Source organism: Streptomyces sp. NPDC051576 (assembly GCF_040681835.1).
Taxonomy (GTDB): domain Bacteria; phylum Actinomycetota; class Actinomycetes; order Streptomycetales; family Streptomycetaceae; genus Streptomyces.
Map to the genome: position 1 here is coordinate 455149 of NZ_JBFAZO010000007.1, position 57415 is coordinate 512563.

The window sequence follows — 57415 nt, forward strand, 5'->3', positions numbered from 1 at the left end:
GGGCGACAGAGCGCGCCGGCCACACGCAGCAGATCTATGTGCTGCCGCGTGGTGAGACACACGTGAAGCATGGCCGCACCACACATGTGCTCCACCTCCACGGAATCCGGCTTCTTAGGGGGCAACGGCACGGCTACGCCGTTTCTTCCGGATCGGCGACGGCAGCGGTCGGCCCGGTCAACCGGACGAGCGAGAAGACCGTACGGGCGCGCAGGCTGAAGCCGATCGACTCGTACAGCCGGATCGCGTTCGCGTTGGTGGCCGCCGCGTGCAGGAAGGGGTGCTCGCCTCGTTCTCTGATGCCGGCGGCGACCGCGCGGACCAGTCGGGTGGCCAGGCCCCGGCCACGGTGGCCGGGGTCGGTGCACACGGCGCTGATCTCGGTCCAGCCCGGCGGGTGAAGACGTTCGCCGGCCAGGGCGACGAGCCGGCCGTCGTGGCGGATGCCGAGGTAGGTGCCCAGTTCCACGGTGCGGGGCAGGTAGGGGCCGGGCTCGGTGCGGGCGACCAGGTCGAGGATCTCGGGTACGTCGTCGGGGCCGAGGTGTACGGCCTCGGGGTCGGACTCGGCCCGCAGCCCGGTGTCCACGAGTTGGACGCCCTCGCCGGAGCGGACGATCTCCCAGCCGTCCGGGACCTCGCTCACTCCGCGCAGCGCGGCGGTGCCGCCGGGGCCGACGAGCGTGGCGAGGTCAGCCCAGGCGCGCGGGTCGTCGGTGTCGGTGACGGCGTGGAAGCCGGCCACGTCGACGGGATAGCGGGCGGCGCGGCCGACGCGCTCGGCGAAGTGGGCGTGCGGGCCGGTGAGCGCGGCCCAGGCCGGGTTGTCCAGGACGTGGGACGTGGTGGTGTCGATGGTGTCGACATCGGTGGTGGAAGACATCGGGTGACGGCTCCGGTACTGGTCGCACGGGGCGGGGACGTGGGTCAGGAGTCGCTGAGGGGCAGTCCGGGCGGGTTGACCTCGGACGTGGCGACGGCCTCGTTGGAGAGGTTCCAGGCGGCCAGCCACTTGGCGTACTGCCCGTTCTTGATCAGGTAGTTGATGGCGTCCGCGAGGGGTTTGGCAAGGCCGCTGTTCTTCTTCGCGGTGGCCGCGATCAGGCCCTGGAGGGAGGATCCGGCGCCGGAGTACGTACCCGCGTTGCGGACCGCCTTGGCCGTGCCCTTGGTCTGGGAGACCTGGTAGGCGACGGAGGGGTTCGGGGCGAGGTAGGCGTCGATCTTTCCGGCGGCCAGCGCGAGATAGATGCTGTTGTTGTCCTGGAAGTACTTGACGGTGAGCGGCTTCTTGCCCTCGGCGGCCAGTTTCTTCTTCCACTCCAGGAGGATCCGCTCCTGGTTGGTGCCCGCGCCCACGGCGACGGTCTTGCCGGCGAGGTTCTCGTAATCGCCGTCGAAGTTCCAGGTGTTGGTCGACTTCACCGCGAAGCCGAGGTTGTCCTCCCGGTAGGAGGCGAACTCGTACTTGGCCTTGCGCTCCTCGGTGTCGGTGACGTTGGAGAAGGCCACATCGACCTTGCCGCTGTCCAGGCCGATGAAGAGATTCTCCCAAGTGGAGTTTTTCAGCTCCGGCTTGAGGCCGAGGACGGTGGCGACCAGGCGGCCGATGTCGGCCTCGGAGCCGGTGAGGGTCTTCTGGTCCGAGCCGACGTAGCCGAGCGGCGGGGATCCGGAGGGCAGAAAGCCGACGCCGATCTCCAACTTGCCGCTCTTGGCGATCGTCTTGGGCAACTCGGCGCTGATCGACTGCACTTCGGCGACCTTGAGCGTCGTCTCCTTGGCGGCGCCGTTGGAGAGCGCACCCACCGTGACCGTGCCGGAGGCCGCGTTGCTCGTCGTGGTGGCCGCGTCGCTGTCACCGCCGCAGGCCGCGAGCCCGCCGGCGAGGGAGGCGAGGACGGTGGTGGCGGTGAGTCCGCGGGTGAGTCTGCTGCGCAGGCTGGGAGAAGGCATGGCTGTTCCTAGGTTCGGTGTTCGGGGCTGTCGAGAAGGGAGTTGAGGGGAGGGGCTCAGAGGACCTTGCTGAGGAAGTCCCTGGTCCGCTCGTGCCGCGGCTTGTCGAGGACCTCGTGCGGCGGGCCCTGTTCGACGATCTTTCCGCCGTCGATGAAGACGACCCGGTCGGCGACCTCGCGGGCGAAGCCGATCTCGTGGGTGACGATGACGAGGGTGGTGCCGCTGGTCGCCAAGTCCTTGATGACGGAGAGGACTTCACCGACCAGTTCGGGGTCGAGGGCGGAGGTCGGCTCGTCGAAGAGGATGACGCCGGGGCGCAGGGCGAGGGCGCGTGCGATGGCCACGCGCTGCTGCTGGCCGCCGGAGAGCTGTCTCGGGTAGGCGCCGGTCTTCTCGGCCAGTCCGACGCGGCCGAGCAACTCCCTTGCCAGTTCCAGGGCTTCGGGTTTGCCGAGCCGACCGGTGGCGACGGGTGCGGCGGCGACGTTGTCGAGGACGGTCAGATGCGGGAAGAGGTTGAAGTTCTGGAAGACGAACCCGATCCGGCCGCGCTGCGCGAGGATGGCCCGCTCGCTCAACTCCTTGAGCCTGCCGCCCTGTTGCTTCACGCCGATCAGCTCGCCGTTGACGCTGACGTAGCCGATCTCGGGCTTTTCTAGGTGGTTGATGACCCGCAGCAGGGTGGACTTGCCGGAGCCGGACGGTCCGAGGATCACGGTGACCTCGCCGGGCCGTACCGTCAGGTCGACGCCGTCCAACACCCGGTGGGCGCCGTACCACTTGTGGACGTCGTGCACCTCCACGGCGGCGGGCGTGATGTCCGTCAGCGGTTCGATCGTGTGCGTGGTCATACGGCGGCCTCCCTGCGGATGCGGGCCCGCAGGTCGGTGACACCGGTGCGGAGTTTCTGGAGCGGGGTGGGCGGCAGGGCGCGGGTGGCGCCCCGGGCGTAGTGCCGCTCGACGTAGAACTGGATGACGGACACGACGCTGGTCAGGATCAGGTACCAGACGGTGACGACCAGGAGCAGCGGCACGATGTCGCCGGGGTAGGTCGAGCCCATCGTCTGCGCGGAGCCGAACAGGTCGAGCAGTGAGACGTAGAAGACCAGGGAGGTGCTCTTGATCAGGCCGATCAACTGGTTGACGTAGTTGGGTGTGATGGAGCGCAGTGCCTGCGGGAAGACGATCCTGCGGAACTGGTAGCCCTTCGGCAGGCCGAGGGCGGAGGCCGCCTCGTGCTGGCCCTGGTCGACGGAGAGGATGCCGCCGCGGACCACTTCGGCCGCGTACGCCGCCTCGTTGAGGCTGAGACCGACGACGGCGACGGCCATGTCGGTGGCGAGCTTCGACTCGTCGAAGGAGAAGAAGGCGGGGCCGAAGGGGACGCCGATGCTGAGGGTCTGGTAGAGGGCGCTGAAGTTGTAGAGGAAGATCAGCACCACGATGAGCGGGATCGAGCGCAGGGCCCATACATAGGTCCAGCTCGTGGCGCGCAGCACCGGGCTCTTCGAGAGCCGGGCCAGGGCGAGCAGGATGCCGCCGAGAAGGCCCAACACCGCGCTGAGGGCGGCCACTTCGAGGGTGATGACGAGTCCGTCGAGGATGGTCGGGCGCAGGAACCAGTAGCCGAAGCGGCTCCACTGGTAGAAGGGGTTGGTCGCCAGGCCGTGCACGAACTGGGCGACCAGGACCAGCACGACCAGGGTGACGATCCACCGGCCGGGACGGCGCAGCGGCTGAACTCGCTGTGCGGTGAGGGGTTTTGACGGTTCGTCGGCAGTCGGTGCCGCGGCGAGGGACACGACGGCGCCAGGGGGTTCACTCATGGTGGGCTCCGGCAGGTTCGCGGACCCCGGTCCGTGGCGGTGAAGCGCGCGGCGGCGAACGGCGCGCGCTGGTGCACGGGACCGGGGGCGGGGAGGGGTCGAGCACACCGGCAGCGGCGGGTGTGCGTCAGAGGTGCGTGGGCCGACCGGTCGTCAGGCCCGACAGCGGGCGCGGCCCGGTGCGGTACACAGTGCGCTGCTGACCCGGAGCAGATCGACGGCGCGGTCGGCGACCAGCGGGGTCGCGTACGGCGGTACGCAGCCCGCGGAGCGGCGTGCTGCCGTCCGGAGTACTGCGTACATGTCCGTCACCCATCACTGTTGGGCCCCTGCGGGCCTCGTGTTTGGCAAGTTAAGGCAACCGCCCGAACGAATGTCAATGCCCGTCCGACAGACGGACGGCGTGGACCTCGCTCACCTGCGGAAAGCCCCGGTTTCGTCGGCCGCGTGGGCCGCCCAGTCCAGGATCTGGACAGCCGCGCCGGCGGCCTCCAGGCCCTGGCAGCGGGCGTGGTGGCGGCGGGCGATGCCGTCGAGGTCGAGGTGGGTGCCAAAGGCCGGGTGGGCGGCCAGTCGGCGGGCGTAGGCCCACAGGTGGGGGTGGTCGGCGACGCGCTGCACGGCGGCGGCATCCAGGTGGTTGCGGTGCACGGTGTCGAGTTGGACCAGGGACACCCACAACTCGACGTCGGCTGCGGTGAGTTCGTCGCGGAGCATGTGCTCGCGACCCTCCAGCCAACGGTCGAGCGAGCCCAGCGTCTCCAGCAGTCGGCCGAGCGCCTCCTCGCGTTCCTGCTGGTCGACCCCGGCCGCGCCGGCGCGCTGCGCCGCGTCCTCGATGCCCTGCGCGCAGAGCCGTTCGACGGCCTCGATCTCCGACTCGGCGCCGCACGGGTAGAGCTGGAGTCCGCCCTCGCCGAAGTGCCGGGCGAGGTCGCGCGTGATGTCGGGGGCGTGGGTGCTGACGATCCGGCCGGACCAGTCGTCGCTGAGCACGGGCGCGGCGGCCGGTCCCGAGTATCGGTGGGCGCTCGCCTCGTAGAGCGGGCGCAGCGCCAGGTGGCCGCCGCCGGGACAGTCGGGCACGGCGGACAGGAACTCGGCCGGACAGCTCTCGTCGAGGCCGAGCAGCCTGTGGGTGACGGCGATGCGCAGGCCGTCGGCGCAGGCGGTGGAGAGATGGAGGCGGTAGCGGCGTGGCACGGCGTAGTGCCCGCTGCGCGCGTCGCGCCCGATCCGGCCCCGGAACGCGGGGGTGGGCCGGGGCGAGGGGACGGCGGCGAGAGGTGTGACGGACATGGGACTCCCCGGGTACGGGCGCGTGGACGTACGCGCGGCGGAAGCGTCGTCGAGCGGTGGAAAGGGCTCAGCGCGGAAGACTGATCGCGCTGCACACCCGCAGCAGGTCGATGTGACGGCGGGAGGTCAGAAGAGGCGAGCGGTCCACGCGGCTGGTGGTGACCGGCTCAAGGCGCCTCATACTTCCCTACCTGTTCACTAGGATTCCCTACTGGAGTGTCGATCCACCGTCGTCCGGGGTCAAGAGGGCGTCCACGGGTCGGGCACCGGTGCCCGACCCGTGGACATGCCGGGCCCGCTACTTCGCGTACATCAGGGTGCCGAAGCCGAGCTGGTCGAAGCCGCCGCTGTCGGTGCCGTAGTCACCTCCCCCGCCCTCGGGCGTGACGAGGTCGTAGTACATGGCCGAGATGTACTTGTCGTCGAGGTTGATGCGCCGGTTGTAGTGGAAGTGGAGCATCGCCCACACGGGGCGGACCTGGCCGCGGGAGGCGGTGGAGATCACCGTCTGGGACGACTGGGCGCAGCTCTGCCCGGTGCCCCAGGTGTAGGTGGTGAAGGGCACGTCACTGCCGGTGTTGTACTTGGCGACGTACTGGGCGGCCTTCATGAAGCGACGGCTGTCGTACGAGTACAGGTCGTCGCCCTGGTTCCAGGCCATCTCGCAGATCGCGCCCATCTGGCCCATGCCCATCATGGTGTGGCCCTGGTCGCGGCCGGACTCCTGCCACTGGCCGAGCGCGTAGCCGTCGGAGTCGGTGTACAGGTACGGCACCGCGTGCGCGATGGAGCCGTTGCCCGCGCCCGACTTGAAGTAGGTGACGGCCTGGTCGTACTTGGCCTTGTCCTCGTTGAGGATCCCGATGGCCAGGATCGAGGCCATGTTGCACAGGTCCCAGTTGGCCCAGTAGTTGGTGATGCAGGCCGTGTTGTGGTTGAGCAGGAAGTCGTTGTTGAGCGGATAGAAGACGCTCGCGAGCATCTCCTGGGCGGCGGCCAGGTCGAAGCCGCTGTAGTCGCGCATCAGCTCGCACGCGTTGGCGAACTCCCAGCCGTAGATGCCGGAGGCGAGGAAGCGGTCCGCGTTGCCGGTGACCGTGGTCAGCGTCCTCGACCAGGCGTTGAGGATGTTGGCGGCGCACACGGCGTTCGCCTCGGTGCCGCCGACCTTCCAGCGCAGGGCGTTCTGGTAGGCGGCGGCGATGTCGTTGTAGAGCGTGGCGTAGTTCTCTCCGGTACCGCCGCGGATGATCGTCGCGGTCGCCCGGTTCGTCCAGGTGGACTGGGAGTGGGAGTTGGCGGTCAGCCTGTTCCAGCCGGACAGCCAGGGGTCGTCTCCCGCCGCGACCCTGACCTTGGCGCGGTTGATGTCACCGGCGTTGTGCAGCATGCCGGGGTGGGTGAAGGTGGCCGGGGCCGCGTCAGCGGTGGTGGCCACCGTGGCGCCGCCGAGGGCGACGGCGGCGGTGAGCCCGCCCGCGGTCTTCAGAAGACCGCGGCGGCTCAACTCGGTTCTGCGGAGGTGCTCGTGGGGGGAAGTGCGGCTCATCGCTGTGCATCTCCAATCCGTGGAGGATCAGGTGGGCGTGATGCTCACCTCGTCGAACTCCGTGGTGCAGCGGACCTGTTGGCTGCGTGAGCAGACCACCAGGCCGACGTAGTAGGGGGCGTCACCGAAGCCGGGGATCTCTCCGTCGGCGAGGGGGGTCCAGGTGACACCGTCATCGGTGGACAGGGCCGCGCTGAACGCGGTCCCGGCGCGCTTCAGCCGCAGCAGGGCGGGGAGGGTGACGGCGGCGCCGCCGGTGAAGGCGGAGGCACCCGCCACGGTCTTGCGGAGCATCAGTTGAGCGCTGCTCCCGCCGGTGACGATGGCGCCCGCCGCCTGGTCGAACGGCGACAGCGACTTGGCCATCAGCAGCCCGACCCGGTCGGTCGTCACTCCGCTGCGGGAGACGATCCGGGCGACGACCTCGCAGTCGCCGGTGACCGGCCGCCTGACGAACTGCCCTGTCATTCCCTGGCCGTTGGCGTTCAGGTCGACGCCCGCGCCGCGCACGGTGAAGGTGTCTCCGTCGTACGAGGTGCTGCCCGGCGTGGTGATCGCCACCACGCCCAGCGTCCCGAAGGCACGGTCGTCGAGCACGGTGTCGCCGAGGTCGCCGTACGTCCACGGAGTGGGCGGGGCGGTGCCGACGGTGAGGGCGAGGGTGCCGGTCGTGGTGCCGGAGGCGTTGGCCGCGGTCGTCGCGACCGTGAACTCACCTGTCTCCGTGGGGGTTCCGGACACCAGCCCGGTGCTCCGGTCGAGGCGAAGCCCGGCGGGCAGGCCGTCCGCGGTGAACCGTACGGGTTCGTGCGAGGCCCGCAGCAGATGGCGGAACTCGGCACCTTGGTTGGTGAACGCGGTGGTGGCGGAGGCGAATTGGGGCTGTGCCGGAGTCGGCATCACCGCCTGGGCGGGCGCCGAACGCGGGCCGCGGCCACCGGCGTTGGTCTTCGCGACGCGGTAGTGGTACGTCGTTCCCGGCGTCCCCGTCGCGTCCGAGTAGCGGATGCGGGTGCCGAAGCCGACCGGGCCGACGTCGGTGGCGAGGGTCTTGAACGGTCCGTCGGCGCGGGGTGCGCGCAGCACGGTGTAGCGGGCGGACAGGTCCGGGTCGGTCCAGGCCAGCTCGACGGCGTCCGCGCCGGTGTCAGCCCGTAGGTCGGTGGGGGTACAGGTCGGGCGGGGCACCTGCCAGACCACTCCGGACGGGGAGGTCACGGTGACGTTGTCGAAGGCGCCGGTGCCGGTCTCGGCGTAGTCCTCGTCGACGCCGAGGCAGGAGGTGAGGGTGAGGCCCGCGTACGCGGTGCGTCCCAACTCGACGTCCGTGGAGCCGACTTCGGTCCAGTGGACGCCGTCCGGCGAGATGGCGCCGGTGCAGCGCTGTCCCTTCCGCGTCACGCGCACCCAGTAGGGCTCGCGAAGGCGGTAGCCGTCGCCCGCGCCCTCGACGTAGGGCGCCTGAAGCGGTGTCGCCGACTCGGGCAGGGCGCCGAGGTCGGAGATCGGGAAGGCCGCGTTCACCGTGATCGCCTGCTGCTGCGAGGGCGGCACGGGTGTGCTGCCGGTCGCGGAGACATCGGCGCCGGTGGACGGGCGTACCGTCCACACCCCGCTCCAGGTGTGCAGCGGCAGCCCCTGGATCAGCATCGAGGCGTGGGCCGCGTCCGCGTCGAGGGAGGCGCGGACGGTGACGCCGATCTTGGAGTACTGCGAGCTGAGCGGCCACACGATCCGGGCGGTGACCGTGCCGTCGCCGCGCAGCGGGAGGTGGACGAGGCGGTGGGTGTCGGCCGTGCCGCTCGCCTCCAGGACGAAGCGCTCGCCGTCGAACGCGGCGGAACCGGGGATCTTCACATCCCCCACGTCCTGGCTCGACCAGTCCCCAGGGAGCCCGGCGGAGGCCGCCGCCCACGCCGAACTGCCGCTCTCCCCCAGGGTGTTGGAGGCCTCGACCGTGTAGTAGTACGTCCGCCCGGCGTGCGCGTGCCGGTCGGTGTACGTCGGCTGCCCGACCCCGGACGCGATCGTCTCGTAGCGGCCGTCCACGTCCGTCGCCCGCAGGACCGTGTAGGAGTCGGCCCAGGCCGACGGCAGCCAGGTCACCGTGACCGAACGGTCGTCGCCGACCGCCGTGACACCGGCCGGCGGTGTCGGGACGGTCGGTGCGGTGGCTGTCGCGCCGGCGTAGGCGAAGGTGCCCCAGCTCGGCAGGTCGTCGTTGCTGCCCTCGACGACCCGGGTGCCGCCGGTGCCGTGGAAGACCGCGCTCTTCGTGTACGGGGTGTCGAGTCCGCGCACGCCGGCGTAGTGCGCGTACGCCATCTCGTAGATCGGCGGCAGGGGGCCGCGCGAGATGGCCGACACGGCGAGCTTGATGTACTTGCCGGTGCGGTCGAGGTCGGGGACGAAGGGGACGTCGCCGCCGAGGTTGTAGCGGGCGGCGTACTCGACGTTGGCGAGGATGCGGTTGTCGTCGAAGCCCCAGAGGTCGACGCCCTGGTTCCAGGCGACCTGCGCCGCGTCCGCGAGCAGACCGACCGCGAGCTGTTCGTGGCCCTGGTCCCGGCCGCTCTCCTGGCCCTGGCCGGCGGCCGTGACGATGCGGTGGAGGACGCTGCCGTTGCCCGCGCCGGCCGCGGCGAAGCGCAGCGCGTCGTGGAAGAGGGTGGGTTCCTCGCAGAACACCCCGATGGCCAGCAGTGATTGAAGGGACGTCAGGTCCCAGTTGCCGTTGGCGTAGAGCGCGTAGCAGGACAGCGCCGGGTACCAGACGCGGAGGAAGGACTCCTCGCAGCGCGCGATGTCGGCGGCGTTCCAGCCGTCGTAGCCGGTGTGGCGGAGCAGTTCGGCGGCGTTGACGAACTTGAAGGCCTGGAGGCCCGCGCCGAGCGGTCCGTCGGCTCCGGTGATGCCGGTGAGCGAGGCGGACCAGGCGTTGAGGATGTCGCGGGCCTTGTCGGCGTGCGCGGTGTCTCCGGTGACCGCCCAGAGGAGGGCGTTCTGGTAGGCGGCGGCCGAGTCGGCGACGGCCTGGTTCTGGTAGTTGGCGGGGCCGCGGCCCCAGGTGGTGATCTGGCCGGTGTTCTGCACGGCGTACGACGACGAGGAGCGGGCGTGGGCCGCGAGCGCCAAGTAGCCGTCGTAGACCGGGGATTGCTTCGCGGTGACGGCCGCCTTCATACGGGCGAGGTCAGCGGCGGTGTGCAGGAGGCCGGGGTGGGTGAAGGTCACTCCGGTGTCGTCCTGGGCCGCCGCCGCCCGGCCGGGCACGAGCAGTCCGCTCGCGCCCGACGCCAGCAGCAGGGCCGCGGTGCCGCCGAGGAAACCCCGGCGGCTCGGTGCGGGGATCGTCATGACGCGGCGGCCGCCTCGGCCTCGGCGGTGGTGAGGAACTTCAGGTTGGTGACGTGCTCGTTGTAGAACCACTGGATCTCGTCGGTGGTGTAGAACCAGCTCGGCTTCTTCATCGAGTCGGCGACGACGACCCCGTTGATCACCAGGTTCTCGAACGTGACGTTGTCGATGGCATGTTCGGCGTCGTAGCCGAGGAAGAGCGACGGGTTGGCGTGGGTGCCGGCGTAGCTGAGGTTCTTGACGTACACGTCCTGGATGCCGCGGCCGACCGAGGTGTTGTACTTCGTGTTGAACATGACCTTCATGTAGATGACCTGGCCCCAGCGGAAGTCCTCGATCCGGACGTCCTCGATGCGGACGTTCTTGATCAGGTTGGAGTCACCGGGGTTGAGGGCGATGCAGCCCTGGTAGTTCATCTGGGGTTCGCGGTGGTCGAGGACGTCGATGTTCTTGATGACGAGGTTCTCGATGGTCTCGGGCGCGTCGGTGTTGCCGTGCGTGCCGACGTTGATCGGGTGGGCGACATCGGCCCACAGGGTGCAGTTCTGGACGGTGATGTCGCGGGTGTCGCCGTAGTAGTCCCAGCGGTGGCAGTAGATGGCGATGCAGTCGTCGGAGTTGCGCATGAAGCAGCCGTCGAAGGTGATGCCGGTCGAGGAGAAGACGTCGAAACCGTCGCCGTTGCCCTTCGAACTGAACGCGCGCGCCTTGGTGATGCGGACGTTCTCGCTCTCGCCGAACGTGCCCGCGTAGCCCGCCGGGTTGAGGATGATGACGTTCTCGACCCGGATGTTCTTGCTGCCCTCGCAGAGGATCGCGCCGTTGGGGTTGTTGTAGAGCACTCCGTGGCCGGTGAGGCGGGACCGCTCGACGTTCTTGAAGAAGACCTGCGCGGTCAGGACGGCCCCGCCCGCGAGGTACACGGTCTTGCCGCTGGGCACGGTGAGGACGCCGCCGGTGACGGTGTGGACTCCGGGGCCGAAGTAGATGACGTCCGGGTCGTCGGCGGACGGGGCGTGGTGCTCGACATGGTTGGTGATCAGGTGCAGCGCGTCGAAGATCTCGTCGTTGATCTGGACGACGACGTCCTTCGGCTCGTCCAGGGTGAACCGCAGGGTGTCGCCGAGGAGTTCGGGCGTGATGCCCAGCGCGTCCGGTCTCACCCGGGCCTTGGTGGTGCCGCCCTTGAGGTAGGTGACCTCGATCTCGGCCGAGCCGTCGAAGTCGAAGTACGCCATCGAGGAGTTGTAGACCTTGCCCCCGCCGGTGGTCGCGTTGATCTCCTCGAACTGCGGCCGGTAGATGTCGAGGGTCTGCCAGTCGCCGTGCGGGGCGGTGCGGACCCGCACCTGGAAGCTGGTGTTGGTCGGCATCGTCGCGGGACGCGGGTAAGTGACCAGTCTGGGGCGGGACTCGGTGCCGTCCGCGTGGGCCGCCGTGGCGGTCAGCCCGGAGAGACCGGCGGCGAGCGCGGTGGCACCGGCCGCCTGGAGCGCTGAGCGCCGGGACAGGGGCGTGTTCATGTACGACTCCTTGCAGAAAGGCGGAAGGGCGGAAGGGCGGAAGGGCGGAAGGGCGGAAGGGCAGAGGAAACCTGGACAGGTCGGCCGGTGCGGCTACTTGAGGCCGGTCGTCGACATGCCGGCGACGAAACCGCGCTGTGCGACGAGGAAGACCAGCAGGATCGGGACGACGTACATCACGGAGCCGGCCGCCAGGAGGTTGTTCACCGGCATCCCGCCTTCCGTCACATAGGAGGTCATGATGGCGACGGAGAGCGTGGTGCGGTCGCTGGACAGGAGCAGCATGGGAGCGATGAAGTCGCCCCAGGACCAGGTGAAGGCGATCACGAAGCTCGCGGCCAGGACCGGCCAGGACTGCGGCAGGAAGATCCGCCAGAAGATTCCGGCGTAGCCGCAGCCGTCGACGATGGCGGCCTCCTCCAGCTCCCGGGGCAGCCCGGCGAAGAACTGCCGGAAGAGGAAGACCAGATACGGGGCGGCGGCCAGGCCCCACAGGACCCAGGGCCAGTAGGTGTCGACCATGCCGAGCTTCGCGAAGATGAGGTACGTGGGGAAGAGCGTGATCATCTGGGGCAGCATCATCGAGCCGAGCAGCACCCCGAACAGGGTCTTCTTGCCCGGCGCGGACAGACGGGCGAACCCGAAGCCGACCCAGGCGGAACTCAGGGTGACGAGGGTGGCGTAGATCAGGGCGATGATGAGGGAGTTGCGGGCGTAGCCGAGAAAGTCGATCTGGTGGAAGGCATCGGCGAAGTTGTGCCACTGGATCTTGTCCGGCAGCCAGTGCACCGGAGAGGCCGCGAGCTCGGGTGTGGTCTTCAGACCGGTGATGACCAGCCAGCCGAAGGGGCCCAGCATCAGGCCGGTTACCACGACGAGCACGGTGTAGAGGATGAGACGGGTGGTGCGCACCCGCACCCTGGCCCCGGAATCGCGGGCCTTGCGTCCCGTGGGGGTCTTGGGTGCCTTGGAGGTCACGGTGGTGGCGGTCACTTCTTCGCCTCCGGGTCGACGTTGTAGAACACCACACCGGACGTGAACCTGAAGATCAGGCCGGTCACGATGAGGATGAGGACGAAGAGCACCCACAGGAGCGCGGAGCCGTAGCCGTAGCGGCCGAGAGCGAAGTACTCCGCGAACACGTGCATCATGTACATGTAGTTGGACTGCGGTATCGAGGTGACGCCCTTGGGGCTGGCGTCCGCGGCGAGCAGCATGGGCATGATCGTCTGGACCGAGGCGATCATCCCGGTCACGGCCTGGAAGAGCAGGACCGGCGAGAGCAGCGGCACGGTGATGCTGCGGAAGGTCCGCCAGGCGCTCGCGCCGTCGATCCGTGCCGCCTCGTGGAGTTCGCGGGGCACGTCCTGAAGCCCGGCCAGCGAGATGATCATGATGTTTCCGGCCGCCCACAGCACCGCCATCAGGATCACGTAGCGGGCGTACGGGTCGTCGAGCCAGGCGACGGCGTCGATGCCGACCAGATGGAGGACGCCGTTGGTGGCGCCGGAGTCCCGGTTGAAGAGCTGCTTGAAGACGAGCCCCGCGCCCACCGGCGGTACCACCGCCGGCAGATAGAGCAGGGTGCGCCACAGGCCGCGCGCCTTGAGCGGGCGGTTGACCAGGACCGCGAGCGCCATCCCCGCGACGATCGACAGCGGAACCGAGGTCACGGCGAACAGGCCGGCACGTCCCAGCGAGTGCCAGGTCGTCGGGTCGGAGAGCAGCTCCTGGTAGTTGCCCAGCCCGACGTAGCGCCAGTTGGGCGAGATCCCGTCGAACGTGGTGAAGCTCAGCCACAGCGCGTACGCCATCGGACCGATGGTCAGCAGCAGGAAGCCGATGATCCAGGGTGAGGCGAACATGTAGAACGCCCGGTGCCGGCGCGCGGTCATGGAGGTCCGGGGCAGACCGCCTGCGCGTACGGCGCCGGTGTCCGGGACGGACCGGGGCCGCCCGGCGATTTCGGGGATCTGGCCGACTGTCATCCCACCTGCTCCTTACCGCGCTTCATCTGCTCGTTGATGGACGAGTTGAGGCGTCCCGCGAGGGTGTCGACGGAGATCTGGCCGTGCTCCGCGGCCGGAATGATCTGGTTGATGAGGGCGACCATGGCGTCGGTCTTGATGTACGGGGTGAAGGGGGTCACCGAGAAGTGCTCCAGCTCGGCCTTCTGCACCGACAGGGCACGCTTCTGGTAGTCCTCCTTGTGCGGCATCAGCGGCTGGAGCGACTTCAGGCTCGGTATCCCCCAGCCGCTCTCCGCGTGGACCTTGGCCGGCCCCTCGCCGAAGAACCACTCGAAGACCCGCCAGGCGGCGTCCTTGTTGCGCGCCTTCTTCGGCATCCACAGGCCCGTGGCGGCCTGGCAGGAGCTGAGCCGCGGGCAGCCCTCGAAGACCGGGGCGGGGGCGAGGCGGGACACCTCCGCCACCTTCGGCACCGTATCGATCATGCCGCCCAGCCAGTAGCCGTTGCCGGACATGGCCATCCGGTTCGCGACATAGGTGGGCCCGTCCCACGCGTCGGGGTTGGGCTGGATGAGGCTGGGCCCGACCTTGGTCTTCGCGTAGTCCACGTACCAGGTCAGGGCCCTGCGGGCCTCGGGGCTGGTGAAGTCCACCCGGCTGAAGTCCTCGTTGAAGAGGCTGCCTCCGGCGGCGGCCGTCAGGTTCGTGAACAGCATGCCGAGGTCCAGGGCGCCGTTGTAACTGCCGCCGTAGACGGTGGTCTGGCCGTTCTTCCGCTGGACCAGACGCTTGGCGTTGTCCAGCCACTCCTCGTAGGTGATCGGCTCGGTCTCGGCGGGATGGTCGACGCCCGCCTTGTCGAAGAGCGAGGTGTTGTACCAGAACATCGCGTCCTGGGAGAAGTCCTTCGCCATGCCGTAACGGGGGCCCTTGCCCTGGGTGGTGCCGTCGTACCGCCACAGGTCGTTGGCGGGGTCCAGGTCTTCGACCTTGAGGACGGAGGACCTGGCGAAGTACGGGTCCAGGTCCTCCGCCACGCCCCGGGCGGCGAGGTACGGCGCGTCGACGGCGCCGACACCGCGCACCAGGTCCGGCGGGTTGCCGTTGGTGAGCATCGCGATCAGCCGGGTGATGTCGTCCCTCACCACGATGATCTCGATACCGAGCTCCTTCTGGGCCTGCTTGACCAGGTCCGTGGAGAAGTCGTCGAGATTGACCATCATCGTGATGCTCTCGCCGCCACCGCCGCTCGCGGCGCCGGCCACCTGCAGGGCGCAGCCGCTCAGCGCAGCCGCGCCGGTCGCGACACCGGTCGCCGAGAGAGCCAGGAATCGCCGTCGGCTCAGGGGGGCACCAGCACGTGGGTGCATGACGGCACCACCTCCAATAGAAACCGGTTGTCACGCGTTGGGGCAGAGCTTCTTCCGGCTCGGAAACGGCGTCAAGACCCTGGGCGAACTTTCGAAAAGACTGGGTAACCTCGACGAGACGAGCATGGAACACCGTTTACTAGAAACCGGTTGTTGCCCGTACGTGGCTCAAGTCTCGTGATCAGGACCGGTGTTCGGACCGTCAGCGCAGGTCGGCGGCCTGCTCCGGGCTGTCGTCGAGGAAGCCGCCCGACTGGTGCTGCCACAGCTTCGCGTAGGCGCCCTCGGTCGCCAACAGCTCCTGGTGCGTGCCCTGTTCGACGATCCGGCCGCGGTCGAGGACGACCAGCTTGTCCATGCCGGCGACGGTGCTCAGCCGGTGTGCGACGACGAGTGCCGTGCGCCCCTCCATGAGCCGCCACAGCGCCTCCTGGACGAGGATCTCGCTCTCGGAGTCGAGGGCGCTGGTGGCCTCGTCGAGCAGCAGGATCGGCGCATCGCGCAGGATGGCCCGGGCCAGCGCGACCCGTTGGCGCTGTCCCCCGGACAGCTTGATCCCGCGCTCCCCCACCATCGTCTCGAAGCCGTCCGGGAGGGCGTCGGCGAACTCGGTGACATGCGCCGCCTCGGCCGCCCGCCGGACCTCGGCGTCGGTGGCGTCGGGCCGCGCGAACGTGAGGTTCTCCCGCAGGGTGCGGTGGAACATCGCGGGGTCCTGCGGGACATAGGCGATCAGGCTGCGCAGATCGGCCTGGCGCAGTCTGCTGATGTCCTGGCCCCCGATCAGGATGCGGCCGGCGTCGATGTCCGTCATCCGCAGCAGCAGCCGGCTGAGCGTGGTCTTGCCGCCGCCGGACCGGCCGACGAGGCCGATCTTCGTGCCGCCGGGCACGGTCAGGTCGAGCCCGTCGAAGAGGGTGTCCGCGCCCGCGTGGGCGAAGGTCACCTTCTCGAAGCGGACGTCCGCGCCCCGGGACCGCAGCGGTTCCGGGGAGGCCGGGTCGACCACGGTGGGCGGGGCCAGCAGCAGTTCGGTGAACTGCGCGGCCTCGGTCATCGAGCTTTCGAGGCGACGGTAGATCTGGTTGAACTCGAACATGATCCGGGTGGCGTTGCTGTAGTACGTGAAGGCCACGACCACCGCCTCCACGCCGTGTGTTCCGCCGCCGAGGGCGACGGCGAGCAGCAGTCCGAGCGCGTTGGTGAACACGGACAGCGGCGCGACCAGGGTGTCGATGCGCAGGTTTCCGTAGTCCCAGGAGCGGAGGGTGAGCCGCCGCGACTGGGCGACACGGGAACGGTGTTCGGCGGCCTCGCGTTCCTCGGCGGCGAACGCGCGGACCGTGTCCATGTTCATCAGGCTGTCGGCGACATGGCCGGACACCCGGGCGATGGCCTCCTCGCGCTCGTCGACGAGGGCCTGGCGGCGCCGGATGAGCGGCGCGACGACCAGGGCGGTCAGCGCGATCATCGCCAACAGGCCCACGACGAGCAGCGGTTCGTAGCGCCACAGCACGACGGAACCGAACAGCAGCGGCACCAGGCTGCCGACGACCTGGAAGGTCATCGTGTCGACGAACTCCTCGAAGCGGGAGGCGAAGCTCAGCACCCGCTTGGTCAGGGATCCGGCGAAGTTCTCGTGGAAGAACGCGGCGTCCTTGGCGAAGAGTTCGTCCATGCCGATCACGTACAGGTGCTCGATGCCGAGCGCGTCCAGCCGGTTCAGACAGTGCAGTCCGAGGCGCCACAGGAGTTCGGCCAGCAGCAGCACACCGGCGAACCCGAGAACGTACGGCAGCGTCGCGCGGACGCCGATGCCGGTGTCGCCGGCGATCCGGGCGACGAGCTTGGCCACGATCAGCGGCGCGATGTAGTTGATGCCGATGTTGCCGAGCGCCGGCAGCAGTGTGGCGGGCGCGGTCCACCGGCGCAGCCGGGTCAACTCCCGTCCGTAGTAGCGCAGAGCGAGCAGCACCGAGCCCCGGCGCGGCCCGGTGTCGCGCGATTCAGGCGATCCCATCCCCACCCCGTGAAGTCGTCCGGCAGCCCGCAGAAGGGCAGGCCAGGAGTGGGCAGTGTCCCGCGCCGGCACCCGCGCGGTCCAAGCGTTTTTCCCTCAACAGCCTTGATGCGGAAGGGGTTTATGGGGCCCTACGGTGACACCATGGCGACCGATCCAGCGCTGAGCGAGCCGATGCGGCTTCCCGACATGCCCTTGCACGACCCGTTCGTCGTGGCCGACGAGGGGACCCGCACCTATCACCTCTACACCTCCAACGACCCTTCGGTGTCGGGCGTGGAGGGCGTCGGCACGATGGTCTACCGCAGCCACGACCTGCGCGGGTGGACGCGCCCGCTGGTGGTTTTCCTGGCGGCTCGACAGCCCAGCCTCTGGGCGAGCGACGGCGGTTGGGCGCCGGAGGTGCACGCTTGGGACGGCAGGTACTACCTCTTCACCACACTGCACGACGAGAACAGCCCGCTATCGGTGTCGCCGGCCGGCCGCTGGGGAACGCCGTTCCAGCTCGCGAACCATCTGCGCGGCACGATCACGGCCGTGTCCGAATCCTTGCTTGGCCCGTTCACGGCGGTCGACCCCACGCGCCCCACCACACCCCGCCACCTCATGTGCCTGGACGGCACGTTGTACGTGGACCCGGCCGGGCAGCCGTGGATGGTGTACGCGCACGAGTGGCTGCAGACCGTCGACGGGACGATGGAAGCGGTCCGGCTCGCTCCCGACCTGACCGGGACGGTCGGCGATCCTGTTCTCCTCTTCAAGGCATCGGACGCGTCATGGATCACCGAGGAGATCCCGGCCGGCGTACCGCACCAACTCCCGCCCTACGTCACGGACGGCCCGCAGGTGTACCGCACCCCCGGCGGCTCCCTGCTGATGCTGTGGTCGACGTACGAGAAGAACAGGACCGGCCAGGACGGCACCCTGGGCGGCGGTTATGTGCAGACGTACGCCGTCTCGGAGTCCGGGGAGATCACCGGGCCGTGGCGCCAACTCCCGCCGCTGGTACGGGAGGACAGCGGCCACGGCATGCTGTTCCGCACGTTCGACGGCCGGTTGATGATGATCCTGCACCGCCCGTTCGAGAACGCGCGCGGCAAGCTGTACGAAGTGGAGCTGCTGGAGCAGGAGTTGCGGGTGGTGCGGCAGCGCACGGATCTCGACGGCGGAGGCTGACCCTGGGTTCAGGCGCCGAAGACCTGGAACTCCGAGACCTGCCCGGCCGGCCAGCCGGTGTTGGCGGTGAAGACGAGGCGGACGAACCGGGCGTTGACGGTGGCGGGGAGCGTGAGAGTCGCGCTGTTGCCGGTCGCCGGGTCGAAGGTGTGGCCCGCCGGGGCGAGTTGCTGGGTGAGGGTGGTGCCGTCCGTGCCGCTCTGGACGGAGATGGTCTGGGTGCGGGTGGCCCAGGCGGTCGCCGGGGGAAGGTGAAGGACGATCCGTCTGACGGCGGTCGTGGCGCCCAGATCGACCTGGATCCATTGCGGGAAGGCGTTGTTGGCGGACTCCCAGTAGGTGTTGGTGTCGCCGTCGGTCGCGTTGCCCGAGGCGTAGGCCTGGGTGTGGCTGCTCTCCGAAGTGGGCCGGTGGAGAGCGAGGTTGGTGGTGCTGGACGGCGGGTCGGTGGTGACGGTGGCCTGGTTGGAGGGCGAGGACACATTGCCCGCCGCGTCGAGGGCGACGACGTCGAAGGTGTACGCGGTGGACGCGCCGAGTCCGGTGACGGTGAAGGAGGTTGAGCCGGTGGTGCCCACCTGGGTGCCGGTCGAGCCGGACACCCGCAGGACGCGGTAGCCGGTCACACCGGCGTTGTCGGTCGACGGGTTCCAGGTCAGCGAGACGGAGTCGCTGGTGTGCCCGGTGACGGTCAGGGCACTCGGGGCGGTGGGTGGTGTGGTGTCGCCGCCGGTCGGAACCACCGGTTGGGTGGGGCGAGTCGGGGTCAGCGCGAGCTGCCCCTTGAGCATGCGGCCGCCGTCGCCGGTCAGCCGGAGGTAGTAGTCGGCGGAGCAGGCGGTGCCGTCCTCGTCGAGGGCGAGGAACCCGGAGTCGGTGGGCACCCAGTCCTGGGTCTCGGCGGTCTTGGCGATCTGGTTGCCCTCGTTGTACTCGTCGAACATCGAGATGTAGATGCCCTGCACCCCGGCCCGCACCATGTTGTAGAACTGCCGCCACATGAAGTCGCCGTGCGCGCGCTGCCGGCCGGAGACGTCGCCGGGCAGGACGCAGGGCTGGTAGTCGATGCCGTTGGCGGCGCAGTCGGCCTGGTCGGGGACGGTGTAGGTGGCGTAGGCGTTGTCGGCCTCGGTGACGTTCCCGATGGCACCCACCATCCACGGCGAGATCATATTGAAGGCGTGGTAGACGCCGAGGAAGCCGGGTTGTGAGCCCCCGGTGCCCGTCCGCCATTCGCGCGGGACGCCGCCGATGACGTAACACCCCTGTCCCTTGAACCAGTTGACGACGTCGAGGCAGGCGTCGGGGGTGAAGGGGTGGTTGGGGTCGTTGAAGCCGAAGCCCCAGATGCAGACGACCGGCTTGCCGTTCTGCTTCGCGTAGGCCGAACTCGCGGTGTGCGCCGACATCTTGGTCGTCCAGTCCGTCTTGATCTCGGACTGCATGTTCGTCCAGTTGGAGACGTCGTACATGATGTAGAACTTCCGCCCGTACGACTCGGCGGCCGCGCGCACCTTGGTCGCCATGGCGTCGCGGGTGGGGCCCTCGCCGCCGGTGGGGTTGAAGCGTTGCAGGGCGGCGGTGTCGATCGTGTTCTGCTGCATCCACAGGAAGTGGGTGTTCACCGTCTGCTGGTCGTACGACGAGAACAGCGTGGCGGGGCGGCCGTTGCCGAGGGCCGCGTACGAGGTCTGGTAGGTGTTGGTGAAGTCCCGTACGTCGGGCCAGCATTTGATGTTCGTGTTGGTCGGGGACGGCGAGCGACCCCAGTCCTGACTCCAGTGCCACCAGCCGTTGATGGGGGCGCCGTCGCCGACGCAGGCGAACCAGCCCTGGTAGCCGACGCTGATCTTGCCGACGACGTCCCCCGGCCCGCTCGCCGCCGACGCGGTCGGGGCGAGTGCGGTCTCGGTCGCTCCCGCGGTTCCCACCGCCGTCGCCGCGATCGCGGCCCTCAAGAAGACTCTTCGTGTGACACCCATCTCGACTCCTCTCGGTGGTCGGTGCCGCCGGGCGCGAGCGCGTCCGCGCCCGGCGGCACCATGACGTCAGGTCAGGTGTTCCAGACCTGGAACTCGGAGATCTGCCCGGCCGGCCAGCCGTTGTTGGCCGTGATGTTCACCCGGAGGTATCGCTGGGTGGTCGCGGCGAACGTGATGGTCACCGTGTTGTCGGTGGTCGGGTCGAAGGTGTAAGTGGCCGACGACTTGAGGGGGTTGAAGGCGGCGCCGTCGGTGCTGCCCGACAGGGACAGCGTCTGGTTGCGGGCGCCCCAGCCTGCGGGGAGTTGGAGGACGACACGGCTCGTGCTCTGCGCGGAACCGAGGTCGACCTGGACCCACTGCGGGAAGGCGTTGTTGGCGCTCTCCCAGTAGGTGCCCTGGTTGCCGTCCGTCACGTTCGACGAGGGGTACACGTCGGTGTGGCTGGACTCCGTGGTGGCAGCGCCGGCGGCCAGGTTCCTGCTCGTCGTGCCGGCGCCGGTGCCGGTCAGCGCGACCGTGGTCGTGCCGTTCGACGCGTTGCTGGCGATGGTGAGATCGCCGGTGCGGGTGCCGGACGCGGTGGGCCGGAACGTGACGTCGACCGTGCAGGAGGCGTTCGCCGCGATCGTCGTCCCGCAGGTGTTGGTCTGCGCGAAGTCGCCGGTGACGGTGATGCCGGAGACTGTCGCGGCCGCGGTGCCGGTGTTGGTGATCGTGACCGGCTGCGCGCTGCTGCTGGTGTTGAGCGCCTGGGTGGGATACGTCAATGATGTCGGGCTGGCCGACAGGGTCGCCGGTGAGGAGCCGCCGCCGCTGGGGAACACCTCGAAGTCCGACAACTGGGCCGCGTTCCAGCCCGTGTTGGCGGTGATGTTCACCCGGACGTATCGCGCCGTGGCGCTGCTGAAGGTGATGGTCGCCGTGTTGTTGTTGGCACTCGGGTCGAAGGTGTACCCGGCCGAGGCCTTGATCGTGGAGAAGCTGGAGCCGTCCGTGGACCCCTGCACCGACAGGGTCTGCGTGCGCGCCGACCACGCCGCCACCGGCGGGAGCTTCAGTACGACCTTGCCGACGCCGTAGTTCTGGCCGAGGTCGACCTGCGCCCACTGCGGGAACGAACCGAGCGTGCCCTCCCAGTACGTCGACGCGTCCGGGTCGGTGAGGTTCGAGGCGACGTAGGGGCTGCTGCTCGAACTCGCCGTCGCCGGCCGCCCGGCGGCGATGTCGGTGGTGCTGTCGATGCCGCTGCCGGTGAGGGCGACGACGGTCGGGCTGTTGTTGGCGTTGCTGGTGACGGTCAGGCTGCCGGTGCGGTTGCCGCCTGTGGTGGGCTTGAAGCCGACGGTCACCGTGCAGGAGGCGCCGACCGCGAGGGTGGAGCAGTTGTTGGTCTGGCTGAAGTCGCCGGTCGCCGCGACAGCCGAGACGGTCGCCGACGCGGTGCCGGAGTTCGTCACCTTCACCGTCTGCGCGGTGGCCGACGAGCCGACGACAGTGCCCTCGAAGGACAGGCTCGCCGGGTCGGTGTTCAGCACCGGGCCCGGCGCGGTGCCGGTCCCGGAGAGGCTGACCGTGTTGGTGGTCCCGCCCGCGTTGACGGTCAGCGTTCCGCTACGGCTGCCGGTCGCGGTCGGCGCGAACTTCACGCTGACCGTGCACGAGCCGTTCGCCGCGATCGACGAACCGCAGGTGTTGGTCTGGGAGTAGTCGCCGCTGGTGGAGATCGACGAGACGGACGCGGCGGTGTTGGTCGGGTTGGAGACCGTCACGGTCTGTGCGGTGCTGGTCGAACCGGTCGCCACCGAGCCGAAGTTGAGCGCGCCGGGGGTGGCCGTCACGCCTTCCGACGGGTACGGCGGATACACCGGCGCAGGCCAACCGCCGCAGTACGGCGTGCCGTTGATGCCGGAGTTGCCGCCGCCGTCGGTGACGACGAAGTTGCCGCCCGAGCAGTTGTAGACCGGGGAGGAGTAGCCGACGCCGGTGGCCGTGACGTTGGTGAACTTGGCGGCGCCGCCGGTCTGTTCCTGGAGGGCGAAGGTGCCGGTGCCGGCGATGGTCACGTTGTTGAGGTTGACCCCGCTGATGGTTCCCTCGACCCATTGGACGGCTTCGTAGGGACTCTGCTGGATCAGTGCGTTGGTCACGTTGATGGGTCCGGTGATCGCGCCCTGGCTGCCGTCGAACCACAACGCGCCTACCCCGAACTGCCAGTTGGGGTCGAGGCTGCCGGCCCGGACCATGGTGTTGCCGGAGATCGTGGTGGTGCCGACCGGTGTCGAGGTGAAGCGCTGCCCCACGTGGATGCCGCCGCCCTGGGCGAGGCCGGTGTCGACCACGCGGTTGCCGCTGACGGTGTTGTCGTGGCCGCCGTAGATCGCGATGGCGTTGGCGAGGATCTGCAGGGACACGGTGTTGTCGGAGATCGTGTCGTTGGCGTCGGCTCCGATGGCGGAGTCCGCCCAGGTGGCGATGCCGTCGTCGCCCGTGTTGCGGATGTCGCTGTTGGTCACCTTGGAGTTGGTGACACCGCCGTGGAAGTTGATGCCGTCGGCGGTGGTGTCACGGATGCGCATGCCGGTGAACGTCAGTCCGTCCATCGGGCCGTCCATCCAGGCACCGACCTTCAAGTGGTCGATCCACACACTGGAGACGATCGAGTTGCTCATCGCGCCGCCGATGCCGTTGACCTGGGCGCTGTCGTCGCGTTCCTGCACATTGCCGAAGATCGCGAAGTTCTGCAGGCGCACATTGGTGCTGGCCGAGGGCGCCGAGTTGCCGTAGAAGCCGGGGGCCGTGCCGGTGACGGTCGAGTACCACATGCCGGCGCCGGCGATCGTGACGTTGTTGACGCTGATGTGGCCGGGGATGTTGTAGGTGCCCGGCGGGATCCACACCGTGCCGCCCGAACCGGCCGCGCTGATCGCGGAGTTGAAGGCGCTGGTCGCGTCGGCCGCACCGGTCGGGTCGGCGCCCTTGCTGGTCACCGACACCGACCCCGAGGGTGCGGTGAGGGCGGCGCCGACCTGCTCGAAGTCGGCGAAGTCGATCGTGTACGAGGATGCGGAGTCCCCCGCGTCGACCTGGAGCTTGAAGGTCGTGCCCGCCGGATAGGTGGTGGAGAACAGGCGGTGAGCCTCGTCGTAGAAGTGGTGCGGGTTGCTGCCCGGGGTGTTGGTGAAGGGGTAGCTGCCGTAGTACCAGCTGTAGGCGTTGGTCAGGGTGAAGTCGGGCTGTTTGACGCCGTTGATGTACAGGGACAGTCCGGCGGTGTAGACCGAGCCGCCCGAGGTGTCGGGGATGCTGTAGCGGAAGTTGATCGAGTTGGTCGCCACCGGCGTGGTGAAGGTGACGTACTCGCCGGTGCCCTGGAGGGTCGTGGCCTTGCGGTACGACGCCTCGTCGGCCAACTGGCCCTGGGTGTAACTCGGGCCGATGGACGTGCCGTTGGTGGCGGAGTTCTCCGCCTGCACCTCGACGTAGGGCAGGCTCGCGCCGCTGCCGCCGGTGGCCGTGGACGCCGCCTGGGCGGGTGGGGCGGCCAGTGCGACGACTCCGACGGCGGCGAGCATCGCGGTGCTGACCGCGCCGACGAGGGTCCGTCTCAGATCTCGAATGGAATGGAACACGTGCCACTCCTTTGATAACGAAATGCCGGAACTGTTCCGCTGGCACCGCCGGGGAGGGAGGGGAGGCAGGGGATGACGACGATGCAGGGGGGACCGTAATATCGTTGGCATGATCACGCAATAACTAGACAGAGCTTTGCAACAAACAAAAATGAGAGCTGCAAGATCCTGGGTGCCGCGCGCATATGACGGTGCCGCCGGACGGAGTGTCCGGCGGCACCGTGGGGAGGGTGGGGTCAGGCGGGCAGGAGGGCGAGGTAGTTGATGTTCCAGCCACCGTTGTCCTGATGGAGTGTCAGGGTCTGCCGGCCGGCGGGCAGGGTCACGTGGGTGGTCGTGGTGGACCAGGTCTGCCAGTCGCCGGTGGCGGGGAGGTCGACGGCTCCGGTGAGGTCGGTGCCCGCCGCGTCCGACAGATGCAGCGCGTCGGTCACCGCCGACGGGGCCGCGACGCGGAGGCCGAGGGTGTAGGTGCCGGCCGTGGCGACGTCCACGGTGTAGCGGAACCACTGGCCGGCGCCGGTCCAGCCCAGGCTGTAACCGCCGCCGGTGTCCGAGGTGTTGTCCAGGTCGACGCCGTCGGCGCGGTAGGAGTCGGCGTTGCCGTTGACGGAGGTGACGTTGTACGCGACCCCCTGGCCGCCGGTGTCGTAGTCCTCCGCCTGGACCGTGCCGGGTACGGCGGCCGGCGTGCCGCCGTAGGGGCCCTCGGGAGCGGGCGGCGGCCAGTGGTTGTCGCTCAACGTCGCGGTGAAACCGGTGGAGTTGTTGACGAAGGCGGAGGTGCCGGCGTCGAGTCCGGTGACCGTGTTGCCGGTGATCGTCGCGGAGCCGGTGGGTGCGGGGTAGAACGGCGGTGAGATCGAGATGCCGTTGCGGCCGGGGCTGTTGACGGTGTTGTCCTGGAGCAGGGTGTCGGTCGAGGTGGAGAAGCCGATCCCGTCGTAGAGGGAGTCGGTGACGGTGTTGCCGGTGACCGTGACCTTGTCGACGGTCCCGGTGTTCTGTCCGTCGCCGCCGTTGCCTATGTGCAGGGCGGGTTGGCCCTGGCTGTAGGCGTTGCCGCCGGAGCGGACGACGGTGTTGCCGGTGACGGTCGCGGACAGCAGATCGCTGCCGTTGACGCCGAAGCGTCCGGCGCCCAGGCCGATGTAACGGGCGGTGTCGCTGATGTAGTTGTCCTCGACCCGGTGGCCGCTGCCTCCGTAGACGCCGACACCCTTGCCGCCCCAGGGTGCGATCGAGGTGTTGTCGCTGACGGTGACATCGGTCATCGGCTGGTAGAAGGTCTGAGAACCGTCGCCGTTGGTGTTGTAGTTCACCGAGTTGATGGCGATCGCGTCGTCGCCGGTCCCGCGCACGAAGTTGTTCGTGACCGTCAGGTCGTTGCCGGTGTCCGCGCCCAGCGACACGTTGTTGACGTTGATGCCGTCCGCCCAGACCGAGGTCAGCCTGCTGTTGCGTACGGTCCCGCCGGTTCCCGAGGCCCAGAAGCCCGACATGGCGTGCTGGGTCCAGATGCCCTCGGCCAGCCAGTCGGTGCCGGTGGTGTCCATGGCGCCGCCGTCTCCGCCGATGGTGCTGCGGCTGACGGCGTTGGCGTCGATGTGGAAGTCACGCACCGTGCAGGACGTCAGGTCGAACAGGGCCGCCAGCGGAGTGCTGTTGGGCACCGGGACGTCACGGTAGATGGTGCTGTACCACAGGCCCGCGCCCGCGATGGTGATCCCGTGTGCGCTCAGTCCCTCGGTGCCCTTCACATAGAAGGTGCCCTGCGGGATCCACAGGATCTTGCCCTGCGACTGGGCCTGGTCGACGCAGCTCTGGATGGCGGCCCGGCTGTCCACGGACCGGCTGTCCGCCGCGCCGTTGGTCGGGGTGTTGTCCGCCACCGCGCCGCAACTCGTGATCGAGATCGAGTTGGCCGGCTGGGTCCGCGGCGCCGGCGGGTTCTCCACGTCGACGGAGTCCACGTCGTAGAACGACGCGCTGTTGTCGGCGTCCTTGCGCAGCGAGAACGTGGCGCCCGCCGGGATGGGTGACCCCGTGACGAAGGTGTGCGACTCGTCCCAGAAGACCCTCGGATCGCCGTCGGCCGGGTTCTGGTTGTCGCTCGTGTTGTAGTTGCCGTTGCCCTCGTACAGCCAGCTCTGCTTCGAGTTGAGGTGCAGCGCCTGCCGGAACACGCCGTCGACGTACAGGTTCAGGGTGCCGGTGACACCACCGCCGGTCGCCGAATCCGGGATGCTCGCGCGGATGTTGAGGAACGAGATCGGTCGGCCGGTGGTGTTCGTCCACTGCACGGACTGGCCGGTGCCGTCCAGGTGGACATAGGAGTGCCCCGAAGCTTCCAGGGCGGCGTTTGAGTACTGCGTCGTCGGCGCCGAGGTCAGCGACCGAACAGCCGCGCCTCCGGCGGGAGTTCCCGCCTCGGCCTCGTAGATCCTGAACGGCGTCGTCGCGCCCACGGCCGCGGGCCGTGTGGCGGCAGCCGTTGTGGCGGCCGCGGGTGGAACGGACACACACATCGCGCCGACCGCGGCCACGACGGCCACCGCCAGTCGCCGGGGTCTGGAGATCGTCAGCATCTGCTGCTCCTTCACGGGGTGGGGGGAAACCGGCGCCCCGACCGTACAGAGCCCGCACACAGGCCGCTAGATTGCGACGAAGTGAAGAATTAAATACGCACCCTGATGCAAGATTCTTACCAAGCCACGCAATTGCCGGATGGCTCGAACATCATCCCGCTGCCGTCACGCGAGCCAGCGGGCAGCGGCCTCGTAGGTGGTGGCCGGGCTGCTGTTGAACGCGATGGCCGCGTCCGGTGCGTGCCGCCGGACCAGGTTGATCACTCGCTCAAGGAGTTCGACCTGATCGTCCGAGTGCCGCAGACCACCGCCGACGGTGACGCACTCCCAGGGATGGGCGCGCAACGCGTTCCCGACGACCTCGTCCACGTCGTCGCTTCCGTCGAGGCCGAACAGGCAGCTCTCCACGCCAACGCCGTGTTCGGCGAACTTGGCCAGTCCCGCCTCGATCGCCGCGACCACCGGCTCGGGATCCCACGGCCCGGGCACCCGACGGGGGTCGAGCCCGATGACGAGGACACGGGGTGTAGCGGAGATGCCCATGTATCGACGATACGGCGGGGCGCGGCGAGTCGGCGCCGCGGCGCGGGAGAGGCGGTCATGCGCCGCTCGTCCCTCCATGCGAAAAGGGCCCCCACAGGCTCTCGCCTGCGAAGACCCTTCGCACCGTCGGGACGACAGGATTTGAACCTGCGACCCCTTGACCCCCAGTCAAGTGCGCTACCAAGCTGCGCCACGTCCCGGTCGCGCCGCACCCGGTCGTCCGGGTGAACGCGCAGGTCGACCCTACCGCATGTGCCCGATCACTTCGGCGGCGTCGGGGTGTCGTGGGTGCGGTACATCGCCTGGATGTCCAGCTCCAGTTGGACGGTGGGGCCGACGACGGCGATGCCCCGGGCCAGCATGCTCCGCCAGTTCAACGTGAAGTCCTCGCGGTGGAGTTCGGCCGTGGCGAGGGCCGCGCAGCGGAGTTCCTCGGCGTAGCCGCCGTTGACGGTGCCGAGGTAGGTGGTGTCCAGGTTCACCGAGCGGCTCACGCCGTGCATCGTCAGCGAGCCCTGCAACGTCCACTTGCTGCCGCCGCGGTAGGCGAAGCGGGTACTGGCGAAGTCGATGTACGGGTAGCGCTCCACATCCAGGAAGTCGCCGGAGCGCAGGTGGTTGTCCCGTGTGGTGTTGCCGGTGGTGATGCTGGACGCGTCGATGCGGACGTGGACCCGGGAGTCGGCGATGTCCTGGGCGATCTGGATACCGCCCTGGAAACGCTCGAACCGGCCGTGCACATGGGCCATGCCGACGTGTTTGGCGATGAACCGGATCGCGGTGTGCGGCGGGTCGAAGAGCCAGGTGCCGGGCGGCGGGAGCTCCTGGGCGCGGCCGGGCTGGAGCCAGACGCGCTCGGTGGGCGCGGCGGTTCCGGCGGCGATCTCCACCGTCTCCTGGTGCGGCTGGAGTCCCTGGGCCGAGACGAGGAGGCTGTAGCGGCCGGGCGGCAGGGCCGCGAGGAAGAAGCCGTAGGGGTCGGTCGTACCGGAGGCGGCGACGCGATGCGAGTCGAGGGCCGTCACGGTCACCTCGGCGGCGCCCATGGGCGCGCCCGTCGGGTCGACGATCTCACGGCCGAGTCCGCCGGCACCGGACGGGAGGGCGAGCGAGAGGCCCGCCGCCGTGGCGGAGGCGCCTTGGGGCCGCCAGCGCCTGAGCAGTGCGAGGGCCATGGTGATCACCTTTCTTCACAGCAGCCGTCCGGGCATGGGGCGCGCCGGACGACACTCTGCCGATCTTGAAGGCTTCAGCGGTGGAACGGGTGTCTCATATCGAGACACCCGCACCGCCGTCCTCCGCGTACCGGCGGACGATCGGCTCCAGATAGTCCGCGTGCGGGCCCACCAGGTCCGGGAGTTGGTCCGTCGAGTGGATCAGCGCCATGCGATCCAGTTCCGGTTCGCGGCCCTGGGCATGTTCCGCCGCCGTCGCGGCCGCGAACCGCTCGCGCAGGTGTGCCGCCGGGAGGGCCGGGGCGCGGAACAGGACGCCGATGCTGCCGTTCCCGGCGCGGGTGACGTTCCAGAAGGCGAGGTCGTCGGGCCGGGTGTCGATGCCGGTCTCCTCGATCAACTCCCGTGCGGCGTGGCGGTGCAGGGCGTTCATGTCGAGCGGTTCGCCGTCCGGCGGGGGTTCGAGCGAGCCGCCCGGCAGTTGCCAACGGCCGGGTGCCGCCGTGGAGTTCGACATCCGACCGACCAAAAGGCGTCCGTCGTCGGCCGGTTGGAGGACGGCGACGAAGAAGGACGGCAGCCAGGAGGTGGATCCCGGGACGCGGCGCAGGGCGAAGTGGCGGAACGTCGTCCGCGCCCAGGAGATGACCAGGTCCTGCGGTCCCTCACGGTGCGTGCCCGCGCACACCAGGACCGGTCCGTCGAAGAAGCTCGGGTTGGCCCGCACCAGGTCGTTCCAGACACGGTTCATGGCGAGCCGCTCCTCGGGGGCGAGCCGAGGAGCGGCGGATTCGACGAGCCGGAGCCGGTGGACGTCCAGGAGTTCGGCGCCGAAACCCCGCGCGTTCTGTTGGATCATCGGCTCATGCTGGCACACCGGGCTGGTCAGTTGAGGGCGCCGGGAGTCACCGCCGCCGCCTCTGTCTCCGCCTTCACGAGCGAGGCCCCGGAGGCGCTGACGGTCGTTCCTCCGCTACGGCCGGCCCGGCGCACCGGCACCATGAGCGCCGCCAGCGCCGCCGCCAGGCACAACATCGCGAGCAGGGCGAATCCGTGGGTGTACCCGGAGTCGTGGGGCAGGCCCGAGGCCTGGAGCCGGCCGGTGACCAGGACGCTGGTCACGGCGGCGCCGATGGAGCCGCCGATGGTGCGGATGTTGGCGTTCATGCCGGTCGCGGCGCCGGTCTGCTCGGGCGGGACGCTGCCGACGATGAGGTTGGCCATGGAGGCGAAGGCGAGTCCGATGCCGAAGCCGAAGATGCCCGCCACGAGGGCGATCTGCCACTGCTGGTCGTGCCAGAGGGCGAGGATGCCGCAGGCGAGGGCGCCGAGCGCGGCACCGGTGGTGAGCAGAGCCTTGGCGCCGACGACGGGTTCGAGCCGGCCGCTGAGCACGCCGGAGACGAACATCGCGATCAGCATCGGCAGCATGAGGAGGCCGGAGGCGGTCACGCTGGCGCCGAAGCCGTAGCCCGCGGACGACGGGGTCTGGACGAAGCCGGGCAGGAAGGACCAGATCGAGTACATGCCGGCGCCGAACAGCAGGGCGGCGGTGTTGGTGGTCCACACGGACGGCAGTCGCATCACCTTCAGGTCGATGAGCGGGCTGCGGGAGCGGGCCTCGGCGAAGAGCCAGGCCGCGAAGAGTACGACGGCGAGGGCGAACAGGCCGACGACCTTGATGGAACCCCAGCCCCAGACACCGGCCTGGCTGAGTGGCAGCAGCAGGGCGACCAACCAGCCCGAAAGGAGCACGGCGCCGGACCAGTTGACGCTTCCGTCGGCCCGGCTGGGCGACTCGGGGACGTAGCGCAGGGCGATGAGGGTGGTGACGGCGACGATGCCGACGGGGAACCAGAACAGCCAGCGGTAGTCGAGCGCGGACACGATGGGACCGGCGGCCACCATGCCGACACCACCGCCCGCGGCGATCACGGCGGACAGGTTGCTGATGCTGCCGGGGACCCGGGAGGCGTCGAACTCGTCGCGGATGATGCCGAAGGACAGCGGGAACAGCGCGCCGCCGATGCCCTGGACGACCCGGGCGACGATCAGGACGCCGATGTTCGGGGCGAGCGCGGCGACCAGACAGCCGGCCAGCACGGCCACGAGGACGGCGACGAGCGTGCGCTTCTTGCCGACCAGGTCGCCGACCCGGCCGAGTATCGGGGTGAAGACCGAGGCGGACAGCAGATAGGCCGTCATCACCCAGGTCGCGGTGGACTGGGAGGTGTGCAGTGCGTGCTGGACGGTCGGCAGGGCCGGCGCGATCAGCGACTGGAGCATGGAGAACACGCCCGCACCGGTCGCGAGGACCGCGAAGGTGAGGCGGGTGGACTTGCTGGGCATGGAGAGCCTCTCCGAAAACAAGCGAACGGGGTGCGGCCGCACGGCTTCGCGGCGGCACGCGCCCACACTGCTAAAGTGGAGGTACCCCTCCACTGTAACGGAGGCATCCCTCCGGTTCAACCGAGTCCGCCCCAGGGAGGCACCCGTGACGGCCCAGCCGTTCCCCGTCAGCGAGATCGTCGCGGCCCAGAGACCGCACCGCAAGGACGCCGCCCGCAACTACGACGCCCTGCTGGCCGCCGCCCGCGAGGCCTTCGCGGAGCACGGCGCGGAGGCCTCGCTGGAGGACATCGCGCGGCGCGCGGGCGTCGGCATCGCCACCCTCTACCGCAACTTCCCGACCCGCCGGGCCCTTTTCGAGAGCGTCTACGCGGACGAGGTGAACGCCCTGTGCCAGGCGGCCCTGGCCGTCGCCGACCAGGAACCGTGGGAGGCGCTGACGGCGTGGCTGAACCGGTTCGTGGGCTACATGGTGACCAAGCAGGCCGTGCGCCAGGCGCTGGACAACGACTCGGAGATCTTCGGGACCTGCCGCGACTCGATGTACTCCGCGGGCGGCCCGCTGTTCGAGCGGGCGCAGAAGGCGGGCGTGGCACGCACGGACATGGACTTCGGTGATCTGCTGCGCATGGTCGCCGGAGTCACCGGCACGACGTTCATGGACGACGCCCAGCGCGACCGCGTCCTGGCGATCGCGCTGGACGGCGTCCGCGCGAACCACTGACTAGGCGGGGGCGCTTCCCTCGAACGCCGCCCGCAGCAGGGCGAGCACCCCGTCCTCGGTGACCGGCCGGGGGTTGGCGTACGCCTGGCTCGCCGCCTGCTCGGCCGCCGTCGCCAAGTCGCCCTCCTTCAGACCGAGTTCGGCGAGCGAGCGCGGTGCGCCGAGCCGGCCGGCCAGCTCCCACAGGGCAGTCGGCGCGTCCTCGGCGCCCAGCGCGCGGGCCACGGCGGCGGCCGCGTCCGGTGCGGCGGGCGCGTTGTACGCCAGCGCGTACGGCAGCACCACCGTGTGTGTCTCGGCGTGCGGGAGGCCGAAGGTGCCGCCGAGGACGTGGCACAGCTTGTGGTGCAGGCCCATGGTGGTGGCGCCGAGGCAGGAGCCGCACAGCCACGCCCCGTACAGGGCGCGGCCACGGGCGTCCGACGACCGTGGCTCGGCGGCCAGTTCGGGCAGCGCGGATGTCATCGCCCGTACGCCCTCCTCCGCCATCAGCGCGATCAGGGGCGAGGAGTCCGGGGCGTACAGGGCCTCCACGGAGTGCGCGACGGCGTTGACACCGCTGGTCACCGTGAGCGGCACGGGCAGGCCGAGGGTCAGCTCCGGGTCGTAGACGACGCTGCGGGGCAGGACCGCGGGGTCGCGGCCGGTGCGTTTGGCGCCGTGTTCGGTGAGGCCCCAGACCGGGGTCATCTCGGAGCCCGAGTAGGTGGAGGGCACGGCGATCAGCGGGAGTCCGGTGCGCAGGGCGATGGCCTTGCCGAGGCCGATCGACGAGCCGCCGCCCACCGCGACGCATCCGTCGGCGCCCAGCGAGCGCGCCAACTCGACCGCCCTGTCGGCGACTTCGACCGGCACGTGCATCTTCGCCCCGGCGTGCACGCCCACACACGTGTCGCCCAGCGAGTCCGCGACCGCCTGCGCGGCGTCGGCGCCGCGCGCGCCCGAGAGCACCAACACGCGCCGCAAGCCGAGCCGTTCGGCCTCGCCGGCCGTCGCGGTCAGTGCGGCGCCGGGCCGCATGACGACCCGCATGGGCTGGGCCTCGTAGGCGAAGTCGAGGCGGCCCGTCACGAGGAGCGCTCCAGTACGAGGTCGAACCGTGCGTGCCGGAAGGGGTTGGCGATGCCGAACTCCCGTGCCAGGGACGGGTCGTCGGTCGGGGTGAAGTCCTCGACCAGACTTTGCTTTACGGCGAAGACAGCGTCGGAGTCGAGGTAGTCGCTGCCCGCCACGAAGATGTGCGTGGTGACAGGCGTGTGGCCGTCCGCCGAGGCGATGAAGTGGATGTGAGCGGGGCGGTAGGGGTGGCGGCCGGTCGCCTTGAGGAGTTCGCCGACCGGGCCGTCCGTCGGGATGGGGTACGGGCTGGGCACACAGGTACGGAACCAGAAGCGGCCCTCGGCGTCCGTGGTGAACAACCCCCGTCCGTTGCCCGGGGGTTGGACGTCCGGGCGCTGCACGTCGTAGAAGCCGTTGCCGTCGGCCTGCCACACGTCCAGGACGGCGCCCGGCAGTGGGGTGCCGTCCCCGGAGACGATCCGGCCGCTGACCACGCACGGTTCGCCGCCGCCCACCAGGTCGATGTCCGCGCCGAGTTCACGGACCGGTGACTCGGTCATGTGGAAGGGGCCGAGGACCGTCGACTCGGTGGACCCGGCGGCCCGGTCGCCGTTGATGGTCTCCACCAGCATCGACAGGCCGAGGACGTCCGACAGGAGGATGAACTCCTGCCGGGTGTCCGTGCACATCTGGCCGGTCTCCGTCAGGAAGCCGATCGCCCGCTCCCACTCCGCCTGGGTGAGGCGGGTCTCCCGCGCGAACGCGTGCAGATGCCGGATCAGGCCCGACAGCAGTTCGCGCAGGCGCGGGTCGGCGGTCTCCCGCAGACTCGCGACGGCCTCGCCCGTGACGGTGACATGAGTGGTCATTGCGGCTCCCTGCCCGATGCGAAATGTCAGCCGTGCCCGAGGATGCGTCGCAGCGCGTCCGTGAGCAACTGTTCGGCGTTCCGGGCCGCGTCGGCGTGGCGGAAGGCGACATATCCGTCGGGGCGGACCAGCAGGGCACCGGCGTCGGACACCTCGCTCAGACGGGCCCAGTCGCCGTACGGGTCCTCGTACTCCTGGCCGGGTCCGACGACCACCGTCCCGATGTCGAGAGGGTGGGCCTCGGCCGCGCGCACCCAGGCCTCGCCGCCGATGCCGGTGAGGAGGGTGAAGCGGCCCTTGCCGACCGTGTCGAGGGTCGAGACCGTACGGGTGCCGGAGGTGATCCAGGCGTGCGGGAGCTTGGCACCGGGGCGGGAGCTGGGTTGGTGGTACAGCTCGGGGTCGCGGTCGAAGCCGGGGTCGGGCGTGCCGTCCGGGACGATCGCGCCAGAGCCGTCCGCGGGATAGCGCTGGTTGAGGTCGACGCCGTGCGCGTTGAACTCGTAGACCTTGAAGGCGATCGCCTCACGCAGCGCGGCCCGCTGCTTGCCGGCGGCCTCGGTGGCGTCCTTGCGGGCGGCGATGTTGGCCCACAGTTGCTCGGGGGTCTGCGGGGAGAGGCCGTCGAGCGCCTCGAAGATCGGGGCGGTCTCGCCGATGGACTTGTTGGCGCGGGTGACGATCTGCTTGCCGACGGGCGCGCGTTCGGCGTCATAGGTGTCGAGGAGCTTCGGCGTGGCGGTGCCGTCGAGGACCAGCTTCAGCTTCCAGGCCAGGTTGTAGGAGTCCTGGATCGAGGTGTTGGAGCCGAGCCCGTTGGACGGCGGGTGGCGGTGCACGGCGTCCCCGGCGCACAGCACCCGGCCGTTGGTGTAGCGCTCGGCGTACATCTCGTTGACCGTCCACGCCGAGGACGACCGGATGGTCACCGGGATGTCGTCGTCGCCGACCAACTGCCGTACGACGGACAGGGCGTACTCCTCGGTGAGGTCGGGGGCGCCGGCGCTCACGTCGTAGCCCCACACGATCAGCCACTCGTTCCAGGGCTTGACGCAGCGCACCAGGCCCGCGCCGATGCCGCCGACGGTGGCGCCGGGGGCGAGCACCCAGTAGAGGGTGGAGGGGCGGTGGGCGGTGTACTTGCTCAGGTCGGCGTCGAAGAGGATGTTGATGCTGCCCGCGACGCCCATCTGGCCGCCCATCGGCAGTCCGGCGTCCTCGGCGATCCGGGAACGGCCGCCGTCGGCGCCGATCAGGTACTTGGCGCGGATGAGGTACTCGTCGCCGCGCAGCCCGTCCTCGACGGTGACCGTGACACCGTCCTCGTCCTGGACGAAGGACTTGTAGACCGTGCTGAAGCGGACGTTCGAGCCGCGTGCGAGCGCCGCGTCGATGAGCACCGGTTCCATCAGGTGCTGCGGCATGTCGCACATCCGGGTCGGGCTGGCCAGCTCGTGGGCGGCCTGCACCAGCGGGTCGTTGCCCCAGGAGCGGATCCGGCCCAGCTCCTCCCCTGCGAGGCTGGTGCAGAACGTGGTGTTGCCCATCAGGTGCTGGGGCGTCGCCTTGGCCAGTACCTCGTCCTCGACGCCGAGGTCGCGCAGGACCTCCATGGTGCGCTGGTTGGTGATGTGCGCGCGGGGCGTCCTGGTGAGGCGCGAGTAGCGCGTGACGACGATGTTGGGCACGCCGTAGGTGCTCAGCGCCAGCGCGGACGAAGCGCCGGCCGGGCCGCTGCCCACGATCAGTACGTCGGTCTCGACAACGTGCACGCGGAACGCTCCAGGGGTGAGACAGGGGTGAGAAAGGCACCGACTCTTCACGATCATCATGCGGACCGGACACCCCCGGGTGTCTCATTACGAGACAGTCACAGCCCCTCGACGGCGCACGCCAGGGGCCCGATACCGTGGGAGGCGTCATGACCACCGTGGAGCACTCCCCCGCCCTCGCCCCGCTGCGCCAGGCGCGCGAGCGGTTCCTGACCGGCCGCCCGCTGCCCGACGACATCCCCGACGAGGTCCTCGCCGCCTGGCGCCGGGCCCGCTTCTTCGGCGTACGGCACGACCTCGACGAGACCGTCCCCGAGCCCGAACTCCCGGCGGACTGCCCCCTGTTGGAGGCGGCGCGGCCGGTGCTGGAGCGCATCGCCCCGGCCCTCGGCCATGCGGCGCTGCTCCTCACCGACGAGCGGCCGCGGGTGCTGTGGACCACGGGTGAGGTGCCCGGCGACGACCGGTGCCGTGACCTGTCCGAGCGCGAGGTCGGACCCAACAGCGCGGCTCTCGCGGTGCGCACCCGGCGCCGCGCCGAGGTTCACGGCCCCGAGCACTTCCTCGACCTGTGGCAGGACGTGTCGGCGGTCAGCGTCCCGCTGTTCGCCCCGCGGACCGGGCAGGTGCTCGGCACCGTGACCGTCGCGACCGGCCTGTGCGCCGACTGCGGCCCGCATCCCGGGGCCGCCCTCGCCGAGGCCGCGGCCACCGCCGTGGAGGCGGAACTGCTCGCCCGCTCCCGTACCGCCGAACAGGTGCTCCTCGACGCCTACACCCGGGCCGCGCACAGCCCCGAGCGGGCGGTCGTCGCCCTCGACGGCCGCAGCCGCCTGATCAGCGAGGCCGCCGTCCGACTCGCCACCCCCCAGGTGCTGGCCGCCCTGGAACGCGCGAGCACGAGCGACCAGCAGCAGTCCTACGACGTCCCGCTCCCGGCCGACGCCGGGTGCACCGCCGAGATCGCTCCGGTACGGCACGAGGGCCGCGTCCTCGGGATCGTGGCCGTCCTCGCGGCGCGCCCCGCCGAGGTGCCGCGGCCGTGTCCGCGCCCCGCGCTGGCGCTCGCGGGCGGTTCGGTGCCCTGGCGGCACACTCTCGCGCGGGCGGTCGAGCTGGCCCGGGTCCACGAACCCATGCTGCTGACCGGCGAGCGCGGGGTGGGCAAGACCGCGCTGGCCCGTGAACTGCTGGGCGAGAGCGTGCCGTTGGTCGCCGATGCCGCCGAGTCACCCGAACTCGGTGTCAAATACAGCGAGTTGGCCGACGGGCGCCCGCTGCTCCTGCGGCACGCCGAACGGCTCGCCCAGCCCGACGTCGCCGCGCTCAACTCCCTGCTGGACGAACACCCCGACGTCCGCCTGCTGATCACCTACACCCCCGGCACTCCCCCGGGCCCCTGCTTCCAGCGGCTCCTGGACACCCTGGCGGCCCGCTCGGTCGTTCTGCCGGCGTTGCGTGAACGCCCGGAGGACGTACGGGAGTTGCTGCCGATGCTGGCACCCCGCCCGGCCCCGGGACTGCCGCCACTGAGCTGGACCCTGGACGCGTTGCGGGCCCTGGAGGAGCATCCGTGGCCCGGTAACGTCACCGAACTCGCCCATGTCGTACGGACGTTGGCGGAACACCGGCGGGTCACCGGCCCGGTGCGGCGGGCCGAGCTGCCCGACGCCGTCCGGGAGGGGCCGGCGGCCCGGCGGCTCAGCCCGATGGAGCGGGCCGAACGCGCCGCGATCCTGGCGGCGTTGCGCCGGCACGGCGGCAACAAGGCGCGGGCGGCTGCCGCGTTGGGGATCGGCAGGGCGACGCTCTACCGGAAGCTGCGCGGCTACCAGGGTGTCTCGTAGCTGGGCCCAACCGGCCTATTTGATCAGGGCGTTGGCCACCACGACGACCACCCCGAGCAGCGCGTCCACCATCCCGATGGTCACCGCGGCGACCCAACCGCGGGCCGACCAGCGGGCCGTGACCAGGCCCAGGCAGAACAGCAGCGCGATGTTGAGGACGAAGGCCGCGTACTCGACGCCCTTCGCGGGCCACCAGCCCCAGCCCGCGCCGGCCAGCAGCAGGACGGTCGGCAGGGCGGCGGCGACCAGCGGCCACTCGTCACGCAGGGTGCGCAGCGCGTCCCAGCGGCGGTGCGGGGCGCGCTCGGCGATGTAGTGGGCGTACCCGTGGGCCAGCGCCGAGGCGGCGGCGGTCACCAGCAGCCACAGGGCGTCGTAGCGGCGGCTGGCCCTGGAGGTGTGGCCGTACTGGGTGAGCGCGGCGACCATCGAGCAGGCCAGGACGGCGCCGTAGACGCCTCCGAAGAGGATGTTCTCCCGGGTCGCGTGGGGGTGCGGCCCGGGGACGGCCGCCGTGGTCTGCGCCATGCCCTCCACGATCACCCGGCGCCACCCGGGCCGCCACTCCGCGACGAAGTGTCCCCCCACCTGGGCCGATACCCCACACAGTGTCCACGCCTGACCGCACCCGGCCGGGCTAGGGTCGCGGCATGACGCACAGCTTCGTTGTCCGCATCCCCGACGCCGAGCTCGAACCCGAGCCGCTCGACCCGGCGCAGATCGTCTCCGGCACGCCCGAGGTCACCGGAAAGGTCGTGTGGGAGTCCGAGGACGGGCGGCAGATCCGCGGGATCTGGCAGATCACCCCGGGCGTGGTCACCGACACCGAGGCGGACGAGCTGTTCGTAGTGATCAGCGGCTCGGCGACCATCGAGGTCGAGGGCGGGCAGACCCTGACGGTCGGCCCCGGGGACATGGCCGTGCTGCGCGAGGGCGACCGTACGACGTGGACGGTGCACGAGACGCTGCGCAAGGCGTACGCGATCAACCTCTGACACCCCTCAACGGACCGCCGCCGTAGGCAGGTTGTAGGGCGTGACGACCTGGATCGAGGACGGCAGGGTCGGGCCGGCCGGCGGCAGGGCGCCGTGCTGCCGCATCACGATGCGGCAGGCCTCGCGCACGTCCTGGCGCAGATCGTGGTGGAGGACGGCGGACAGGCTGTGCTCGCGCAGCAGCCGGGTGTTGTCGTGGTCGAGGTCGTGCGCGACGAACACGGCGCACTCGCGGCCGAGGTCGGCGAAGGCGCGCAGGGTCGCGATGTTGCCGCCGCCGATCGAGTAGACCGCGCGGATGTCCGGGTCGCGCTTCAGGGCGGCCAGGACCACTTCGTACTGGGCGGCGTCCAGGCCGTGGCCCTCGGTGATCTCGACCAGGGCCCGTTCCGGGTAGCGAGCGCGCATGGTGCTGCGGAAGCCCATCTCGCGCTCCTCCTCGTTGCGGAAGAACCCGCTGCTCAGGCTGGTGAGGACGTTCCCGGGTCGGTCGCCGAGCCACTGGCCCATCAGGTAGGCGGCCGTCGCGCCCGCCGCCCGGTTGTCTATGCCGATGTAGGCGAGGCGGGCGCTCGCGGGCAGGTCGGTGACCAGGGTGACGACCGGGATACCGGCGGCGACGAGCCGGCCGACGGCCGCGGTGACGTCGGGGACGTCCGGTCCCTTGAGGATCACGCCCTGCGAGCCGCGCCGGGCGATCCGGTCCAGGGTCCCGACCAGCTCCTTCACCGACGCGGTCTCCCGGAAGTGGAAGCGTGAGCGCACCACGGCCGGGTGCAGGTCGGGCAGCTCGGCCTCCAGCGCCACCCGTACGGCGGTGGAGAACCGCTCCGGTGCCTGTATCACGATGTCGATCATGAACGTACGGCCGACCAGCCGGACCTGGGTGCGCTGCCGGTCGAGGTCGGCGATGGCCTGGCGCACCTCACGCTCGGTGCTCTCGCGCACACCGCCCCTGCCGTTCAGGACCCGGTCCACGGTGGCCTCGCTGAGGCCCGCCTGACGTGCGATTTCCCTGATCGGGAAGGGGTGACCCACGGGTCGCCTCCTTGAAGGGTTTTTGATGGCTCGCTGCTGGTTGTTCGAAGGGTTTGTACTGACAAGAATGACAGGACCGCACCACCACGTGACCCGAGGGGACGACGATGTCCTTCACATCCGCAGACCGCCCCGCCCGGTTCTCCGAGCAGGACTGCGACCTGGACGCCTTCCGCGCCCTCGTCGAGCGGCCGACCGACCCGGCCGAATTCCCGTACGCGTCCTCCGTCGAGCGGAACGTCCTCCTCTACGACTGCGACCGGCTCCGCAAGTCCATCGCGGCCGGTGAGCGCCGTGAAGTGCAGGCCGAGCTGGTGCGGGCGTTCGCGGACGGGCCCGGCATCGTGGTCCTGCTGGGCGCCTTCCCGGACACGTCGGTGGTGGACCGGGCGACCGAGGTGTTCGACGCGCTGATCGCCGAGCAGCACGCCTCGGGTGCGGGCGCCGGGGACCACTTCGCGAAGCCGGGGGCCAACGACCGGGTGTGGAACGCCCTGGAGAAGGCCGCGCTCTACGACCCGGTGGCGTTCGCCGACTACTACGCGAACGACATGCTGGCCCTGGTGTCCCTCGCCTGGCTCGGCCCCGGCTACCAGGTCACCTCGCAGATCAACCTGGTCCACCCGGGCGGCGCGGCCCAGACCGCGCACCGTGACTACCACCTCGGGTTCCTCAGCAACGAGACCGCCGCCGCCTACCCGGCGCATGTGCACCGACTCTCCCCCGTGCTCACGCTCCAGGGAGCGGTCGCGCACTGCGACATGCCGGTCGAGTCGGGACCGACGATGTACCTGCCGTACTCGCAGAAGTACGAGCCGGGCTATCTGGCGTGCCGCCTCCCGGAATTCCGGGCCTACTTCGAGGCCCACCACGTCCAGCTCCCGCTCGCCAAGGGCGATGCCGCGTTCCTCAACCCGGCGCTGTTCCACGCGGCCGGCACCAACCGCACGGCAGACGTGCGGCGCATGGCCAATCTGCTCCAGGTGTCCTCCGCGTTCGGGCGGGCGATGGAGACGGTGGACCGCGAGGCCATCACCAACGCGGTCTTCCCCGTGCTGCTCCGGCGCAAGGCCGAGGGGGTGGGCGAGGAGTGGCTGGACACGGTCGTCGCGGCGAGCGCCGAGGGCTACGCCTTCCCGACCAACCTCGACAACGACCCGCCGGTCGAGGGACTGGCCCCGCCCTCGCAGGCCGACCTCGTGCGCCGTGCGGTGCGTGAGGGATGGGCCCCGCAGGCGCTTCGCGGGGAGCTGCGGTCCGGTGCCGAGCGGCGCCAGAGCTGAGGACCGGGACACCATGGGACTTCGACTTCTGGACACCACGCCGGAACTGTCCGACCGCCACCTGGCGCGCGATTCGCCGGGGACGACCGCCGTCGGCATCGGCTCCGCCCGCGCCCTCGACCGACCTTCCACACCCGCAACACACCCGCACCCCTCAAGAAAGCAAGAGCCCTCATGCGCATCGGAATCCTCGGCTGCGGCCGTATCGGCGCCTTCCACGCCGAGACCCTTTCCGGACTCGACGCGGTCGAGTCCCTCGTCGTGGCCGACCCGTTCGCGGAGGCCGCAAAGAAGGCCGCCGAGCGCTTCGGCGCCGAGGTCGCCGACTCCCCCGAGGCCGTGCTGGCCGCCGGGATCGACGGTGTCGTGATCGCCGCGGCGACCGACGCCCACCCGGGCCTGATCCTGGCCGCCGTCGAGGCGGGCATCCCGGTGTTCTGCGAGAAGCCGGTCGCCAAGACGATGGCCGAGGGCGTCAAGGTCCTCAAGGCCGTCAAGGGCAGCTCGGTGCCGATCCAGATCGGCTACAACCGCCGCTTCGACGCCGGCTTCGTGGCCGCACGCGCCGCCGTGGTCTCCGGTGAACTGGGCAAGCTGCACACCGTGCGGTCGACCACGCTGGACCCGGCGCCGCCGCCCGCCGCGTACATCGCCGCGTCCGGTGGCATCTTCCGGGACTGCAGCGTGCACGACTTCGACATCATCCGCTGGGTCACCGGCCGCGAGGTCACCGAGGTGTACGCGGTCGGCGCCAACCGGGGCGCCGACTACATCAAGGAGGCGGGCGACGCCGACACCACCGGTGCCATCCTCACCCTGGACGACGGCACCATCGCGGTGGTCTCCAACTCCCGCCACAACGCCCGGGGTTACGACGTCCGCATGGAGATCCACGGCTTCACGGACTCCATCGCGGTGGGTATGGAGGACCGGCTGCCGCTGCGCTCCGTCGAGCCCGGTGTGACCTTCCCCGCGGGCACCCCGTACGACTTCTTCATGGACCGCTTCACGCCCGCCTACCGGGCCGAACTCACCGCGTTCACCGAGGTCGTCGCCGGCACCCGCACCTCCCCCTGCACGGTGGCCGACGCACTGGAGGCCGGCTGGATCGCCGACGCCTGCACCCTGTCGCTGCACGAGCACCGCCCGGTCACCATCCAGGAGGTACGCGAGGCATGAGTGGTCCGGGCCGGGAACCACTGCGCATCGGAGTACTGGGAGCGGCTCGGATCACCGAGCAGTCCCTGATCGGTCCCGCCCGGAAGACCGGCCACCGCGTTGTCGCGGTGGCCGCCCGCGACCGGTCCCGCGCGGAGGCGTTCGCCGCCGCGCACCGCGTCGAGCGGGTGGTGGACTCCTACGCCGACCTGATCGCCGACCCGGAGGTGGAGGTCGTCTACAACCCCCTCGCCAACGGTCTGCACGGACCGTGGAACCTCGCCGCGCTGGCGGCGGGCAAGCACGTCCTGTCGGAGAAGCCCTCGGCGAGCAACGCGGCGGAGGCGGCCGAGGTACGGGAGGCGGCGGCGCGGTCCGGAACGGTCTTCATGGAGGCCTTCCACTACCTCTTCCACCCCGTCACCCGGCGCCTGCACGAGCTGCTCGCCTCCGGTGAACTCGGCGAGCTGCGCCATGTCGAGACGCTCGTCGCGATCCCGGCGCCACCGGACACCGACCCGCGCTGGTCGCTCGACCTGGCCGGCGGCGCCGTGATGGACCTGGGCTGCTACAGCCTGCACGCGCTGCGGATGCTGGCTCCCTGGGCGGGCGGCGCGCCCCGGCTCGTCTCGGCCCGGGGCGGCGAGCGCGCGGGGGCGCCCGGTGTCGACGAGTGGCTCGACGCCGACCTGGCCTTCCCGAGCGGCGCCACGGGCTCCGCGCGCTGTCACATGGCGTACGACGAGCCAGTGATGAGCTGCCGGATCGTCGGCAGCCGGGGCGAGGCGTTCGCGCCGAACTTCGTGCTGCCGCACCAGGACGACCGGGTCGTGGTCCGTACGACGGACGGCGTCCGCACCGAGCGGCTCGGCAGGCGGTCGTCGTACACCTATCAACTGGAGGCGTTCGCCGCCCGGTTGAGGAACGGCGCGCCGCTGCCGCTGGGTCCGCAGGACGCGGTCGCGACGATGACGCTGATCGACGAGGCCTACCGCGCGGCGGGCTTCGAGCCGAGGCCGCGCGTGGCGGTCCTGCGGTAGGAACGGCCGAAGGGCGTGCGCAGCGACTGCGCACGCCCTTCGGCCTGTCCCGGGAACGTCTACCGGTAGAACGCGGGCCGCTCCACCAGTTCGACCTCGACCCGGCCGCCGTCCTCCAGCGCCCGTACGCCGGCCTCGCACACTGCGGCCGCCGCGTAGCCGTCCCAGACGCTCGGGCCGGTGACCTCACCGCGGCGGGTGGCGTCGACCCAGGCCTGGACCTCACGGTCGTAGGCGTCGGCGAAGCGTTCGACGAAGTCCTGGGCGATGGTGCCGCCCCAGCGGCCGGCCATGTTGGTGACCATGGCGTGGCCGTCGCCGATGCGGGCGGTGCCGCGTTCGCAGACGATCTCGGCCTGGACCTGGTAGCCGAAGCCGCAGTTGACGAACATCTCGACGTCGACGATCGCGCCGCCGTCGGTCTCGAAGACGACGAACTGCGGGTCCTGGAGGTCGTCCGGTGCGCTCGCCGAGGGCCGCGGGCGCAGCACCTGGACGGCCGTGATCTCGTGCCCGAGGAGCCAACGGGTCGCGTCGGTCTCGTGGGCCACGGAGTCGCTGATGAGCATGGAGCTGGTGAAGAAGGGCGGACTGGCGGCGTTGCGGTGCCGGTTGTGGAGCATGAGCGGTCGGCCCAACTGCCCTGTTTCCAGCAGGGACTTGAGCTTCATGTACTCGGCGTCGTAGCGCCGCATGAAGCCGACCTGCACCCGGCGGTGGCCGAGGCGGACCTCGGCCTCCATCACGCGCAGCGCCGAGGCCGCGTCGGGCGTGAGCGGCTTCTCGCACAGGACCGGGAGGTCGTGCTCGAAGGCCGTGAGAAGCGCGGCCTCGTGCGCGGGGCCGGACGAGGCGATCAGGACCGCGTCGACGTCGGCCGCCGCCATCGCGGCGGCCGGGTCGGTGTACGCGGTGCACCCGTCGATCTTGGACGCGATCCGTTTGGCGCGCTCGGCGTCGACGTCCACGACGGCGCTCACCCGGGCTCCGTTGACCACGTCCTCGATCCGGCGGACGTGGTCGGCCCCCATCTTTCCGGTTCCGACGACTGCCACTCCGAGCGGGTCGCGCGGATTCATGGCCATCGGCCGTCCTTTCGGCTCGTCAGGGTCGTCACGTTCGTCAAGCACCGCAGGATCGGAGGAACTTGCGGGTACGTTCCGCGATGGGCAGGGGCTTGTCCGGCTCGCACGGGTACATGTCCTGCTCGACGATCGCGAAAAGCTCCACGCCCAGCCGCTGCGCCGCGACCAGCACCGGCTCCAACTCCGGTACGCCGGACGGCGGTTCGCACATCACTCCGCGCTGCACGGCCGGCCCGAAGGGCACCTCGTTCTTGACGACGTCGGCGAGGATCCCCGGGTCGACCTGCTTGAGGTGCAGATAGCCGATGCGCTCGCCGTACGCCTCGATCAGCTTGACGCTGTCGCCGCCGCAGTAGGCGTAATGCCCGGTGTCCAGACAGAGGTTGACCAGTTCGGAGTCGGTCGAGTCGAGGAAGTGCTCGACATGGTCCTCGGTGTCGAGGTGGGTGTCGGCGTGCGGGTGGACGACGATGTCCAGCCCGTACGCCTCCTTGACCTCGTGTCCGAGGCGTTCCATGCCCTTGGTGAGGTGCGCCCACTGCTCACCGGTCAGCTCCGGCGGCTCCAGGATCTCGGCGGTCTTGTCGTCCCGCCAGAAGGACGGGATGACGACCAGGTGCCGCGCGCCCATCGCCTGGGTGAGCGCGGCCACTTGACTCACGTGCTCCCAGGTGGCGTCCCAGACGGAGGGGCCGCGGTGCAGGCCGGTGAAGACCGTGCCGGCGGAGACCTTCAGGTCCCGCCGGGCGATCTCGTCCGTGAGCCGGGCCGGGTCGGTCGGCAGATAGCCGTACGGGCCCAGCTCGATCCAGGAGTAGCCGGCCTGGGCGACCTCGTCCAGGAAGCGCTGCCACGGCACCTGCCCGGGGTCGTCGGGGAACCACACCCCCCAGGAGTCCGGGGCGGAGCCGACCCGGATGCGATCCAGGACGGGACGCTCGGTCATGTCAGGACGTCCCTTCGGGCGCTGTGGTCGCCGGGGCCTTGAGGTCCGCCTCCTCGGGGAGTTCTTCGACGTCGACGCCGCGGACCTGGGACAACTCATGCTTGAGGGCGGCGAGTTCGGAGCCGCCCGCCATGTGGTTGGTCAGCTCCTCCAGGCTGATCTGGCTGCGCTCGGCGGAGAGTTCCATCGTGCCCAGACGCAGCACACTGAAGTGGTCACCGACCATGTAGGCGTGGTGCGGGTTGTGCGTGATGAAGATGACCCCGAGGCCGCGTTCGCGGGCCGCGGCCACGTATTTCAGCACCACACCCGACTGCTTGACACCCAAAGCCGCGGTCGGCTCGTCCAGGATCAGCACCCGCGCACCGAAGTACACGGCGCGGGCGATCGCCACACACTGGCGCTGACCGCCGGAGAGGGTGCCGATGGGCTGCTCCAGGTTGTCCAGGACGATGCCCATCTCCCGCAGCTCGTGATCCGCGGTCTGCTTCATCTTCTCGATGTCCAGACGGCGCAGCGGCCACGGGCCCTTCGTCATCTCCGAGCCGAGGAAGAAGTTGCGCCACACCGGCATCAGCGGCACCACCGCCAGGTCCTGGTAGACCGTCGCGATGCCCTTGTCCAGCGCCTGACGCGGGGTGGTGAAATGCACCGGCTCCCCGTCGACGAGGAACTCGCCCTCGGTGTGCTGGTGCAGCCCCGAAATAATCTTGATCAGCGTCGACTTGCCCGCACCGTTGTCGCCCAGCACACAGGTCACCTGGCCAGGACGGACCTCCAGGTCCACCCCGTGCAGGGCACGCACGTTGCCGTACGCCTTGCCCGCGTTGCGGAGCTGGACCAGCGGATGATCGGCGCCGTCGGGTGGCGTGTCGGTCAGGATCGCGCCGTGGGTGCCGGATTCGTTGTCGGTCATGAGGGTCACCTCCGGGTCGCGGTGCGCTGCACCCACAAGTTGATGAGGACGGCGCCGAGCAGCATCACGCCCAGGAACGCCTTGAACCAGTCGGGGTTCCAGCCGGCGTAGACGATGCCCTGCTGGACCATGCCGAACATGAACGCCCCGAAGACCGGGCCGATCGCCGAGCCGGCACCACCGGTCAGCAGACAGCCGCCGATCACCGCGGCGGAGATGTAGATCAGCTCCTGGCCGACACCCTCACCGGACTGCACCGTGTTGAAGGAGAACAGCTGGTGCATGCCGATGAACCAGGCACCGAAACCCACCAGCATGAACAGCGAGATCTTCGTGAACGTCACCGGGACACCCACGGCCCGCGCGGAGTCCTTGTTGCCGCCGGCCGCGAAGACCCAGTTGCCGTACTTCGTGCGCAGCAGCACCCAGGTCGCGATCGCCGCGAACACCAGCCAGTACACAATGGTGATCTTCACCTGCACACCGCCGACGTCGAAGCTGGACGCGAAGACCTTCTTGGCCTGGTCGAAGCCGTCCATGTTGCTGATGTCGTCGGTGGCGACGTTCCCGGTGACCAGCTTCGTCACCGCGAGATTGACGCCCTGGAGGATCAGGAAGGTGCCCAGCGTGATCAGGAAGCTGGGCAGGCCGGTCTTGACCACCAGCCAGCCGTTGAGGAACCCGATCGCCAGCGACACGATCAGCGCGACGATCACGCCGACCCACACGTTCATCGTCAGCTGGTAACTGAGCATCGCCGCCGTCAGCGCCGAGGTGATCACCGCGACACCGGCCGACAGGTCGAACTCCCCACCGATCATCAGCAGCGCGACCGGCAACGCCATGATCCCGATCGTCGACGACTGATAGAGGATGTTCGCCATCGAGGCGCCGTCCCGCACCGGCGGAGCGGCGATCAGGAAGAACACGTACACCGCGGCGGCACCGAGGAAGACACCCACCTCAGGACGCGCCAACAACCGCAACGCGAGAGGCCGTTCGGAGGTCCGGCCGTCCGTCTCCTTCGGGCCGGAGGCCGGCGGTGTGGTCACCGCCGGCTCGGCATGCTGGGTCATACTCATCACCGGGTTCCGTTGGCGGCGTACTTGGCGACGGTCGCGACGTTGGTCTTGTCGACGAAGGCCGGGCCGGTCAGTACGGGCTGCTCACCACCGCCGCTGTAGTTGCCGTTGTTCTTGTAGAGCCACAGCGAGTCGACCGCCAAGTAGCCCTGGAGGTACGGCTGCTGGTCGACCGCGAACTGGATGGTGCCCTTGCTGATGGCGGTCGTGAGGTCCTTGTTCAGGTCGAAGGTGGCGACCTTCGCCTTGCTGCCCGCGTCGGACAGGGACTGCACGGCGGTCAGGGCGAACGGGGCGCCCAGCGTGACCACGTAGTCGATGGCCTTGTCCTGGGTGAGCTTGGCGGTGATCGTCGACTTCACCGACGGCATGTCCGTGCCGTTGACGTTGAGCACCTCGGTGCTGCCGCTGAACGTCTTCTTCACGCCGTCACAGCGCTGGGTCAGGCCGATGTTGCCCTGCTCCTGGATGACACAGACGACCTTCTTGGCGCCTTCCGTGTTCAGCCGCTTGCCGAGCGCCTCGCCGGCGACCGTCTCGTCCTGGCCGAAGAACTCCAGCAGGCCGAGCTTCTTCCAGTCGCTGAGACCGGAGTTGAGGCCGACCACGGGTATGTTCGCGGACTTCGCCTTGCCTATGACGCCCTTCAGGGCGTCGGGCTTGGCGAGGGTGACCGCGATGCCGTCGACCTTCTGGTCGATCGCGTTCTGGACCAGGTTGGACTGGTTGCCCGCGTTCGGGTCGGCCGAGTAGATGAGCTTGATGTTGTCCTTGGCGGCGGCGGCCTGGGCGCCCTTGCGGACGATGTCCCAGAACGTGTCGCCGGGCGCCTGGTGCGTGACCAGGGCGACCGTCATACGAGGCGTGCTGGCCTTGCCCGCGGAGGCGCCGGAGGTGTCCTCCGTGGACTTCTTGCCGCCCGAGCTGCTGGAGCAGCCGGCGAGGGTCAGTGCCGCTGCCGCGGCGACCGCCACGAAGGGGGCCATTCTGCGCGTACGGGAGTGGGAAGAACGGTCCATCTTTCCTGCACCTCACTGTGCTTCAGGGGAAAGGGATCAATGATCGCAGAGATCCGGGCTCGGGGCCTGTGCAACCCCGGGTCGTAAGCCGCGAAACACGGCTGTTGCGCTGGGACGGAATCCAATCCCCGGTCACGCCCGCTGTCAATACTTTGTTAAGACATCATTTCACAAGCAGGTCCGAATGTAAGTACAAACTATTGACAGGCACCCCCTCCGAGACCTACACCTGGGAGTCGGCAGGCCCCCCGGGACCCGCCACCCCCAGCCGCTCAGAGGAGTGTCCGCGCATGGCCGAGTCAGCCCAGCCCTTCGACCTGATCACCATGGGCCGGATCGGAGTCGATCTCTACCCCCTGCAGTCCGGGGTACCCCTGGCACAGGTGGAGACCTTCGGGAAGTTCCTCGGCGGTTCGGCCAGCAACGTGGCGGTCGCGGCGGCGCGGCTGGGCCGCAGCACCGCGGTGATCACCCGCACCGGCGACGACCCCTTCGGGGCCTATCTGCACGAGGCGCTCAAGGACTTCGGGGTCGACGACCGCTATGTCACGCCGGTCGCGGACTACCCCACACCGGTCACGTTCTGCGAGATCTTCCCGCCGGACGACTTCCCGCTGTACTTCTACCGGCAGCCCAAGGCGCCGGACCTGGAGATCCGCACCGACGAGCTGGACTACTTCGCGATCCGCCAGGCCCGGGTCTTCTGGATCACCGGCACCGGGCTGAGCGAGGAACCGAGCCGCTCCGCCACCCTGGCCGCCCTCAAGGCGCGCGACAAGGCGGGCACCACGGTCTTCGACCTCGACTGGCGCCCGATGTTCTGGAGGGACCCGGAGGAGGCCCGCCCGTACTACGCCGAGGCCCTGCGTCACGCGACGGTCGCGGTCGGCAACCTCGACGAGTGCGAGATCGCCACCGGCGTCCGCGAACCGCGCGCCTGCGCCCAGGCGCTGCTCGACGCGGGCGTGGAGCTGGCCGTCGTCAAGCAGGGCCCCAAGGGCGTCCTGGCCGTGCACCGCGACGGCACGACCGCCGAGGTGCCGCCGGTCCCGGTCGAGGTGGTCAACGGCCTCGGCGCGGGGGACGCGTTCGGCGGCTCGCTGTGCCACGGGCTGCTGTCCGGCTGGGAGCTGGAGCGGACCATGCGGTACGCCAACGCGGCCGGCGCCCTCGTCGCCTCCCGTCTCGCCTGCTCCACCGCGATGCCCACCGAGTCCGAGGTCGAGGACCTCCTCGCCGGCGCGCGCGTGGGCAACTGACCACGTGGCCGACCCAGCCACCCCTGAACGGAGTCCGTCTTGAGCATCAGCATTCCCGACCTGGTCACGGTCAGAGCCCGGCATCCGGAGGCGATCGCCGAGGCCGCCGCCCGCCGGGTGCGCCGCCCGCTGCTCGGTGACAGCGGCCGCCTGATGATCGTGGCCGCCGACCACCCGGCCCGCGGCGCGCTGGGCGTCGGCGGCCGTCGTACGGCCATGGCGAACCGGGCCGACCTGCTGGAACGCCTGTGCGTCGCGCTGTCCCGGCCGGGCGTAGACGGGGTGCTCGGCACCGCCGACATACTGGAGGACCTGCTCCTGCTCGGGGTCCTCGACGGCAAGGTCGTGATGGGCTCGATGAACCGCGGCGGTCTGTCCGGCGCCTCGTTCGAGATGGACGACCGGTTCACCGGCCACCGCGCCGAGGACATCGAGCGGCTGCGCTTCGACGCGGGCAAGCTGCTGCTCCGTATCGACTACGACGACCCGGGCTCGCTCACCACCCTGGAGTCCACCGCGCGTGCCATCGACGACATGGCCGCACGCCAACTGCCGCTGTTCGTCGAGCCGTTCATCGCGCGCCGGATCGACGGGAAGGTCCGCAACGACCTGTCCGCCGAGGCCGTCACCAAGTCCATCGCCATCTCTGCGGGCCTGGGCGGTACTTCGGCCTACACCTGGCTGAAGCTCCCCGTCACCGACGACCCGGACGACATGGCCGAGGTGCTGGAGACGTCGACGCTGCCCGCCGTGCTGCTCGGCGGGGAGGTCGGCGACGACCAGGAGGGCGCCTACGAGAAGTGGCGCAAGACCCTGCGGCTGCCCACCGTCCAGGGCCTGGTCGTCGGCCGCTCCCTGCTGTATCCCGCCGACGGCGGCGTGGAAGCGGCGGTCGACACCGCCGTCGGACTGTTGTGAACCGGAGGCACACGATGACGAGCGCGTACCACCTTCCCGCCGGCAAGGCCCTGGGCGGCCCCTACGTCGTGGACGTCACCCCCGAGTCGGCGGCCTGGGGCTACTCCAGCCTGCGGGTCCTGGAGCTGCCGCCAGGCGGCACCCACACCTTCGACACCGACGACAGCGAGTGGATCGTCCTCCCGCTCAGCGGCGCCTGCACGGTCTCGGCCGCCGACGACTTCGGGCACGACACCTTCGAACTCCGGGGCCGCGAAAGCGTGTTCACCGGCGTGAGCGACTTCGCGTACGTCCCCCGGGACTCCCGTACGACGATCTCGTCCGCCGACGGCGGTCGCTTCGCGCTGAACGGCGCCCGCTGCACCCGCCGGCTGCCCGCCCGCTACGGCCCGGCCTCGTCGGTGCCGGTGGAGCTGCGCGGCAGCGGCAACAGCAGCCGTCAGGTCAACAACTTCGGTGCGGCCGGTGTCTTCGAGTGCGACAAGCTCATCGCGGTCGAGGTGCTCACGCCCGGCGGGAACTGGTCCTCGTTCCCGCCGCACAAGCACGACGAGCACCGGCCCGGCGAGGAGTCCGTCCTCGAAGAGGTCTACTACTTCGAGTTCGCCGACCACGACGGCACACCCGGCCTCGGCTACCAGCGCGTCTCCCCGTCCGGACAGGGCCGTAACACCGACGTCCTGGCCGAAGTGCGCGGCGGAGACGTCGTGTTGATCCCGGACGGCTGGCACGGGCCCTCGATGGCCGTGCCCGGCCACCACATGTACTACCTCAACGTGATGGCGGGTCCCGAGGAGGACCGCTCCTGGCTGATCTGCGACCACCCCGATCACGCCTGGGTCCGCGGCACCTGGCCCGAGCAGCCCGTCGACCCCCGTCTCCCCCTCTACACGGCACCGGAGAAGTCCTGATGAGCACCCCCACCCGCCGCCTGACCGTCGCCCAGGCCCTGGTGCGGTTCCTGTCGGCCCAGTACACCGAACGCGACGGCGTACGGCACCGGTTGATCGCCGGCACCTGGGGCATCTTCGGCCATGGCAACGTTGCCGGGCTCGGCCAGGCCCTCCTGGAGGTCGGCGAGGACACGATGCCCTTCCACCAGGGCCGCAACGAACAGGCCATGGTGCACGCGGCGGTCGGTTACGCCCGCCACCTCGACCGGCTCTCCGCGCAGGCCGTCACGACGTCCATCGGACCGGGCGCCACCAACCTGGTCACGGGCGCCGCGCTGGCCACGATCAACCGCCTGCCGGTCCTGCTCCTGCCCGGCGACTACTTCGCGACCCGCGCCGCCGACCCGCTGCTCCAGCAGTTGGAGCACCCGGTGGAGGCGGACCTCTCGGTCAACGACACACTGCGCCCGGTCTCCCGTTACTTCGACCGGATCACCCGCCCCGAGGCCCTGATCCCCTCCGCGCTCAACGCGATGCGCGTGCTCGCCGACCCGGTCGAGACCGGGGCCGTGACTCTCGCGCTCCCACAGGACGTCCAGGCCGAGGCGTACGACTGGCCGGAGGAGTTCTTCGCCGACCGCGTGTGGCACGTACGGCGTCCCGCGCCGGACCTCGCCGAGCTGGCGGAGGCCGTCGAAGCCATCCGTTCCGCCGAACGCCCGGTGATCGTCGCGGGCGGCGGGATCCATCACAGCCGCGCCGAGGAGGCGCTGAAGGCCTTCGTGGACGCCACCGGCATCCCGGTCGCCTCCACCCAGGCGGGCAAGGGCTCACTGCGCTACGACCACCCGGCCGATCTCGGCGGCATCGGCCACACCGGCACCGCGGTCAGCGACGACATCGCGCGCGCCGCCGACCTGGTCATCGGCGTCGGCACCCGCTACACGGACTTCACCACCGCCTCCAACACGCTCTTCCAGAATCCGGCCGTCCGGTTCGTCAACCTCAACATCGCCGCGTTCGACGCCCACAAGCTGGCAGCGCGCACGCTGGTCTGCGATGCGAGGGCGGGGCTCACGGCGTTGGCGGAGGCCCTGGACGGCCACCGGGTGAACTCGGTCTACGAGGCCGAGTACCGGACCGGCAAGAAGCGCTGGGAACGGGTCGTCGACACCGCGTTCGCCGCGGCCGACGAGAACGCCGTCCCCACCCAGACCCAGCTCCTCGGCGCCCTCGACGCGATCGTGGGCGACGACGACGTGGTGATCAACGCGGCCGGTTCGCTCCCCGGCGACCTGCACAAGCTGTGGCGGGCGCGCAGCCCCCGCCAGTACCACCTGGAGTACGGCTACTCCTGCATGGGCTACGAGATCCCGGCCGGCCTCGGCGTCCAGCAGGCCGCCCCCGACACCCCCGTGTGGTCGCTGGTCGGCGACGGCACCTACCTGATGATGCCGACCGAGATCGTCACCGCGGTCCAGGAGGGTCTGCCGGTCAACCTGGTCCTGATCCAGAACCACGGCTACGCCTCCATCGGCGGCCTCTCCGAGTCGGTCGGCGGCGAGCGCTTCGGCACCGCCTACCGCTACCGGGCCGCCGACGGCACCTTCTCCGGCGCCCCGCTCCCGGTCGACCTCGCCGCCAACGCGGCCAGCCTCGGCATGGACGTCCTGCGCGCCAAGACCGTCCGCGAACTGCGCGAGGCCCTGGCGACGGCCCGCGCCTCCGACCGGCCGACCTGCGTCTACGTCGAGACGGACACCGCCACCCCGACCGCTCCCCCGGCCGAGGCCTGGTGGGACGTACCGGTCGCCGAGACCGCCTCGCGCGAGTCCGCCGTACAGGCCCGCGAGGAGTACGACCGCCAGGTCGTCGACCGCCGCCGCCACCTCTGAACTCCCCACCCCTGAAAGGCACTCGCACCATGAAGACGATCACCCACTGGATCGACGGAAAGCCCGTCGAGAGCACCTCCGGCCGCTTCGGCCCCGTGTACAACCCGGCGACCGGCGCGCAGGAGAAGCAGGTCGGCTTCGCGACCGTCGACGAGGTGGACGCCGCCGTCGCCTCCGCGAAGGCCGCGTTCGAGAGCTGGGGCACCACGTCCCTGGCCAAGCGCACCGCGATCCTCTTCAAGTACCGCGAGCTGCTGGACGCGCACCGCGACGAGATCGCGGAGCTGATCACCGCCGAGCACGGCAAGGTGCACTCGGACGCGCTCGGCGAGGTCGCGCGCGGCATGGAGATCGTCGAACTGGCCTGCGGGATCAGCGTGCAGCTCAAGGGTGAGCTGTCCACGCAGGTCTCGACCCGGGTGGACGTGGCCTCGATCCGCCAGCCGCTGGGTGTCGTCGCGGGCATCACGCCGTTCAACTTCCCGGCCATGGTGCCGATGTGGATGTTCCCGCTCGCCATCGCGACCGGCAACACCTTCGTCCTCAAGCCCTCCGAGAAGGACCCGTCGGCGACCTACCGGCTGGCCGAACTCGCCTTCGAGGCGGGTCTCCCCCAGGGCGTGCTGAACGTCGTCCAGGGCGACAAGGTGGCCGTCGACCGCATCCTGGAGCACCCGGACGTCGAGGCCGTCTCCTTCGTCGGCTCCACGCCGATCGCGAAGTACATCCAGCTCAAGGCGGTTGAGCACGGCAAGCGCGTGCAGGCCCTCGGCGGCGCCAAGAACCACATGCTCGTGCTGCCCGACGCGGACCTGGACTTCGCGGCCGACCAGGCGATCAACGCGGCCTACGGCTCGGCCGGCGAGCGCTGCATGGCCGTGTCGGTCGTGGTCGCGGTCGGCGACACCGGCGACGAGCTGGTCGCCAAGATCGCTGAGCGCGCCGGCAGGCTGCGCATCGGCCCCGGCAACGACCCGGCGAGCGAGATGGGCCCGCTCATCACCCGCGAGCACCGCGACAAGGTGGCGTCCTACGTCGCCTCCGCCGCCGCGCAGGGCGCCGAGGTCGTCGTCGACGGCACCGGCTTCTCGGTCGAGGGCCACGAGGACGGCTTCTTCCTCGGCGTCTCCCTGCTGGACCGGGTGCCGCTGACGGCGGACGCGTACAAGGACGAGATCTTCGGCCCGGTCCTGGTCGTCGTGCGCGCGGAGTCCTACGACGAGGCCATCACGCTGATCAACAGCTCCCGTTGGGGCAACGGCACCGCGATCTTCACCCGGGACGGCGGCGCGGCCCGCCGCTTCCAGATGGAGGTCAAGGCGGGCATGGTCGGCGTGAACGTGCCGATCCCGGTGCCCGTCGGCTACCACTCCTTCGGCGGCTGGAAGGACTCCCTCTTCGGCGACCTCCACATCTACGGCAACGACGGCATCGCCTTCTACACCCAGGGCAAGGTGATCACCACCCGCTGGCCCGACCCGGCCGACGGTGGGATCAACCTCGGTTTCCCCAGCAACTCCTGACACACCGTCACCGCCCGAATCCGATAGGAGGTGCGCCCCGTGGCCGCAAGCGTCTCCGCGCTCGACGCCCTGCAGTTCGCCCTGGACCGCAACAGTCCGGTGCCGCTCTACTACCAACTCGCACAGCAGTTGGAGGGGGCGATCGAGCACGGGACCCTCGCTCCGGGCAACCTCCTGGGCAACGAGATCGACCTCTCCGTACGCCTCGGCCTGTCCCGCCCCACCGTCCGCCAGGCCATCCAATCCCTTGTCGACAAGGGGCTGTTGGTCCGGCGGCGGGGGGTCGGCACGCAGGTCGTGCACAGCCAGGTCAAGAGACCGCTGGAACTCAGCAGCCTCTACGACGACCTGGAGTCGGCCGGACAGGGGCCGGCCACGCAGGTGGTGCGCAACGAGGGCGTGCCCGCACCGGCCGACGTCGCGGCCGCCCTCGGGGTCCCGGAGGGCAGCGAGGTCACGCTCCTGGAGCGGCTGCGCTCCACGCACGGCCAGCCGGTGGCGTTCCTCTGCAACTACCTTCCGGCGAACCTGCTCCAACTCGACACCGCCCGGCTGGAGTCGACGGGCCTGTACCGGATGCTGCGCACCGCCGGCATCACCCTGCACAGCGCCCGCCAGACGATAGGGGCCCGATCGGCCACCCCCGAGGAGGCCACCCGCCTCGATGAGCAGGAAGGGGCGGCACTGCTCACCATGCAACGCACGGCGTACGACGACACGGGGCGGGCGGTCGAGTACGGCTCGCACATCTACCGGGCCTCGCGCTACGCGTTCGACTTCCAGTTGCTGGTCAGGGCCTGAGCGGGCTCCTCACCCGGCGGAGTCCAGCCGTTCCCGCTGCTCGGCCGTCAGTTCCAGGTCGACGGCCGCCAGGTTCTCCTCCAGTTGGGCCACGGACGACGCCCCCGCGAGCGGGACGACCGGCAGCGGGCCGCCCAACTGCCAGGCCAGCACGACCTGGTTGACACTCGCGCCGGTCTCCCTCGCGACCTCGCGCAGGGCGGCGAGCCGGGGCGGGGTGCCCGGGTGGTCGTACTCGACGCCCAAGGGCTTGTCCTCGCGCGCATACGCACCGGCCAGCAGCGGTGAGTAGGCGACGAGGGTCAGGTCCGGCTCGGCGCGCAGATAGCCGAGCAGGTCCGGGGTGGCGCTGCCGAGGCTGCCGTCGGGGAACAGCTCGTGCGGCAGGTCCGTGCGGGGGCGCAGATAGCTGTGCTGGTACTGGAGGACCTCGTAGCCGGGCAGACCGGCCGCGGCGGCGAGGGCGCGGGCCCGTTCCACCCGCCAGGCGGCGTGGTTGCTGACGCCCAGGAGACCGACCGTGCCCTCGGCGACCAGCTCGGCGAACCCCTCGACGGTTTCCCGGAGTTGGACCGTGTGGTCCTCGATGTGCGCGTAGAGCAGATCGAGTTTGGCCACGCCGAGGCGTTCGCGGCTGCGTTCGGCCGACTCGCGGATGACCTTCGCGGACAGACCCTCCGGGTTGTCGACGTAACTGGTGCCGGGCGCCAGGGGGCGGGCGCCGAGCTTGGTCGCGATCACGATCTCGTCGCCGATGCCGCGGCTGCGCCGCCACCGCCCGAGCAGCTTCTCGCTCTGGCCGCCCTGGCCGCCGTCGTGCCAGAAGGCGTAGTTGTCGGACGTGTCGATGAAGTTCCCGCCGGCCTCGACATAGCGGTCGAGTACGGCGAAGGAGGTCGCCTCGTCGGTGCGGGAGCCGAACAGCATCGCGCCGAGCGCGAGCACGCTCACCTCGCGGCGGTGGGCCGGATCGGTGCCGATGGTGCGGTACTTCATGATGATCCCTCCCGTTCGCACCCGGTTCTCCGGGCACGAACGGGAGTCTTCCGTTTGGAGCGCACTTCAAGTCAAGGCCCTGGCAAGTACGGGCCCTGGACGGCTACTTGGCGAACGGCCCGTCCAGCGCCGCCCATTGCAGCAGCATGATCGTCTTGGCGTCGGCGATCTCCCCGGTCCGGATCATCTCCAGGGCTCTGCGGAAGGGCAGTTCGAGGATCTCGATGTCCTCGCCCTCCTCCTGGAGGCCCCCGCCTTCGTGGGTGCGGGTCGAGGGGCCGTAGGAGGCGGCGTAGAAGCCGATGCGTTCGGTGACCGAGCCGGGGCTCATATAGACGTCGAAGACATGCTCCACCGCGCCCACGGTGTGCCCGGTCTCCTCCACCACCTCGCGCCGTACGGCCTCCTCCGGGTGTTCGTCCTCGTCGTCGAGGAGTCCGCCGGGGGTCTCGACGAGCATGCCGTCGGGGTGGCCGTTGACGTACACGGGGAAGCGGAACTGGCGGGTGAGCAGGACCGTTTCGCGCTCGGCGTCGTACAGGAGCAGGGTGGCGCCGTTGCCGCGGTCGTGGGTCTCGCGCTCCTGGGTGGTCCAGGTGCCGTCGGCGTGCCGGAAGTCGAAGGTCGTGGTGCGCTCGACGTACCAGTGGCTGGACAGCAGTTTCACGTCGCGGACCCTGACCCGGGGATTGCCGGTCAGGTCGAGGCCGGTGCGGTGCAGGCCGGTGCGGCCCCGGCTGTCGGGGGTGTCGGCGCCCGCGGTCATCGGACACCGGCCGGAGAGGAGAGCAGGATCGAGTTGTTCATGCCCGACGTCTATCACCCCGGGGCGCGGCCCGCGTGACCGGACACCGTGACGCGGGAGCTCAACTGGTGTACCGGCTGCGTTGATTCGTCGGGTACCCCGCGCCCCTCCGACCACGATCCGGAACTGCCCATCGACGTCCAGCAGGCGTAGGAGTTCCTGCGGCTGTTCGAGGAGCAGCGCCTACGACGAGAGGCCGCGGACGGCCGCCTGAGCCGGGGGTGGAGCCGACCGTGCGGTCGGCCCCACCGTGTTCGGCGATCGTGCCGGTGCTCAGCCCTTGCCGAGCAGCTTGTTCATCCGTGTGATCTCGGCGCTCTGCGCGGTGATCACGTCGGCCGCGAGCCCGGTCGCCGGGCCGTACCTGCCGTCCGCCTTCTCGGCCTTGGCCATGTCGACGGCGCCCTTGTGGTGTTCGACCATCATGGTGAGGAACATCGTGTCGAACGCGGTGCCGGACGCCTTCTCCAGCTTGCCCATGTCGGCGTCGCTCATCATGCCGGGCGTCGAGGACGACATGTCGTGGCCCATGCCGGACATGTCCTGGGGGACCTTCTCGCCCCACGACGTCAGCCAGCCGGACATCGTCTCGATCTCGGGGTCCTGCGCCCCCTTGATCTTCGTGGCGAGGCTCTTGACCTGCGCCGAGGAGGCGTGGCCGGCGGCCAGCCCGGCCATCTCGACGGCCTGACGGTGGTGCTGGATCATCTCCTTCGAGAACGAGACGTCGGCGGCGTTGTGCCCGCCGGCCTCGGTTCCGCCGTCCGCCTTGCCGCCGGTGCCGCCGCCGCATGCGGCGAGCGTGAGTGCGGCCACCGAGGCGGTGGCGGCGAGGACGGTACGACGGACGAACCTGCGCTGTGCGGTCATGGTGGTACTCCTGGGATGTGGGTCGGTTCAGGGCATGCCGGCGCACGCGGTGCCGCGCGCGGGTTGCTCTAGATCCGCAGGAGTTGGAGTTCGGCCAGGGAGGGTGGTGCGCGTCCCCCGTCGGGATCGCCACCGGCCACGGACGTCCGCCCGTCCGGCACTTCGGCGCAGGCCGCCACATCGGGCCGCAGCACCGGAACCACGACCGGGCCACCGGCGACGGACGCGGAGGCGCAGGTCGCGTCCGCGTGTGCCATGTGATCGCCGCAGTCGCCCAAGTCGTGATCGCAGGCATCCCGCGT

At 70.1% G+C, this 57415-nt stretch carries 48 protein-coding genes and 1 tRNA gene (1 of these 49 cut by a window edge); 13 read left to right on the forward strand and 36 right to left on the reverse strand.

The genetic code is table 11. The features are described from left to right. Positions 1-133: 133 nt before the first annotated feature. The 14 genes from AB0M63_RS25315 to AB0M63_RS25380 form a co-directional block, all read right to left on the reverse strand. Positions 134-883: a GNAT family N-acetyltransferase gene (locus AB0M63_RS25315; RefSeq protein WP_366020983.1), complete on the reverse strand. Its 750-nt coding sequence runs from the start codon at positions 881-883 to the stop codon at positions 134-136. A gap of 44 nt (positions 884-927) precedes the next feature. Further along, complete coding sequence (locus AB0M63_RS25320; protein ID WP_366020984.1) at positions 928-1956, reverse strand: ABC transporter substrate-binding protein; 1029 nt, start codon at positions 1954-1956, stop codon at positions 928-930. Between the two features lie 56 nt (positions 1957-2012). Next, positions 2013-2810: an amino acid ABC transporter ATP-binding protein gene (locus tag AB0M63_RS25325; RefSeq protein WP_355911715.1), complete on the reverse strand. Its 798-nt coding sequence runs from the start codon at positions 2808-2810 to the stop codon at positions 2013-2015. Continuing rightward, positions 2807-3787, reverse strand: coding sequence for an amino acid ABC transporter permease (locus AB0M63_RS25330; protein ID WP_366020985.1), 981 nt, complete (start codon positions 3785-3787; stop codon positions 2807-2809). Before AB0M63_RS25330 ends, AB0M63_RS25325 begins: the two co-directional genes overlap by 4 nt. Positions 3788-3940: 153 nt before the next feature. Further along, complete coding sequence (locus tag AB0M63_RS25335) at positions 3941-4090, reverse strand: hypothetical protein (protein WP_355911721.1); 150 nt, start codon at positions 4088-4090, stop codon at positions 3941-3943. Between the two features lie 111 nt (positions 4091-4201). Beyond that, complete coding sequence (locus AB0M63_RS25340) at positions 4202-5086, reverse strand: glutathione S-transferase C-terminal domain-containing protein (RefSeq protein ID WP_366020986.1); 885 nt, start codon at positions 5084-5086, stop codon at positions 4202-4204. Positions 5087-5153: 67 nt separating this feature from the next. Continuing rightward, positions 5154-5267: a putative leader peptide gene (locus tag AB0M63_RS25345; RefSeq protein ID WP_355911727.1), complete on the reverse strand. Its 114-nt coding sequence runs from the start codon at positions 5265-5267 to the stop codon at positions 5154-5156. A gap of 117 nt (positions 5268-5384) precedes the next feature. Continuing rightward, positions 5385-6635 (reverse strand): alginate lyase family protein, encoded by a 1251-nt coding sequence (locus AB0M63_RS25350; protein WP_366020987.1) that lies wholly within the window; start codon positions 6633-6635, stop codon positions 5385-5387. A gap of 27 nt (positions 6636-6662) precedes the next feature. After that, positions 6663-9992: an alginate lyase family protein gene (locus AB0M63_RS25355; protein WP_366020988.1), complete on the reverse strand. Its 3330-nt coding sequence runs from the start codon at positions 9990-9992 to the stop codon at positions 6663-6665. Further along, the gene (locus tag AB0M63_RS25360) at positions 9989-11515 is read right to left on the reverse strand and encodes a glycosyl hydrolase family 28 protein (protein ID WP_355911736.1); all 1527 of its coding nucleotides are present in this window, start codon (positions 11513-11515) and stop codon (positions 9989-9991) included. The genes AB0M63_RS25355 and AB0M63_RS25360 overlap by 4 nt, the downstream gene beginning before the upstream one ends. Positions 11516-11608: 93 nt before the next feature. After that, on the reverse strand, positions 11609-12508 hold the full coding sequence (locus tag AB0M63_RS25365) for a carbohydrate ABC transporter permease (protein WP_366020989.1): 900 nt from the start codon (positions 12506-12508) through the stop codon (positions 11609-11611). Beyond that, positions 12505-13503, reverse strand: coding sequence for a sugar ABC transporter permease (locus AB0M63_RS25370; protein WP_355911742.1), 999 nt, complete (start codon positions 13501-13503; stop codon positions 12505-12507). The genes AB0M63_RS25365 and AB0M63_RS25370 overlap by 4 nt, the downstream gene beginning before the upstream one ends. Further along, positions 13500-14855, reverse strand: coding sequence for an extracellular solute-binding protein (locus tag AB0M63_RS25375; RefSeq protein ID WP_355911745.1), 1356 nt, complete (start codon positions 14853-14855; stop codon positions 13500-13502). Before AB0M63_RS25375 ends, AB0M63_RS25370 begins: the two co-directional genes overlap by 4 nt. A 202-nt stretch (positions 14856-15057) precedes the next feature. After that, positions 15058-16875 carry an ABC transporter ATP-binding protein gene (locus AB0M63_RS25380; RefSeq protein WP_355911748.1) on the reverse strand — a complete coding sequence of 606 codons (1818 nt, stop codon included), beginning with the start codon at positions 16873-16875 and terminating at the stop codon, positions 15058-15060. Between the two features lie 144 nt (positions 16876-17019). Here AB0M63_RS25380 and AB0M63_RS25385 point away from each other — a divergent pair, with 144 nt between their 5' ends. After that, positions 17020-18051 (forward strand): glycoside hydrolase family 43 protein, encoded by a 1032-nt coding sequence (locus tag AB0M63_RS25385; RefSeq protein WP_366020990.1) that lies wholly within the window; start codon positions 17020-17022, stop codon positions 18049-18051. Between the two features lie 8 nt (positions 18052-18059). Here the strand turns inward: AB0M63_RS25385 and AB0M63_RS25390 are convergent, their stop codons facing one another. From AB0M63_RS25390 to AB0M63_RS25425, 8 genes are all read right to left on the reverse strand, one after another. Continuing rightward, positions 18060-20033 carry a discoidin domain-containing protein gene (locus AB0M63_RS25390; RefSeq protein ID WP_366020991.1) on the reverse strand — a complete coding sequence of 658 codons (1974 nt, stop codon included), beginning with the start codon at positions 20031-20033 and terminating at the stop codon, positions 18060-18062. A gap of 71 nt (positions 20034-20104) precedes the next feature. After that, the gene (locus tag AB0M63_RS25395) at positions 20105-23665 is read right to left on the reverse strand and encodes a choice-of-anchor D domain-containing protein (protein ID WP_366020992.1); all 3561 of its coding nucleotides are present in this window, start codon (positions 23663-23665) and stop codon (positions 20105-20107) included. Between the two features lie 236 nt (positions 23666-23901). Beyond that, positions 23902-26253: a carbohydrate-binding protein gene (locus tag AB0M63_RS25400; RefSeq protein WP_366020993.1), complete on the reverse strand. Its 2352-nt coding sequence runs from the start codon at positions 26251-26253 to the stop codon at positions 23902-23904. 165 nt (positions 26254-26418) lie between these two features. After that, on the reverse strand, positions 26419-26796 hold the full coding sequence (locus AB0M63_RS25405) for a hypothetical protein (protein ID WP_366020994.1): 378 nt from the start codon (positions 26794-26796) through the stop codon (positions 26419-26421). 126 nt (positions 26797-26922) lie between these two features. Continuing rightward, positions 26923-26996 (reverse strand) — tRNA-Pro (locus tag AB0M63_RS25410). A gap of 60 nt (positions 26997-27056) precedes the next feature. Further along, on the reverse strand, positions 27057-27971 hold the full coding sequence (locus AB0M63_RS25415; protein ID WP_355911766.1) for a YceI family protein: 915 nt from the start codon (positions 27969-27971) through the stop codon (positions 27057-27059). A gap of 94 nt (positions 27972-28065) precedes the next feature. Further along, a complete protein-coding gene (locus AB0M63_RS25420) occupies positions 28066-28830 on the reverse strand; it encodes an NUDIX domain-containing protein (protein ID WP_366020995.1) in 765 nt (254 codons plus the stop codon). A gap of 26 nt (positions 28831-28856) precedes the next feature. Then, the gene (locus AB0M63_RS25425) at positions 28857-30320 is read right to left on the reverse strand and encodes an MFS transporter (protein ID WP_366020996.1); all 1464 of its coding nucleotides are present in this window, start codon (positions 30318-30320) and stop codon (positions 28857-28859) included. Positions 30321-30465: 145 nt separating this feature from the next. Between AB0M63_RS25425 and AB0M63_RS25430 the strand changes: the two genes are divergently transcribed. Further along, the gene (locus AB0M63_RS25430; protein ID WP_355911775.1) at positions 30466-31044 is read left to right on the forward strand and encodes a helix-turn-helix domain-containing protein; all 579 of its coding nucleotides are present in this window, start codon (positions 30466-30468) and stop codon (positions 31042-31044) included. Here AB0M63_RS25430 and AB0M63_RS25435 read toward each other — a convergent pair whose 3' ends face one another. Genes AB0M63_RS25435 through AB0M63_RS25445 form a run of 3 tightly spaced genes read right to left on the reverse strand, consistent with a single transcriptional unit; the run spans position 31045 to position 34744 of the window. Then, positions 31045-32115, reverse strand: a complete 1071-nt coding sequence (locus AB0M63_RS25435) for a maleylacetate reductase (RefSeq protein ID WP_366020997.1) — start codon at positions 32113-32115, stop codon at positions 31045-31047. Continuing rightward, positions 32112-32972, reverse strand: coding sequence for an intradiol ring-cleavage dioxygenase (locus tag AB0M63_RS25440; RefSeq protein WP_366020998.1), 861 nt, complete (start codon positions 32970-32972; stop codon positions 32112-32114). The genes AB0M63_RS25435 and AB0M63_RS25440 overlap by 4 nt, the downstream gene beginning before the upstream one ends. A gap of 26 nt (positions 32973-32998) precedes the next feature. After that, positions 32999-34744, reverse strand: a complete 1746-nt coding sequence (locus AB0M63_RS25445; RefSeq protein ID WP_366020999.1) for an FAD-dependent monooxygenase — start codon at positions 34742-34744, stop codon at positions 32999-33001. A 149-nt stretch (positions 34745-34893) separates the two neighbouring features. Here AB0M63_RS25445 and AB0M63_RS25450 point away from each other — a divergent pair, with 149 nt between their 5' ends. Continuing rightward, on the forward strand, positions 34894-36591 hold the full coding sequence (locus AB0M63_RS25450) for a helix-turn-helix domain-containing protein (RefSeq protein ID WP_366021000.1): 1698 nt from the start codon (positions 34894-34896) through the stop codon (positions 36589-36591). A 15-nt stretch (positions 36592-36606) separates the two neighbouring features. On the opposite strand, the gene AB0M63_RS25455 is transcribed toward AB0M63_RS25450, so the two are convergent. Next, positions 36607-37119 carry a hypothetical protein gene (locus AB0M63_RS25455; RefSeq protein WP_366021001.1) on the reverse strand — a complete coding sequence of 171 codons (513 nt, stop codon included), beginning with the start codon at positions 37117-37119 and terminating at the stop codon, positions 36607-36609. Positions 37120-37241: 122 nt separating this feature from the next. Here AB0M63_RS25455 and AB0M63_RS25460 point away from each other — a divergent pair, with 122 nt between their 5' ends. Then, positions 37242-37586, forward strand: coding sequence for a cupin domain-containing protein (locus AB0M63_RS25460; RefSeq protein WP_355911793.1), 345 nt, complete (start codon positions 37242-37244; stop codon positions 37584-37586). Positions 37587-37592: 6 nt separating this feature from the next. On the opposite strand, the gene AB0M63_RS25465 is transcribed toward AB0M63_RS25460, so the two are convergent. After that, the gene (locus AB0M63_RS25465) at positions 37593-38624 is read right to left on the reverse strand and encodes a LacI family DNA-binding transcriptional regulator (RefSeq protein WP_366021002.1); all 1032 of its coding nucleotides are present in this window, start codon (positions 38622-38624) and stop codon (positions 37593-37595) included. A gap of 107 nt (positions 38625-38731) precedes the next feature. On the opposite strand from AB0M63_RS25465, the gene AB0M63_RS25470 reads away from it, so the two are divergent. The 3 genes from AB0M63_RS25470 to AB0M63_RS25480 all read left to right on the forward strand — a co-directional run bounded on the left by AB0M63_RS25470 (position 38732) and on the right by AB0M63_RS25480 (position 42105). Next, the gene (locus tag AB0M63_RS25470; protein ID WP_366021003.1) at positions 38732-39907 is read left to right on the forward strand and encodes a phytanoyl-CoA dioxygenase family protein; all 1176 of its coding nucleotides are present in this window, start codon (positions 38732-38734) and stop codon (positions 39905-39907) included. 174 nt (positions 39908-40081) lie between these two features. After that, the gene (locus tag AB0M63_RS25475) at positions 40082-41086 is read left to right on the forward strand and encodes a Gfo/Idh/MocA family oxidoreductase (protein WP_366021004.1); all 1005 of its coding nucleotides are present in this window, start codon (positions 40082-40084) and stop codon (positions 41084-41086) included. Next, positions 41083-42105, forward strand: coding sequence for a Gfo/Idh/MocA family oxidoreductase (locus AB0M63_RS25480; protein WP_366021005.1), 1023 nt, complete (start codon positions 41083-41085; stop codon positions 42103-42105). Before AB0M63_RS25475 ends, AB0M63_RS25480 begins: the two co-directional genes overlap by 4 nt. A gap of 59 nt (positions 42106-42164) precedes the next feature. Here AB0M63_RS25480 and AB0M63_RS25485 read toward each other — a convergent pair whose 3' ends face one another. The 5 genes from AB0M63_RS25485 to AB0M63_RS25505 are packed head-to-tail and all read right to left on the reverse strand — an operon-like array spanning position 42165 to position 47153. After that, positions 42165-43184, reverse strand: a complete 1020-nt coding sequence (locus AB0M63_RS25485; protein ID WP_355911846.1) for a Gfo/Idh/MocA family oxidoreductase — start codon at positions 43182-43184, stop codon at positions 42165-42167. A gap of 43 nt (positions 43185-43227) precedes the next feature. Continuing rightward, positions 43228-44136: a sugar phosphate isomerase/epimerase gene (locus AB0M63_RS25490; protein ID WP_355911808.1), complete on the reverse strand. Its 909-nt coding sequence runs from the start codon at positions 44134-44136 to the stop codon at positions 43228-43230. A 1-nt stretch (position 44137) separates the two neighbouring features. Then, positions 44138-45052, reverse strand: coding sequence for an ATP-binding cassette domain-containing protein (locus AB0M63_RS25495; protein ID WP_366021006.1), 915 nt, complete (start codon positions 45050-45052; stop codon positions 44138-44140). A 5-nt stretch (positions 45053-45057) separates the two neighbouring features. After that, positions 45058-46134: an ABC transporter permease gene (locus AB0M63_RS25500; protein ID WP_355920251.1), complete on the reverse strand. Its 1077-nt coding sequence runs from the start codon at positions 46132-46134 to the stop codon at positions 45058-45060. Continuing rightward, positions 46134-47153, reverse strand: a complete 1020-nt coding sequence (locus AB0M63_RS25505; protein WP_355920248.1) for a sugar ABC transporter substrate-binding protein — start codon at positions 47151-47153, stop codon at positions 46134-46136. The genes AB0M63_RS25500 and AB0M63_RS25505 overlap by 1 nt, the downstream gene beginning before the upstream one ends. A 290-nt stretch (positions 47154-47443) precedes the next feature. On the opposite strand from AB0M63_RS25505, the gene iolC reads away from it, so the two are divergent. The 6 genes from iolC to AB0M63_RS25535 are packed head-to-tail and all read left to right on the forward strand — an operon-like array spanning position 47444 to position 54442. Further along, positions 47444-48412, forward strand: coding sequence for a 5-dehydro-2-deoxygluconokinase (gene iolC, locus AB0M63_RS25510; RefSeq protein WP_355920245.1), 969 nt, complete (start codon positions 47444-47446; stop codon positions 48410-48412). Between the two features lie 39 nt (positions 48413-48451). Beyond that, positions 48452-49330, forward strand: coding sequence for a deoxyribose-phosphate aldolase (locus AB0M63_RS25515; RefSeq protein WP_355920242.1), 879 nt, complete (start codon positions 48452-48454; stop codon positions 49328-49330). 14 nt (positions 49331-49344) lie between these two features. Then, complete coding sequence (iolB, locus tag AB0M63_RS25520) at positions 49345-50241, forward strand: 5-deoxy-glucuronate isomerase (protein ID WP_366021007.1); 897 nt, start codon at positions 49345-49347, stop codon at positions 50239-50241. Continuing rightward, positions 50241-52118 carry a 3D-(3,5/4)-trihydroxycyclohexane-1,2-dione acylhydrolase (decyclizing) gene (iolD, locus tag AB0M63_RS25525; protein WP_366021008.1) on the forward strand — a complete coding sequence of 626 codons (1878 nt, stop codon included), beginning with the start codon at positions 50241-50243 and terminating at the stop codon, positions 52116-52118. Before iolB ends, iolD begins: the two co-directional genes overlap by 1 nt. Positions 52119-52147: 29 nt before the next feature. Beyond that, on the forward strand, positions 52148-53641 hold the full coding sequence (locus tag AB0M63_RS25530) for a CoA-acylating methylmalonate-semialdehyde dehydrogenase (protein ID WP_355920233.1): 1494 nt from the start codon (positions 52148-52150) through the stop codon (positions 53639-53641). A 30-nt stretch (positions 53642-53671) separates the two neighbouring features. Then, positions 53672-54442 (forward strand): GntR family transcriptional regulator, encoded by a 771-nt coding sequence (locus AB0M63_RS25535; RefSeq protein ID WP_355920230.1) that lies wholly within the window; start codon positions 53672-53674, stop codon positions 54440-54442. A 9-nt stretch (positions 54443-54451) separates the two neighbouring features. Here AB0M63_RS25535 and AB0M63_RS25540 read toward each other — a convergent pair whose 3' ends face one another. The 4 genes from AB0M63_RS25540 to AB0M63_RS25555 form a co-directional block, all read right to left on the reverse strand. Next, entirely contained in the window at positions 54452-55438 is a 987-nt protein-coding gene (locus tag AB0M63_RS25540; RefSeq protein ID WP_366021009.1) for an aldo/keto reductase, read from the reverse strand. 103 nt (positions 55439-55541) lie between these two features. Continuing rightward, positions 55542-56204 (reverse strand): NUDIX domain-containing protein, encoded by a 663-nt coding sequence (locus tag AB0M63_RS25545; RefSeq protein WP_355920224.1) that lies wholly within the window; start codon positions 56202-56204, stop codon positions 55542-55544. 312 nt (positions 56205-56516) lie between these two features. Continuing rightward, the gene (locus AB0M63_RS25550) at positions 56517-57113 is read right to left on the reverse strand and encodes a DUF305 domain-containing protein (protein ID WP_366021010.1); all 597 of its coding nucleotides are present in this window, start codon (positions 57111-57113) and stop codon (positions 56517-56519) included. 68 nt (positions 57114-57181) lie between these two features. After that, the coding region annotated (locus AB0M63_RS25555) for a DUF6153 family protein (RefSeq protein ID WP_366021011.1) crosses the window boundary (this coding region is incomplete at its 5' end): on the reverse strand, positions 57182-57415 show 234 of its 393 nt. The annotated region continues 159 nt past the right edge of the window.

Excerpts from the sequence above, each read along its gene's own strand:
- AB0M63_RS25315 (WP_366020983.1), bottom strand. The coding sequence starts at position 883 with ATGTCTTCCACCACCGATGTCGACACCATCGACACCACCACGTCCCAC.
- AB0M63_RS25320 (WP_366020984.1), bottom strand. The coding sequence starts at position 1,956 with ATGCCTTCTCCCAGCCTGCGCAGCAGACTCACCCGCGGACTCACCGCC.
- AB0M63_RS25325 (WP_355911715.1), bottom strand. The coding sequence starts at position 2,810 with ATGACCACGCACACGATCGAACCGCTGACGGACATCACGCCCGCCGCC.
- AB0M63_RS25330 (WP_366020985.1), bottom strand. The coding sequence starts at position 3,787 with ATGAGTGAACCCCCTGGCGCCGTCGTGTCCCTCGCCGCGGCACCGACT.
- AB0M63_RS25335 (WP_355911721.1), bottom strand. The coding sequence starts at position 4,090 with ATGTACGCAGTACTCCGGACGGCAGCACGCCGCTCCGCGGGCTGCGTA.
- AB0M63_RS25340 (WP_366020986.1), bottom strand. The coding sequence starts at position 5,086 with ATGTCCGTCACACCTCTCGCCGCCGTCCCCTCGCCCCGGCCCACCCCC.
- AB0M63_RS25345 (WP_355911727.1), bottom strand. The coding sequence starts at position 5,267 with ATGAGGCGCCTTGAGCCGGTCACCACCAGCCGCGTGGACCGCTCGCCT.
- AB0M63_RS25350 (WP_366020987.1), bottom strand. The coding sequence starts at position 6,635 with ATGAGCCGCACTTCCCCCCACGAGCACCTCCGCAGAACCGAGTTGAGC.
- AB0M63_RS25355 (WP_366020988.1), bottom strand. The coding sequence starts at position 9,992 with ATGACGATCCCCGCACCGAGCCGCCGGGGTTTCCTCGGCGGCACCGCG.
- AB0M63_RS25360 (WP_355911736.1), bottom strand. The coding sequence starts at position 11,515 with ATGAACACGCCCCTGTCCCGGCGCTCAGCGCTCCAGGCGGCCGGTGCC.
- AB0M63_RS25370 (WP_355911742.1), bottom strand. The coding sequence starts at position 13,503 with ATGACAGTCGGCCAGATCCCCGAAATCGCCGGGCGGCCCCGGTCCGTC.
- AB0M63_RS25375 (WP_355911745.1), bottom strand. The coding sequence starts at position 14,855 with ATGCACCCACGTGCTGGTGCCCCCCTGAGCCGACGGCGATTCCTGGCT.
- AB0M63_RS25380 (WP_355911748.1), bottom strand. The coding sequence starts at position 16,875 with ATGGGATCGCCTGAATCGCGCGACACCGGGCCGCGCCGGGGCTCGGTG.
- AB0M63_RS25385 (WP_366020990.1), top strand. The coding sequence starts at position 17,020 with ATGGCGACCGATCCAGCGCTGAGCGAGCCGATGCGGCTTCCCGACATG.
- AB0M63_RS25390 (WP_366020991.1), bottom strand. The coding sequence starts at position 20,033 with ATGGGTGTCACACGAAGAGTCTTCTTGAGGGCCGCGATCGCGGCGACG.
- AB0M63_RS25400 (WP_366020993.1), bottom strand. The coding sequence starts at position 26,253 with ATGCTGACGATCTCCAGACCCCGGCGACTGGCGGTGGCCGTCGTGGCC.
- AB0M63_RS25405 (WP_366020994.1), bottom strand. The coding sequence starts at position 26,796 with ATGGGCATCTCCGCTACACCCCGTGTCCTCGTCATCGGGCTCGACCCC.
- AB0M63_RS25415 (WP_355911766.1), bottom strand. The coding sequence starts at position 27,971 with ATGGCCCTCGCACTGCTCAGGCGCTGGCGGCCCCAAGGCGCCTCCGCC.
- AB0M63_RS25420 (WP_366020995.1), bottom strand. The coding sequence starts at position 28,830 with ATGATCCAACAGAACGCGCGGGGTTTCGGCGCCGAACTCCTGGACGTC.
- AB0M63_RS25425 (WP_366020996.1), bottom strand. The coding sequence starts at position 30,320 with ATGCCCAGCAAGTCCACCCGCCTCACCTTCGCGGTCCTCGCGACCGGT.
- AB0M63_RS25440 (WP_366020998.1), bottom strand. The coding sequence starts at position 32,972 with ATGACCACTCATGTCACCGTCACGGGCGAGGCCGTCGCGAGTCTGCGG.
- AB0M63_RS25450 (WP_366021000.1), top strand. The coding sequence starts at position 34,894 with ATGACCACCGTGGAGCACTCCCCCGCCCTCGCCCCGCTGCGCCAGGCG.
- AB0M63_RS25455 (WP_366021001.1), bottom strand. The coding sequence starts at position 37,119 with ATGGCGCAGACCACGGCGGCCGTCCCCGGGCCGCACCCCCACGCGACC.
- AB0M63_RS25460 (WP_355911793.1), top strand. The coding sequence starts at position 37,242 with ATGACGCACAGCTTCGTTGTCCGCATCCCCGACGCCGAGCTCGAACCC.
- AB0M63_RS25470 (WP_366021003.1), top strand. The coding sequence starts at position 38,732 with ATGTCCTTCACATCCGCAGACCGCCCCGCCCGGTTCTCCGAGCAGGAC.
- AB0M63_RS25475 (WP_366021004.1), top strand. The coding sequence starts at position 40,082 with ATGCGCATCGGAATCCTCGGCTGCGGCCGTATCGGCGCCTTCCACGCC.
- AB0M63_RS25480 (WP_366021005.1), top strand. The coding sequence starts at position 41,083 with ATGAGTGGTCCGGGCCGGGAACCACTGCGCATCGGAGTACTGGGAGCG.
- AB0M63_RS25485 (WP_355911846.1), bottom strand. The coding sequence starts at position 43,184 with ATGAATCCGCGCGACCCGCTCGGAGTGGCAGTCGTCGGAACCGGAAAG.
- AB0M63_RS25490 (WP_355911808.1), bottom strand. The coding sequence starts at position 44,136 with ATGACCGAGCGTCCCGTCCTGGATCGCATCCGGGTCGGCTCCGCCCCG.
- AB0M63_RS25495 (WP_366021006.1), bottom strand. The coding sequence starts at position 45,052 with ATGACCGACAACGAATCCGGCACCCACGGCGCGATCCTGACCGACACG.
- AB0M63_RS25500 (WP_355920251.1), bottom strand. The coding sequence starts at position 46,134 with ATGAGTATGACCCAGCATGCCGAGCCGGCGGTGACCACACCGCCGGCC.
- AB0M63_RS25505 (WP_355920248.1), bottom strand. The coding sequence starts at position 47,153 with ATGGACCGTTCTTCCCACTCCCGTACGCGCAGAATGGCCCCCTTCGTG.
- iolC (WP_355920245.1), top strand. The coding sequence starts at position 47,444 with ATGGCCGAGTCAGCCCAGCCCTTCGACCTGATCACCATGGGCCGGATC.
- iolB (WP_366021007.1), top strand. The coding sequence starts at position 49,345 with ATGACGAGCGCGTACCACCTTCCCGCCGGCAAGGCCCTGGGCGGCCCC.
- iolD (WP_366021008.1), top strand. The coding sequence starts at position 50,241 with ATGAGCACCCCCACCCGCCGCCTGACCGTCGCCCAGGCCCTGGTGCGG.
- AB0M63_RS25530 (WP_355920233.1), top strand. The coding sequence starts at position 52,148 with ATGAAGACGATCACCCACTGGATCGACGGAAAGCCCGTCGAGAGCACC.
- AB0M63_RS25540 (WP_366021009.1), bottom strand. The coding sequence starts at position 55,438 with ATGAAGTACCGCACCATCGGCACCGATCCGGCCCACCGCCGCGAGGTG.
- AB0M63_RS25545 (WP_355920224.1), bottom strand. The coding sequence starts at position 56,204 with ATGACCGCGGGCGCCGACACCCCCGACAGCCGGGGCCGCACCGGCCTG.
- AB0M63_RS25550 (WP_366021010.1), bottom strand. The coding sequence starts at position 57,113 with ATGACCGCACAGCGCAGGTTCGTCCGTCGTACCGTCCTCGCCGCCACC.